Below are 57,671 nucleotides of genomic sequence, written 5' to 3'. Positions count from 1 at the left end.
TCCGTTTTTTTATGAGCTGACGGCTTTCCCGACATTGTTTCCTTTACATAAAAAGACTTTGGAGGCACATCCGGACTGGGCAGCGTCTCCAGACAACTACGTGGGCAACGGCCCATTCAAAATGGAGATGTGGGAGCATAAAAACAAATTGGTTCTTGTGAAAAACGAGAAGTATCATGAGAAAGATGCCGTGAAGCTCGACAAAATCGTTTGGAGCATGATTACCGATACTAACACCGCTCAAGCGTTGTTTGATTCTGGTGATTTGGATTGGGGAGGGCATCCAAGCTACGTGTTGCCAGTCGATGTGATCCCCGCTTTGCAGGAGGAAGGAAAAATCGTGATGGCGCCTTATCCGAACACAGTTGCAGTCACCTTTAATACAACCAAACCCCCTTTTACGAATAAAAAGATTCGTCAAGCCTTCTCGTATTCGATCCAACGGCAGCCTCTCATAGACGGAATTGTGCAAACAGGGGTGCCTGCGGCTCTTGCATGGGTTCCGCCCTCTATGCAACTCAGCGGAAATGACTATTTTCAAGAGGATGTAGACAAAGCCAAACAGTTATTGGCTGAAGGGTTAAAGGAGCTGGGGCTTTCATCGATGCCTGAAGTGACATACACGTATGGCTCAGGTGACGATCGTCAGAAAAAGCTGGCTGAAGCTCTTCAGGATCAATGGAAAAGAAGCCTAGGTGTTGATGTAAAAATCAGTGGCTTGGAAGAAAAAGTATTTTTACAAAACAAGCGCGCCAAAAACTATCAGTTTGCCTACCGAAATTGGGGTGCTGATTTTAACGACCCCATCAATTTCCTGGAAATTTTCAAGGACAAAACAGTGGGGACGAACGACGCTGCTTGGGAAAACGACAGATACCGCGAGCTAATCGTCCAGAGTTACTTGGAAAAAGACCCGACGAAGCGTAATGCGATCATGCGTGAGGCAGAGACCATCTTAATGGAGGAAATGCCGATTGCTCCTGTGTATTATGGCGCAAGACCGTATATAAAAAATGACAAAGTCAAAGGATTTTTGATCAACCCGTTTGGTGGTAGAGATTTTAAATATACAACCATCGAACAATAAATAAAGACGTATAAAAGCCTTGCCGAGCCCGGAAAATTGGAGAGCGGCAAGGCTTTTTTTTGTTCCATTCGGTTGACTCACTTGTGTGTAATTCAGACCTGCCAATGAAATACTATAGCTATCCAACATAGGGGAAAAGAGGGATGGATATGATCTCGGCTAAAGAGCGTGAACGCATTCTCAATCAAATGAAACGGGACGAGAGCAAGATTGTCAACATCGTCCTAAACGACGCCAATCAGGTTGCGGGCGAAATTGAAAAAGCCAACCACCAAGGTATTTTCCTGGTGGATGGCCGGTATTACGGGTACGAGGATATTAAAGAAATCAATGGCTCGTAATGGTTACAGACGTGGAGGTGGGAAGAAGTAGCGCAAGGCGTCAGGCAGCTCTTTTTGCCACAAACCCCAGACGTGATTTCCTGGTTTTTCTCGATAGGACAAGGTTGCTTGCTTGTCCTCAAGAATCTGTTTTGCCTCGCGATTCCATTGCACGAAATCGAAGGTACCCGCACTTGTTTCCACAGCTGTCTCATCAAGGCCGACAACCATCCAGATTCGCAGCCAGGATAGGCTGGACTGGTTCAAAAGCGGGTCGAGTGTCGTTTGAAAAAACGCACCGGACAGCGCGAGTACTTGTGGAAAGAGGTCGGGGTGTTCCAATGCGAGATGCAAAGAAACGGTTCCGCCCAAAGAATCTCCTGCCAGTATACGTGAACCAGGATCACGGCGCACGGGATAACGCTCCTCTATGTAAGGAATCAGCTCTTCGGTGAAAAAACGCTGATAGGCTGCGTTTCTCGACCCCGATGGAGAATACTCGCTCGTGCGCTTGTTGCGATCGACTGAGACACCGACGACGATGTAGGGTTCGATACCTTCTTCCAGAATCAATTGATTGGAGATGGTCGCGATTCGCCCCATCGTAAAAAAGTCGTTCCCATCCTGGCAATACACAACAGGGTAAGAAAGAAGCTCATTGTACCCCGGTGGAAGGTATACTTTGACCGAGCGGGGAGTGTCCACGTGGATGCTGGGCACTTCTTCTTTCATAATGGTTCGCTTTACATAGTCAGACATCGATTCACACTCCCTGTTTGCTCAAATGAAAAACTAAGCCTTGAAAAAAACTGATACAGCTTATATAGTAAATGATAACAGAGAGGAAATAAACCCTGTAATATCAATACTGTAACACATTAAACAGGTATTTCGTCTGCATTATAACAGGGTGTTGCAAACGGCGCTGTAAGCCCTTTCTTGCACCATGCAACTTTCTTCTGGTTTTTAACAGGGCCACTTCCGCCGCGAATTGCATTCGTCACTCTTCGAGCAGATGCTCAGATAGAGGCGACAAAGGGCAACTCGGGAAAAGGAAGTCCCTTATTCTAGTGACGAGGTGAATGTGATGAGCGTATCCACTGCTGTTGAACAAACAGAGAACAACGCCCCGCTGCAAATTCTTGCCCCGGATGGTACGGTTGTTCGTCCTGACTTGATGCCTAAGCTCTCCGATGATGAATTGCGTGAACTGATGCGTAAAATGGTATTTACCCGTGTATGGGACCAACGCGCAATCAGCTTGAATCGCCAAGGTCGTCTTGGTTTCTATGCACCAGTAGCTGGTCAAGAAGCAAGCATGATCGGTTCCGAGGCTGCTCTTTCCAAAGAAGATTTTGTCCTGCCTAGCTACCGTGATATTCCACAAATGGTATGGCATGGTTACCCTATGCATAAAGCGTTCCTGTACTCCCGCGGACACATCGAGGGTGGTAAAATTCCTGAAGGTGTAAACGTATTGATGCCACAAATCATCATCGCGGCTCAATGTACACAAGCAACAGGTGTTGCAATGGGTTACAAGCTGCGCGGTGAAAAGAATGTTGCGATCAACTACTTTGGTGACGGTGCGACCTCCCAAGGTGACTTCTACGAGGGTATGAACTTTGCAGGGGTATACAAGCTGCCTGTTATCTTCTTCTCCCAAAACAACGGTTATGCGATCTCTCTGCCGTTCGAAAAACAAACGGCTTCTGAAAATATCGCAGTCAAAGCAGTTGCGGCTGGTATTGCTAGCGAACGCGTTGACGGTATGGACATTCTCGCAGTTTACTACGCGGTTCAACAAGCAAAAGAGCGCGGCGTGAATGGCGAAGGTGCGACTCTGATCGAAGCAATGACGTACCGTTATGGTCCTCACACCATGGCTGGTGACGACCCAACTCGTTACCGTACAGGTGAAGAGCAAAGCGAGTGGGAACTGCGCGATCCACTGATTCGCTTCCGCAAGTTCCTCGAAGCAAAAGGCCTCTGGAGCGAAAAAGACGAAGAAGCTGTCATCGAAGAAGCGAAAGCAGCTGTTGCGGACGCAATTAAAAAAGCGGACGAAACACCTAAGATGAAAGTTAGCGAACTGATCGATGTAATGTTTGAGACACTGCCGCCTGCACTCGAAGAGCAAAAGGCAGAATTCCTGGCGAAGGAGTCGAAATAAGCCATGGCACAAATGACAATGGTTCAAGCCATTACGGATGCAATGCGCGTAGAGTTGAAGCGCGATGAAACCGTTCTTGTCTTCGGTGAAGACGTAGGTAACAACGGCGGGGTGTTCCGTGCAACAGAAGGTCTGCAAGCTGAGTTCGGTGAGCAGCGCGTATTCGATACGCCACTCGCTGAGTCCGGAATCGGCGGTTTGGCTGTCGGTCTTTCCATCAACGGCTTCCGTCCAGTAGCAGAAATTCAGTTCTTCGGTTTCGTATTTGAAACGTTTGATGCAGTAGCATCCCAATCTTCCCGTATGCGCTACCGTTCTGGTGGTCGCTTCACGAGCCCAATTACATTCCGCTCCCCGTTTGGTGGCGGTGTAAAAACGCCTGAACTGCATGCGGACTCTTTGGAAGGTTTGATGCTGCAAACTCCGGGTCTGAAAGTGGTTATCCCTTCCAACCCATATGATGCAAAAGGACTGTTGATCTCCGCGATTCGCGACAACGATCCAGTTGTATTCCTGGAGCACATGAAGCTGTACCGTTCCTTCCGTCAAGAAGTTCCAGAAGGCGAGTACACGATTCCACTTGGCAAGGCAAACGTAGTAAAAGAAGGTAGCGATGTTACCATCATCACCTATGGTGCGATGGTGCATACCAGCCTGAAAGCAGCAGAAGAAATCGAGAAAGCGCGTGGAGCAAAAGTAGAAGTAATCGACCTGCGCACCATCAGCCCACTCGATATCGATACCATCGTAGCTTCTGTGAAGAAAACAAACCGTGCGATCGTTGTTCAAGAAGCACAAAAAACGTCTGGTGTTGCGGCAGAAATCATCACGCAAATCAACGAGCGTGCGATCCTGCACCTCGAAGCACCAGTACTGCGTATTACAGCACCAGATACGGTTTACCCGTTTGCTCAAGCAGAAGATGTATGGCTGCCTGACGTAAAACGCGTAGTAGATGGTCTGACACAAGTCCTCGATTTTTAATTGAGAAACAGACATAATGGCGGAAAAGTTGAAAGCTTTCCGCCTTCTTTTGGCCGATAATAACTAAAAATAAATGATAAATCTCTATTAAGGAGGAGATACTGTGAGTCGTTTTACATTCAGACTCCCGGAGCTCGGCGAGGGTATCCATGAAGGCGAAATCGTCAAATGGCACGTACAGCCCGGAGATTCCGTTGAAGAAGACCAAGTCATCATGGAAGTACAAAATGACAAGGCGGTTGTAGAAGTACCATCGCCTGTTAAAGGAAAAGTTATCGAACTGAAAGTAACCGAGGGTACGGTTTCCGTAGTCGGCGATCCACTGATCGAGTTTGACGTAGAAGGCGAAATTCCGAACCTGCCAGACCATGGCCATGGCGATTCCCACGCTGCTGAAGCGGCACCAGCGCCTGAAGCTGCAGAAAAAATGGAGCCAGGCTGCGACATCGGTTCCCAAGTGAGCGCAAATGCGAACCAAGCACTGGAAACGCCAATGGCACAAGCAACTGCAACAGCAGTAGCGGCACCAATTGACCGTAAACACGTGTTGGCTACGCCTTCCGTTCGCAAATACGCTCGTGAAAAAGGCGTTCAATTGGCTAATGTACCTGGTACAGGCAAATTGGGTCGCATCACACGCGAAGATGTAGATCGCTTCGTATCTGGTGGAGCAGCAGCACCAACTGCACAAGCAGCGGCAGCTCCAGTAGCACCTGAAGCTCCTGCAGCAGCTACAGGTGTAGCACAAGCAGCAGCGGCTCCAACTGTTCACCACGCACCTACAGCAGGCGAGCTGGAAGAGCGCGTTCCGCTGAAAGGTATGCGTAAAGCAATCGCGAAAGCAATGGTGAAATCTGCTTACACAGCACCACACGTTACCATCTTCGACGAAGTGGATGTTACAGCGCTTGTCGCTATGCGTAAAGATGCGAAGCCACTTGCTGAAGAGCGCGGTGTGAAGCTGACTTACCTACCTATGATCGTGAAAGCAGTAGTAGCTGGTCTGAAGAAATTCCCAGAACTCAACGCTTCTATCGATGATGAAAAACAAGAAATCATCTTCAAAAAGTACTACAACATCGGTATCGCTACCTCGACAGAAGACGGTTTGCTCGTGCCAGTTGTAAAATCTGCTGACAGCAAATCCATTTTCCAAATCGCAGGCGAAATCGGCGAACTGGCGAAGAAAGCACGCGACCGCAAAGCAACTGCAGATGAGTTGAAAGGTTCTACTTTCAGCATCACAAACATCGGTTCTGCTGGTGGTATGTTCTTCACGCCAATCATTAACCATCCAGAAGTAGCAATTTTGGGTGTTGGCCGCATTAGTGAAAAACCAGTTGTGAAAAACGGAGAAATCGTGGTAGGTCAAATGTTGCACCTGTCCTTGAGCTTTGACCACCGCTTGGTTGATGGCGAACCTGCACAGCGTTTCGTCAACTACGTGAAGCAGCTCTTGGAAAACCCAACGCTGCTCGTCATGGAGGGATAAGAGACAATGGTAGTAGGTGAATTTACCACAGAAGTAGACGTGCTCGTAATCGGTGCTGGCCCAGGTGGATATGTTGCAGCGATTCGTGCTGCTCAAATGGGAAAAACAGTAGCTGTCGTGGAAAAAGGTGAACTGGGTGGCGTGTGCCTGAACGTAGGTTGCATTCCTTCCAAAGCGATGATCCACGCTGCACACACATATGAGCACACACAACATACAGAATCCATGGGTATCACGATGGAAAATGTAAAAGTGGATTTTGCCAAAGTACAAGAGTGGAAAAGCGGCATCGTGAAGCAACTGACTGGTGGCGTTGGCTCCCTCTTCAAAGGCAACAAAATCCAGGTAATCCCTGGTGAAGCGCTGTTCGTAAGTGAAAATGAAGTACGTGTATTCCACGGTTATGATGTCAACCGTTATCGCTTCCAGCATTGCATCATTGCAACTGGTTCGCGTCCAATCGAGTTGCCTGCATTCCCGTTTGGCAAACGCGTAATGTCTTCTACTGAAGCGCTGTCCTTGACTGAACTGCCGAAGAGCCTCGTGGTAATCGGTGGCGGATACATTGGGATCGAGCTCGGTACGGTGTTCGCGAAGTTCGGAACAAAAGTTACGATTTTGGAAGGCTCCGATCAAATCTTGCCAGGATTTGAGCCAGACATGCCACGTTTGGTGGAACGTAAGCTGAAAAAGCTCGACGTTACCATCCATACAAAAGCACTGGCACAAGGAATGGAAGAGACAGAAAACGGCGTAATCGTAACTGCAGAAGTAAAAGGCGAGCAACAAAAGATCGAGGCGGAATACGTACTCGTTACTGTTGGACGCCGTCCGAATACAGATGAACTCGGTATTCGCGACATCGGCATGAACGTGACTGACCGTGGGTTGATCGTAGTTGACAAGCAAGGCCGCACGAACATTCCTAACGTGTACGCGATCGGGGATATTGTAGCAGGTCCTGCGTTGGCTCACAAAGCTTCCTACGAAGGTAAGGTTGCTGCTGAGGCAATTGCTGGACATCCGGCAGAAGTGGACTACAAAGCGATTCCAGCGGTTGTATTCTGCGATCCAGAAATCGCAAGCGTAGGAATCAATGAGAAAGAAGCAAAAGAAAAAGGCATCGATTACGTTGTTGGTCGTTTCCCATTCGCAGCAAACGGTCGCGCTCTGTCTGTAAATGCAGGCGAAGGCTACGTGAAGCTGATTGCAGAAAAAGAAACGAATCTCGTATTGGGTGCGCAAATCGTTGGTCCAGAAGCATCCAACATCATCGCAGAGATCGGATTGGCGATCGAAATGGGCGCAACACTTGAAGACATCGAGTTGACCATCCACGCACATCCAACACTGGGTGAAGTAACAATGGAAGCTGCTGAATTGGCTCTGGGTCGTCCGATCCACGTCATGAAATAAAAAGTGGGAAAAGCCTTGTACCGGAAATGGGTGCAAGGCTTTTTCTTCCACATCTTACCCTTTCCACCTGTTCTTATATAATGTAAAATAGTGGGAGACAACGTTAGGTGGGGGTCTGCATCATGGAAACTACGAGTAAGATGATTGATGACTTGCGACTAAAGCTAGAGCGCGCAGCAAAAGATGCAGGTTACAATTTTCTTGACCCTGAGATCGTGAGAATCAGCCAACAATTAGATAAATTGATTGTCGCACATATGCAACATGAAAAACGCCCTTCATGAGGGCGTTTTTGGTTGAGTGGGTACTTCCGAGATGGAGTACAGCAAATGGGCATTATAGCCTTTTTTCGTAAGCGTGGGTTCTTGGGCATAATAATAGCTAGGATAAAGAATGAGATGCTGCGCATCGTTGCTTGGACCACTACTCGGACAGGTAAGCTGATGAGTTTCTGTGTCATAGGTAATTGCGGGAGAAATGGATTGCAGATAGGTAGTAAGGGATTCGATTCCTTGTAAAGAGTAATAAATCCGTTCTGCTTCACGTACGAATTTCGGAGCAATCGCCTCCCAATTCGCCTCAAAAAATAACTGCCAATAAGATGAAACGAACAGGCTGAAACGGCCTTTCACATAATCGGCATCCTCTTCTAAATCGAAGGCAACCAGAGGAGTATCGTGATGCGATAACCACTCTTCTAAGATCGGCTTCATGCTACGCACAAAATGATCAGTGGGAAGTGTGACGAAGTACTCATACTGATCATCGACAGCCATCACACCTTTTGTATGTAGGGGGTCAAATGAGTCTGGGATCCCATATCGAAAGAGGGGGACAAAATAACCCCATTCTTTTAAAAGACGGGCTGACTCAAACTGCTCTAACTTTTCTTCGGTCCAATACGCAAATCGCTCGGGAGGTGTCTCTTGGGCGAGTGTATACAAACTAGCAGCCATCTCATACAGCGGGGAAACACTATAGCTGATCAAATTGGAAAGAGGGCTATGGTTGCCCGGAAGTGGAATGGTGATCATCTTCACTTAACCTCCATCAAGGATACTAAATTTATCATAGTGCATCCTTGTGGGACAATTCAATCTTTTTCGATGTAAAAAAAAGGAAGGGTAGGGGCACCCGACTGCAATGGAGCCGGGTGCCATTCATTATCCTTCGCGTGTTTGAATGGATCGCGAATGATTTTCCTGCTTCACTTTTTTAGAGCCAGTCTGGGGTTCGCCAGTCTGTTCCAGCGGGCGAGCTACGTTATTGTAAGTTTGATGCGGATTTTCATCAAGAATATGGTCCTTTTCCATAAAATCAACTCCTTCTTTACCTAGTTTGGCGTAAACACATGATGACGAATCATAGGAAATGCTGGTATTCTATAATGAGGTTGTCCAAAAGTCGTCTTTTGATCACGATGTTGTTCTGTAAGTTTACTCGACATCGTAATTGGCGTTCACCTTCGAAGTCCGGTGCTCATGTAGGTCCCCTACACTCCGCTCCTCCTTCTTCAAGTTCTCGCCACTTTCTCGGTGCTGAAAAGACAACTTTTGAACTCGTAGGGTGAGGAAGCATGTCCACATTTAGAAGGAATTGATATGTTGTCAAAACTACAGAATGGCACGATACTGTTTATAGAACATAATATTTATTATGTAAACAATAAGCGAGCTCTGCTGGTCTGGAAGGAGCGAGAACTATGCCGGTCTTAATCGCCCCCGTATTCAATTCAACAACGGCACAGCCCGTTCGGATCGATTTGCCTAATTCGTACACGCTCATATCAGGCGCAAAGAGGCCATATGAGATCGCGTCTCGTTTCTTGCGCAATGAGATGGACGAGAACAAGCGAACCTTTGATTTGCGTGTAGATCCCAGCAGTTTATTTTTAGTCGGGGATCACGAAGAGATGAAAGTAACGGATGATCGGGTGTGGATTGAAGAAATCGAAAGTAAGCTGAATCTAGCGTCCACAACGGGGACTTGTTCGATTCCTTACATCATCACCGTCAATGGCAATATGTATGGCATTACGTATTTGAAGCGATCGCTTGATGGTGACAAGTACACATTTGATGACGAAACTGCGGGCATTTTTACTTCATTAGTCGAACAGAAGCTGCCGTCCCTTGCTTTTCGTCGCTATGCGCTTTCGCTGGAGAAGAAAAACTACGAGGATCAGCTGTTGGATCTGTGGATTGCATTGGAATCATTGTTCGTTCCCGATGGCAAAAAAGGCGAGATTACCTATAAATTGCGTGTCCGAATGGCGTACTATTTTGGAGAAACCGCCTTGCAGCGTGAACGGATTGCACAGTTTGTAAAAAAATCGTACAATCATCGCTCAGAGATTGTGCATAGCGGCAAGCTGTTCGGTGACAAGCTGGCTACAGAAGTCAATATTCTGAGGGCGATGACACGAGCCGCGATCTTGAACATCGCTGGGGAAAGTGTCAACCTTCAGGATATGCGTGTTCGGCTGGACGAATTGGTATTTACGGGCGAATCTTATGTGGAACGGTACGCTCCTACTTTTTTTGAAAGAATTTTGTTGTAAGCCTCATAGAGGAAACAGATCAGGAGGAAGAATAGAGCATGAGTGTTTTGATTGTAGAGAATTTGTCCCATGGTTTTGGGGACCGTGTTTTGTTTCGCGATGTGTCTTTCCGTTTGCAACCGAATGACCGGGTAGGACTCGTAGGCGCAAATGGTACCGGAAAATCAACGATGATGGGGATTTTGACAGGCCAAAACTTGCCTGATAACGGTCGTATTGAATGGATGCCCAAAATCGAATACGGATATTTGGATCAGCATACCAAGCTGCAAGCTGGTAAAACGATTCGTGACGTACTCAAGGACGCCTTCCTGCCGCTCTTGGAGCAAGAGGCGGAACTGATCACGATTGGTGAAAAGATGGCCGAGGCAACTCCAGAGGAACTGGAAGAATTGCTGGAGCGCATGGGCGAAATTCAAGACAAGCTGGAAACAAGCGGCTTTTATTTGATCGATGCAAAGGTAGATGAAATCGCCAACGCTTTGGGCTTGAGTGCAATCGGTTTGGAACGTGACGTTGCATCCCTCTCTGGTGGTCAGCGCACCAAGGTTCTTTTGGCAAAATTGTTGCTGGAACAACCAACTGTTCTTTTGCTGGATGAGCCGACGAACTACTTGGATGAAGAGCATATCGTGTGGCTGAAAAACTACTTGAAGGAATACCCTTACGCTTTCATGCTGATTTCCCATGACACGACCTTCATGAACGAAGTCGTGAATGTGATTTATCATTTGGAATTTACCAAGCTGAATCGTTACACAGGGAACTACGAATCCTTCCTGGCACAGTCTGAGACGAAACGCAGTCAGCACTTTGACGCATTTGAAAAGCAGCAGGAAGAAATCGCAAAAATGGAAGATTTTATTGCGCGCAATAAAGCTCGTGCGTCTACTACCGGCCGGGCGAAGAGCCGTCAAAAGCAGCTCGATAAAATGGATCGCATCGACAAGCCGGAAACGGCTGCGAAACCTTCGTTTATCTTTAAGGAATCCCGGGCAAGTAGCCGTTTTGTCATCGAGGCTGAAAACCTGGAGATCGGATATTCTCATGCATTGCTGCCGAAGCTTAGCGTGAAGCTGGAGCGCGGTGAAAAAGTAGCGATTGTCGGCATGAACGGTGTCGGTAAGTCTACCCTGTTGAAAACGTTGCTGGGTGTGATTCCTCCGCTGGATGGAAAGCTGGAAAAAGGCGATTTCCTCCATCCTGCTTACTTCGAGCAAGAAGTAAAGGCGAAGCCAATCACTGCACTCGATGATGTATGGAATGAATTCCCTTCCATGAATAACCATGAGGTTCGCGGAGCGCTGGCACGTTGTGGCTTGAAAAATGAGCATATCAATCGTAACATGAACGCTCTATCCGGGGGCGAGCAAGCAAAAGTTCGTCTCTGTAAATTACTGCAGCGCGAAAGCAACTGGCTGGTATTTGACGAGCCGACGAACCACTTGGATGTCGTCGCCAAGGAAGAGCTCAAACGCTCCTTGAAGGAGTTCAAAGGGACCGTCCTTCTCGTATGCCACGAACCTGAATTTTATGAGGATTGGGTTACACAGACGTGGGATGTTGAGAAATGGAGCTTGGAGCAGGCAAAAACACCGATTAAATTGTAAAAGCAAAAACAGGCAGCCACCATTGGGTGAGACTGCCTGTTTTTTTATGTGAGTGACGCATTTCGCATACGGATCATGGAAAAGTGCAGACTGCTTTGTAGCAATGCATCTCGAAGCGGCAACAGTGACGGAGTGATTCGCAATTCAATATCCGCTTGGCTAAGGCAGTGTACGAGGTCTCCTAATGGCTTTACGTCTAGTGGCGTAACCGTTTCCTTTGACAAATAGTAGCCCGCGCCTTCGTCCCAGCAATAAAAAGATTCTGGCGAGAAGATATATTCATATAGCTTTGTTTGTGTAAGCACGGGATACCATTTGCTTTCGATAGCTATAACCATTTTGGCACTCGTCAAGCCAAGAAAGCGCTCGACGTCTACTGACTCAGAATCTGCTTTTTTGTAAAAGCAAATCCTCGGGCAATCTCGCGGTAAATAATACATCGGCGCTCGTGCTTCATCAATCGCCCAAACAGCCGGAGCAAGTGTGGGGTAGGAGGGATGGGCACGAGGATGAAAAATCGCAATGGACGGGTCTTCACTGTAATGAAACAATTTGTCCAAAATTCATAAACCTCCTCTAAATCATCTCAGCGGTTCTCTAAAAAACAGCCCACGCATTTGGCAGATAGCGGCCTCGATGATAAGGAGAAGACGTTTTCGTGATGGCTTCACCGTTGTGCAGCATCATGGAGCTGGAACCACCGTCCATGGCCATTGCTGTAACCACACCGCGCTCGGCCAATACTTCCGCCATGTCGTTCATGCTTGCGCCGATGGAATGGCCGGGCTGGCGTCCGTCTATGACAGCAAATACGATCGTCCCGTCTTCTTTTTGTCCAATTGCGGTACGCGGTTGAATACCCCAGCTCTTGGCAGGCTTTCCTTCAAACATATTTTTCCCGTTTACAATCAACTGGGGACGGAAGCTCACAGCGTCACGCACGCCCATCTTTACGAGTTGTTCAGCCGAGTAGCTGCCTGTAATCAGTTTACCGTCATAGGTAAGCCCTAACGCGGTTTCTCCGCTTCTCGGATTGTAGCCCTGCAAAATCTTTCCGTCGTGGATGACGACGCCGTAGGCATGCGCTCCCTTGCCGTAGCCGTCTGGGTCAGCGAATCCACTCGCATTGACAATCCCTATGGCTCCTGTTTTCTTCACAAACTCATCAAGCAGATCTCCACGGTCCTTGCGATTCGTGACAACGAGCCGTACTTTGCTCGGGTCGCTAATGTACATGATTTTTCCTTTAAAGTAATAACTGCCTTTCGAGACGTCAATTTCCTCAATCTCGATTAGCTCCTTTGGTTTCTCCGGAAGTGTAACGGTTACCAGATTCGATTTCGGCGGAACAGGAGGTCCTGCCGTGCCTGTGCCTTCGGAATTGATAACGGTCGGATGTGTAATTTGCTGCTTTAGTTCTTTCAATTTTTCATCAGGTAAAAACGTATAGGGGGCCCAGTAATCGTGCTGTGTTGTCAACAAAGTGCCTGCCGCCCACTCACGTAATTCTACTCCGTTTTTCGTTCCAAATAAAAAAATAATTCCCAGCAGCGCTAAGCTTGTACAGGTTAAGGCAGTGCCGAGGATCCATTTCTTAACCCAACGCCCTGGTCTTTTACGCTTGGCTCGCTTGTGTGTGCGAGTTCGCGATAACATCTCCATATCCATATTCACATCCATTTGACAAATTGTACAAGGGTTATCATTCCTATAGGAGAAGACGCATGACCGGGTAAAAGGTTTCAGGAAAATAATATGTGATCACCCTGGTCAAAATAAAGGACAGGAGGTGATAGGTGTGCGTGACTATGATGAGGCGTTTCAAAAGGAAGTAGAGGAGTACATGGAAAGTCCAAAAGGGACACGTAACCAAACCACCAGCCGGGACCGTCAAGACCAGGGTGAGAAGCAGGAAACCCGTATCGATTCCAATAACGGGTAGAAGGAAGGTCAGGCGAAGTCCATTGCGGATTTCGCCTGTTTTTATCTATCTCCAATGGACCATACCTCACGAGGACTGGCTTACCTCTGTTTTCTACCTGCAAAGTGTGGTAAGCTTACCCAATGCACGAATTTATGCCAGGAGGGTTTTTGTGAGCACCACGTTTGCAGATTTACAAATTAGCGCACCGCTGTTGACTATATTGCGAGAGCGAAAGATGGAAACACCGACACCTGTTCAGAGTGAAGCAATCCCGGTGATTCTGGCTGGTCGAGATGCCTTGATTGAATCACCGACTGGGACAGGCAAGACGTTTGCTTATCTATTGCCGATTTTATCGAAAATCAATATGGAGCAAAAAGATGTACAGGCCATTGTACTTGCACCGACGCATGAGCTCGTTGTTCAGATTGCGCGGGAAGCAGAAAGCCTTCTGCCAGGCAAGGACACGGCCGTGATGTCCATTATTGGCGGAGTCGATGTGAAACGCCAAATCGAGAGACTGAAAAAGAAGCCTGTATTGATCGTAGCAACACCAGGAAGACTGCTGGAGCTAATTGATCAGCGCAAGCTGAAGGTCCATGAAGTGAAGACAGTTGTTGTCGACGAAGCAGACCGGATGCTGGATGCGGGCTTTGGCAAGCCAGTTCAAGAGGTCATGAAAAAAACACTGCGTGATACTCAACGCCTGTTATTCTCCGCGACAATCGCAGAGGAAGTCGTACATACGGCTGAAATTTTTACAAAAGATGCTGCTGTTATTCGCGCAGCAGCACCAGAAGGCGCCGCAGGAGTAGCACACATGTATTTGGTCACCGATCCACGCAAAAAGGTGGACACGCTCCGTCGTTTGTTGCGCCTCGTCAATGTTCGCTCCTCGATTGTTTTTGTCAATCAAATCGAAAAAGTGGACGAGATTGTATCGAAGCTCAACTACCATCATTTGCCGTGCAGACTCTTGCACCGTGATGCTACAAAAGAAGATCGTGCCCGCACCCTGCAACAATTCCGGGATGGAGCATTCCCTGTGTTGATTACGACAGATGTATCGGCACGTGGCATTGATATTCCAGGTGTGGAATGTATTGTTCATTACGACCCTGCATCGGATGCTGACACGTACATTCATCGCAGTGGCCGAACTGGGCGTATGGGGCGTGCCGGACTGGTATTTTCGATCATTACAACACAGGAACAGTTCATCGTCCAAAAATTTTCGAAGCAAACAGGCTTGCCTATTGCTGAAAAATTCATGACGCACGGAGCGCTGGAAGATCCGCGTCCTGTACGAAAGCCCGCTCCAGCACAAAAGTCAGGAGCTCCAGCGAAAAATGCGAGCCCTGGAAAACGGAATCAAAATCGTGCACATAAGAAGGGCGGCTTTGGAACAAAGTAGGACAAGAAGTACACAACTTGTCTGCAGGAGGTTTCCATGCGCAAAGATCGGTTATATGAAGAGGATTTGCTGGTAAATGGCACAGTTGGTGGAGAAGTTCTGACGAAACACGAACGACAAGTGCTGCGCCAGGAAGCAGGGGAACTGAAGGAAAAGATGGAACAGGCGAAACAAGAGCCGATTGCAGAATGAATGACGAAGAAGAGCAGGGAGAATCCGTGAAGTCTACGGATGTCCTGCTCTTTTTTCTTGGGAGTGGATCAAATAGCGGTCCAACTCTCTGAGCCAATCATGTACGCTTTCATAAGGGGCGTCCATTTGTAACAAACGCCGAATCATCATTCGAATGGAAGGGGATAACGAGAGCTCCTCTTCCCAGCTTTTTTCAGGTGCGTCATCTTCCGCTTCGTATCCGGAATAGAGCAAGAATAAAAAGAAATGTCCCAATGCGTACAAATCACTGGAAGGTGCAACTTCTCGCTTCAATTGTTTTTCAGACGGGTAGGCGGAAAGAGTATCAGCCGTATAAGTCGGGCGATCACCAACGAACCGAGCGAGGCCAAAATCAATCAGGTACGGCTTGTCCTCTTTCCAGATGACGTTGGGGATACGCACGTCGCGGTGAATCAGATTTTGCTCGTGGAGGTAAGCCACCAGTCCCCCGATTTGGCGGATCCATTCGGCGCATTTTTGCTCATCAGCCACGATGTTTTGATCAAACAACATATCTTCGAGTGTCGGGCCTGCTATATAAGTCATGACCATAAACGAGTCTTGCCGATAAGTGAAGGAATCCAGACAGCGAGGGATTTGCGGATGCGAGAGGGATGTCAGCACCTTTTTTTCATACGCTTGCATGGCTTCTCCTTTTGGCGTGTGCCGCAGGCTTGGTTTCACTTGTTTCAGCACGACCTGATTACCTGTAGGGTTGTGCGTGGCGAGATAGGCGATCCCGTAGCTTCCCATCCCTAATACTTTTGTTATTTCATACTGACCTGCTAGGTGGCTGGGCTGATACGGCTTATCACGTATCGTTTCGTTCCACCATGCCTTCATACGAGTCCACATTGTGTGATTTTCCCCTCCTCCCTTCATCTTATCATGATTTGAAAAAGCTGACCTTTTTTTCAATAGGTTTGCTATAATCAGTTCGTTACATGCAGACAGGAGCGAAGGGTATGAATTTTACAATTGACTGGTTATCCTTTTATCTAATGGAACAGCCTGAAGAAGAGGATGGCATTAAACAAGTGCGGATGACGCGCTATTTGAGCCATGATGAATATCAGAGAAGTGAGCTGAAAGATTTTCTCGATGGGGAATTCGCCCGGATTGCGAAAAGAAAAGTCGAGATGAATCCAAAGACAGAAGGCACGCCGACAAAACTGGGTCAATTTGTGTTGGAGCCCGGACATCCATTGGACTCGAACCCCAACTATGCCCTCTTGAATCGATTGTTGGCAGCGGAAACGTCAGGGGAGAGCAAGGAGCCCTGTCAGGAGCTGATTCAGTCGTATTTGCGAACCTCTCAAGTGAGAGGCGGAGTCATGATTGTGGTACGGACGAGGTTAGAGCTGATTGACGAGCGCTATGTCTTTATTTTAAAATGCGATTTCGAACAAAAAACAGCGGTCATCACAGATGAGAAGAGCCTCATATCGAATGTACGCATGGCGATCAATGCCAAAAACATGAAATCGCTAATGTATCCGTACATGATCGAATCAGGGATGAATGACCCGTATCACGTGAAAATTCATCAGTTCTCCCACGCGCGGTATTTTGAGGAATTTTTGCGCTTTATCGAGTATCCACAGACGATGACACAGATCGTTTCTGAAGAAGTCATTTCATTAGCAAGACAGCACATCGAATATACGTATCCCGAAGAGTCCGAAGAGCGGATACGGGAAGAGGAAGCAATCGAGCTCATTGCGGCAAGTCCTAAGCGGGAGCTCGCAGAAAAATGGGAGCATGAGACCGTGATGGAAGCGATGCAAATCATTACAGATCGCCAACCAGAGGTCGAGCTAAAGTTCAAGCTGGATCATATGCAGATCCGCACGTTATTGGCTGATTACGGCACCAGCCTGCATATCGCCAAAGTGAACGGGCGTTATTTGGTGCTATTAGAGGGCGAGCAGCTACAGTTCGAGCGTGGCATGTCTCCAGTTGAGTTTTTAAAGCCAAAGGCATTGACGGACATCGTGAAAGAAATCGAAGAGAGAAGCCAGAACGTTGCATATACCCCGGTGAACACGCCTACAGAGGACGATGAAAATCCACCTTGGTAATAAACGAAGGGAAGGGAGTGAAGGAGTTGGATCGACAACTACGAGTAAGCGGCCAAGAGCATAACATCTATCCGGTTTTGCGTCATGCCTCTATGATCAACAAGTACCCCGAGCGGTGGGTGGTGAAGGAGCATACAGCTGATACGTACGTACTGTACGCCCTAGATCAAGGCGAAGGTTACGCATTGATTGAGAAGCGGATGCTGCAGGAAGCAGGCTGGACGAGCGAGCAGCTTCATTCATACGCACTAGAAAACTTGCGAAAGCTCCCCTTTTCAGTGAAATCACAAGAGGTAGGAGGTCAGCGCATCCATTTTATTAGTCCGACAGATGGATACGCGGCAAGCCGAATTTTGCTTGATTCATTTCTGGCGGAGATGGATCAGAAGAAGCAAGGGGACTCGCTTGGTGTCGCGATACCGCATCAGGATGTGTTGATCGTGGCGGATATGACAGGAGAAGCCGGGGCTCACCTGTTAGCGCGTCTCACTTATGATTTTGCCTCGAAAGGGCAAGTGCCGATCTCTGTCTTGCCTTTTTACTGGGAGGAAGGGGATTTGATCCCATTTCTCGTGGTGACGCACGACTCGGGTACGAAAATTGAAAGAAAGTAGAGCAAGCGCGGGGACAGGTTTCCCGCGTTTTCTATATCGCCGGAAAATAGGAGGAAGCCCTCGAATGAAAAATTTCATGATTGGTCAATATGGAGGTTTTGATCAGGCAAAATATGCACGGGATTTTAAGGAGGGCTTTTACGGAATAGAGGCATGCTTGTTTGATTCGGAGGAGGATATCCAAATCCTACAACGTGAATCTCTAGCAAAAGGATTTGCGATCGGTGTTCATTTTCCTCTGCGTGCAGGTCAATCCGAACTGCGGGATGCTCTATTCATGAATGCTCATGATCAGACTAGAGACGAGGCATTTGAATGGATAGAGAAGGAATTGGCGTTTATGGCATTCATTCAGCCAAGCTATGTCTTATTCCATTATCCGAAGCCTGTCATTTTGGATGATCGCGTCGACTGGAGTGTATGGCGATTTTATGATTCGCGAGACTATGTATGGGAGCATGTGTACACGGAAGAAGAGTTTCAATATCGTAGTGAGCAGCTGTTTGCATGGTTGGATGAGAAAGGCAAGGAGTTTCGCTTCACACCAGTCCTTGAATTCGATGCACTCAACCGATATGTGTATGAGACAGAATTTTTAGAGTACTTGCTACAGAAATATCCAACGATCAAGCTCTGTCTCGATACCGGTCGTTTATTCCTGCAAGGAAAAATCGACCCGTTTTTCGATGCCCGTCATGTCATCCAAAAGTATGCAAAATATACGTGGAGCATTCATTTGAAGAGTATGAAGGTGAACGCTGGTGGGGTTGAATTCGTTCACTTTCCCGTTCTTCCCGAATGTAAACCGGAAGAAGGATGGGCTCCGATTGAGGACTACCTGACGATCATCCGGAAAGAAAACCCGTATGTAAAGATCATGTTCGAGCATCGTTCTGACCAAGTAACAGACGAGCAACTCGAGCGTTGCTATCGTTGGGTAAAGCAACTCCTATCTGAGCCTCATAATTCCACATCCAGTAATAACTCAATATAGCGCCCGGCATCTTGAATCAGCCAGTACGGGTACCTAGGACCCTGTATGTACAAGTCTGTGGCGGTCACGAGCATCGTCTTCACCCGTGTTTTATCACCCATCAACTGCGCGCATACCCCCATCGTCATCCACGGATACAAATCACCAGTTTGAAACGTATCAAAATGCGGGAACGCTTCCGTGATCCTTTGGTAGAGTATCGAAGCGGTATTGGCATCTGTCAAGCTGTAGACAATGGGAAACGCTTGGGAAGTGACGTCCGGGTACCATTTTCGCCAGCCGGGGTACGTACGATCATACATTGCATACGACATGCGAATCCGACTGTACATTCCACTGATGCCGAGCTCGCAGGCTTTGGCGCGTGCAGCCGCTTCCTCGGCAGCCTCCACATTTCCGATCAACGAAAATAAATACGAAGCATCTGCCAGCCCCTTGGCCACCTCGCAATTGTCCATCAAATATTTAACCCGATACGAATGCTTCGCCCAGGTCAGACCGTCCTTCTGTTGAAGGCGGGCAACTGCTTGCAGAAGGGACAAGAGTTTAACGTGGTTGGCATGCAGCCAGTCCATACGCCCTGTTGCTCGTATCCATTCCGCAAGCAGGCTGAAATAAGTAGTGTGGTAGCTATCTTCGCTATCATTTGTGCCGGTATCGATTTCTCTGCCTTGTTCAAGACGAAAATCATTGATATAGCCGTCTGCATTCAGGTTCTGTAAATACCAATCGAGATGACCACGAACAGCCTCTACTTCCTTCATGCGGATGAGGGAAATAATTCCGAGGTTGGTGAAGTACGGATTGATTTGATCACGTTTGGGGCCAAGGCGAAAGGTACCGCTCGGCAATTGGCAGGATAGCAAAAAACTTGTTTGATTCAATGCCATTTCTTGCATCCATTTTTCCATGAGGCTGACCTCCTCTCCAAGCTACGTGATTGCTGAGACGAGTTTGACTCCGTATTCGATCCATTGCAAGGAACGCACATAAGAATCACTGTCGATGGAAGGCAGTGAAGCGGGTTCTTTCACGACCTTGTGCCATTTTTCATCTCGAAACCAATCTACCCCATCTGCCGGATCGTGTCCATAATCAACCCATGCATCTTGAAGACGTGGGCTGTATATCTTCGGGCTTCCTTCTAGCAACTCAAGTCCATCCAATCGTAGTTGGTACTCATCTTCTGTGGTGGAAGCAGTATGATGAGGTGTGAACAAATGCGGCCAATAATCCGCTCGTGAGCCTGTATGAGGAATACGAGCGCAATAGGAGAGCATTTTTTCGAAGCGAAAAGGATCCCCAAACAATTGCTGATACAACGTCTTTCCAACCTGAATGCGGTTTCTGACGTCGGGAAAATGATGAACATTCAACCCGATCAAGCTAAGCCGGCGATCAGTAGGATGCGCTTTATAAGGAATGAGCACTTGATTCATCGAAAGAGCAGATTGGGCGACGAAAGCAAACGAAGCGAAAATACGATTCAGTGTAAACGGCTTCTGTACGACACGTTGTTCGATATATTGCTGTTCATTAACGATGAGTGCATGTGTAATGGGCGCGCTGTCTTTAGAGGCGAGGAACTCTTGCCAATACGATTGCATAAAGACTGAAACACCAAGTGGCGCCAAGAGCTTTGTTAAATCTGTCCCCGTTCGTTTCATTTCCGCATACAGTAGTAATTGTGGGTAGGCATCGTGAAAAATCAACCAGTTACATCTTTCTAAAAACCAAAAAAAGGGCTCGATTGCTTGTGTATCCATGATAATCGGCAGCCATTCTCCTTTTAAATCGGTCATGTTCCAACCGCCATTTCGTGAGACCAAATGGGCCAATAACGCCCAGTGAACCTCGTGGTGCTCGAGATAAAAGGCGAGGTATGCTTGTGTGCGAGTGACATTGTTGCGATTGGCTTTGGTTGTTGCTTGTCTGATTTGAGCAACCAGGTGCTGCTCGGCAATTTTCGTTGCTGTCGTATCTGTCATGGTTATGGGTAGCTCCTTGTTGTTTTCACATGGAAAAAAGCAGGTCCACTGGGCGACCCGCTTTTTACTCAACCAATCATTTCTAGTACGAGAAGCCGAACGAGTAGTTTTTCCTTGGCTTCCTCCCACGTATTCGCAAAAATGACAACGTGCTCCGATTGGAACTCCGTTTCAGCGACAAAAATCCCATCTTGTTCGTAGATATTCATAGATGATCGTCCTTTCAGCTGCCTTTCAAGCATTGTATGCTATCATGTAAGAGATGATGCATTCAGCATGCTGGAAAATCATGAGAAGGGTGGCACCAAACATGATAGTAAAAGTGACAAAAGAGGCAGTAGAACGCATAGCCAGTACAGACAAACCCATTCGGATCAACGGTGAGCTAGTCGGTGGCTGTGGGATGAATGTAGAGTATGCGTTGTGGTGGGATACCCAAGGTCCAGAAGATGAAGTCTACCAGGTCGATTCTTTGACGTTTCTGATAGATCGCGAAACCATTGCCTATATCGGGTCTGAATTGCTTACGATTGATTATCGTGCGCAGCAAGGCTTTCGGATGGTTACGCCACAGCAAATTTTGGCGTATGGCCTTCAGTTGAAAGAGCGCTGGATCTAATCACTTCGGGAGAAATTGCAAAATAAAGGCGAGAATACCTGCTGCAATTAAAGGGCCGACTGCAACACCGCGGAAAAAAGTGACACCAGCGATTGTACCTAGCAGCAAGCCAGTAACGATTAAGGGATTTTGGGTCATCAAAACCGTTCCTTTTCCCGCCAAGTAAGCCACAAACATACCAACGGCGACGGCCAGTAACGAATGCCAATTCGTGAAAATCTCCAAGATGGAGGAAGGATTGATTTTGCCGCTTGCAAGCGGAGTCATGATGCCAATCGTCAGTATAATGATCCCGAGCTGTAATCCATGCTGCTCGAGCAGTGGGAAATATCGGTCCAACGACAGGAGCCTCATTAAGAGAAGGATCGCAACGGCAATGGAGACGGTTGCGTTGTTGCCAATGACACCGAGCGCCAGTAGTACCAAGAGGATGATAGAAATCCAGTCCATATGCGGGTTGGCTCACTTTCGTTTTTCTTAGTATATCCATGCTGTTGCGGCATGTGCCCGGACAAGAAAAAAGAGATCAGCATGCACAAGAGTGCGAGTGCCGATCTCTTTTTTCTAGTCGAACCACAGTTCCAGCATTCCTACTGGAAAGCCTGTCTGTTCGTCCGAATCAGGGAAACGTCCCCAAGCAAAGACGCCGTTGAAATAATCAATTGTAAACGGCTGATCGTGATCAGGCACGCTGTATTTGCTGCCGATTCGGAACTCATCCGTTCCTAAATAGTACGATTTCGCCATAAAGTACTTTTGTGTAATGATTGCAAGCTGTGAGTGATCACCAAGCTTCTTTTTTTCTTTCGCTTCGACGTGCAGGCGCTCCATTTCCTCCTGCAGCTCAGCGAGTGTCATTTGACTGTACAAACGCAACGGACTGCCTCCTTTCCATACAGGTATATTGTAGCAAAAGACAAGGGAAAAGGCGATGGATGCAGAATCCTCTAAGGAAACGAAAGGGGAGTCGTTTCGAAAATGACACGTTTCGATTTGCATGGAAAGAAAGCAATCATAACAGGTGCTGGAAGAGGGATTGGGAAGGCACTAGCGTTGGGAATCGCAGAAGCGGGTGCGGAGGTTGCGGTAGTCTCGCGAACAGCTTCCGATTTGCAAGAAGTAGTATCGGAGATTGAAGCAAAAGGCGGAGTCGCTTTTCCAGTTGAGGCTGACTTGACTGTATCTGATGCAGTTGACCGTGTTGTGAAGAAAGTAGTCGAAGGGTTAGGGGGTGTGCATATCCTGATCAATAATGCAGGAATGAATATCCGAAAAAAAGCTCATGAGGTAACGGAAGAAGAGTGGGATAGGGTAGTGGATTTGAATTTGAAAGCAGCATTTTTCATGAGTCAAGCTGCTGGCAAAATCATGTGCGAGCAGCGCTATGGTAGAATCGTCAATATCGCTTCGGTCGCAGGTGTAGTAGCACTTCGCACGGGTGTCGCATATGGTGCCAGTAAAGCAGGGCTCATCCAGATGACGAGGGTGCTGGCATTAGAATGGAGCAAGTTTGGTGTCAATGTAAATACGATCGCGCCGTGGTATTTCCGTACGCCATTAACGGAGAGCTTGCTTAGCGACGAAGCGTTCGTCCAAGAGGTGTTGCAGCGAACGCCGAGTGGCCGAATCGGGGATGTCGAGGACTTGGTAGGACCAGCGATTTTCTTGTCCTCTGATGCAGCTTCATACATATCGGGTCAAACGCTTTCGGTTGATGGCGGTATGTCTATATACGGGTTTTAATAAAAAAAGGGGCATTCCCAGTTGGGAATGCCTAATTATTGGGGGCGATTGAGAAAAAGAACGACTGATTGTTCTATGACTGGTTTGCTCTCACCCAAAACAGTCCATCAATCAAAGCTATTAGCGTAGGCATACTCAGATTGAATGATCGATCTAAACATGCTTACGTTAAAAAGTCATCCAAAGAAGATAATCGATCTTTTTCTCAATGCGTTGAAAAAGTGCTTACACCTACAACATAGCAAGCAAAAGTAAAACATCAATTAAATAAAAATAAAGTATTATTAAATCTTGTTCTGTAAGTACTGCGTTAACGAGCAAAACGATGGTTACCGATCTCAACCGTTACAGGACGTGACCAAATCCACTTGGATGTAGCCGTATCGGGATTGAAGAAGTACAGGGAACCATTGCTCGGATCCTTTCCATTCACCGCGTCCTGGACCGCTTTTCTCGTACTTTCATTTGATTTATGTGTCAAATTGCCGTCATGGACAGGCGAAAACGCATTGGGAGCATAAATAACCTCCCGTACCGTATTTGGAAATTCATCTGAAGCAACCCGATTCAATACAACGGCAGCAATCGCTACCTGTCCTTCATACGGTTCTCCCCGGCCTTCCGCATACACTAACCGGGCGAGCAGTTCCATATCCCTCTCCGAAACCTTCACTTTTCCATTGCGAACCACTTTTGGGCGACTATCACGACTAACCTGCACAGACTCGCGTTTTACTGCTGTAGCAGATGTGGTTGATTTCTTTTCCTTCTTCGAAACTTGTTCCGATGGCGCCTGTGCACTACCGAGAACAGGGAGAATTTGTACTGGTTGTGGTGCCATTGCACTTGTCGGTGTGACAAATAAGCATAACAGCATCAAGCCAAAACTGTTCAAAAAGAAGAAAAAGCGCGTTGGCGCTTCTCGTGTCAACATGGTGTGAACCACTCCTTTTCGCTTTTTGCGTTTTGATTGCGGAAGCGAATCAGGTCTTTTGCAAGTCTATCGGTCTTATCGGAATGGTTCAAGAGGGAAATGGTTCCATAGAACTATTTACAATATCTTTCGGTTTGTGAAAGTGTTTTCATGAACGGATGTTTCCTCTATAAAAAAGCCACTTTCCCGTTGAGAAAGTGGCTTTCGTGTGCAGTTTGAGGCTGCTCTTATTTTTCCGTAATCGCGATGGATTTAATGGTAATCGTTTGCTCAGGAATACTTGGTTCACCTGTTTGTGGGTGTTTCTTTACTTTTGTTCCTGCAATTTTTTGAACGACATCCATACCACCCGTAACTTTTCCGAAAATCGTGTAATTCGGAGAGTTGTCCAATCCTGTCACGTCAGGTCCAGAACCAATAAAGAATTGGCTACCATTCGTGTTTTTACCGGAATTCGCCATGGCAACCACGCCTGGTTCATATTTATGACCATTTTTCAATTCGTCTTCAAACGTGTAACCAGGACCTCCCATACCAGTTCCTAATGGATCACCTGTTTGAATCATGAAGTCTTTCATGACGCGGTGGAACTTGATGCCGTCATAGTACTTGTCCTTTGCGAGGAAAACAAAGTTATTGACAGCAATCGGGGCATCTTTTTCAAACAGATCGATCGTAATGTCTCCCATGGAAGTAGAGATTTTCGCTTGATAGTCCTTTGCTTTGTCAATCTGCATAGCCGGAGCCTTCTCGTATTTCTTCTCTCCGGTTGGACCCGGTGGGTTAGCTGGCTCTTTGGATACTGGTTTCTCTGCTGGCGTAGTCGGTTGATTAGGAGCCGCTTCATTGCTTCCTGTGGAACAACCCGTAACCAAGGCGATTGCCGTCAGACATGTGAACAGAGTTGTCATCATCTTTCTCATCTTATGCACCTTCCTTTGTATCGTACTATTGGGTGGTTCGGTTTCGAATTATAACACAAATAGTCGAGCATTTGCCAATCCGCTAGTTTCCTTTCCAATCTCGCATGGTATGATTGGGTTAAAAGGGTGATCAATGTGGCAGAGCGATTTGAGACCAAAACGGTACATATCGGACATGACCCTTTGCGGGGAGTAAAGAGCAAAACGACACCGATTTATCAAACCTCCGTTTTTGCCTTCGAAGGCTTGGAAGAAGTAGAACAGTATTACGTCGGTGAAGGGGAATACTTGTACACCCGAAATGGCAATCCTAACCAAGCGGAGCTGGCTCATGCAATCGCTGTTTTAGAAGGCGCAGAAGCAGGTGTCAGTGCTGCCTCCGGTATGGGAGCGATCATGGCGGGTTTACTTGCCGTTCTTTCCCCTGGCGATCATGTGCTGGCTTCCCATGAAATTTATGGCGGTACCTACGCTCTACTGCACAAGGAGTTGTCGCGGTTTGGGATCGAGCTTGAGTGCATCCAGCTTGGTCAAATGACAAAGCTTGCTGACCATGTTCGTCCAACTACGCGGCTGTTTTTCTTGGAGACCATCACCAATCCGCTATTGACAGTTGTGGATCTGCCTTACTGGATCAAGGAAGCAAAAAGTCTTGGCTTAACCGTCATGGTGGATAATACGTTTGCGACCCCGTATTTGGTACAACCCATTTCATTCGGAGCGGATCTCGTGGTACATAGTGGAACCAAATACATAGGTGGACATAGCGATGTGACGTCAGGTGTTCTGGTTGGATCACAGGCGACAATCAAGCGTGCCACAGAGATCGTAGCCAACTACGGTGCATCGCTCAGTCCTTTTGAGGCCTGGTTGACATCACGTGGCTTGAAAACATTGGCAGTGAGAATGGAACGACAATGCGATAATGCTAGCCAGATCGCTGCGTTTCTTCGTGAGCATCCTGCAGTTGGACAAGTGTATTACCCAAGTCCTACGGATACCTTCTTTTTTTCACGGCAAAAGCAGGGGGCAATGGTATCCTTTGTTCTGGCAGACGAGACGAAGATCTATGATTTTTACCGGGCACTTGACTGGATCAAGTTGGCTCCGTCTCTTGCAGGTGTGGAGACGAGTGTATCTCATCCTGTTACGACGTCCCACCGTGCTTTTTCTGAAGAGCAGCGCAAGGAAACGGGAATCACGATGGGACTGGTACGGTTATCGGTCGGAATCGAGGCTGTTCAAGACATTCAGTTAGCATTAGATGCTGCATTAGGTAAATAATTCAAAAAACTTTGCTACATTATGAAACTTTCTTCCTAAGAAATACGTAATACTTAGTTAGAGTAGTCTCAGAATGCAGTGGGGAAAGCCCATTCTGAGAACATGCTTCAGTCTGGAAGAAACCGAGGAAAACGCAAATGGGAATGGCTATGAAGCAACCGTCGGGGCCATCATCCGGAGATTATTATGAATCTCGTCCATTTACGGAACTGTATGACGAATATTTTGATCGCGTCAACCGGTATTTGCGATGCCGGGTTCAGAGTACGTGGGATGCCGATGATTTGACCACCGTGGTCTTTTTAAAAGCTCTAGAAAAATTCGAGCAATATAGCAGAACAAGTCCTTTCGCATCATGGATTTTTCGTATTGCTCACAATACATATGTAGATTTTATGCGGAAAAACAGGGAGTTACCGGTCGACCAGGAAGATTTTTTAGGAGCAGAACCGGACGACACATGGCAGCCGGAACGGCAGGCGCTGACGAATGAAGAGATTCGTCAGCTTCGTGATCGTCTGGACTTGTTGTCTCAGGATCAACGAGACGTGTTGATGCTCCGCTACTTTGCTGACCTCAAAATCAGCCAGGTAGCTGAGGTGCTCGGCAAAACAGAATCGAGTATCAAAATGATTTCTTATCGCGGATTACAAAAACTTCAGAAGATGTATGAGAGGGGGGACTCCGAATGAGAGAAGAGGAGAAGCACCCCCAGGATCATCAATCGGATGATCAGACTGTAACCCAACTCCTAGCCCATTTGAAGCAGATGCGCGGCACGGTTCCTGTCAATTATCAATTAAAATCAGACCTCAAAAAACAATTGCTCCAGAAAATGAGAGATCTCGAAGCCAAGCAGGCAAAAGTTCCAAGTTCCGCACCAAAAAAATGGGGGAGGTTGGTTTGGAGCGGAATCGCAGCTGCTGCTCTCACCCTTGCTATAGGCGGATTTGTGTGGTGGAACAATACCTCTCTTGCCGTTCGAGAGCATGAAGTACTTAAGCTGCCAGCACAAGCAAGCGTGGAGCTTGTTGATATTGATCAGAAAGCAACTCAGCTAGCTTACATCAATAACAATGCAGAGTTGAAAACCAATCCAATCGATGAGAAATTAAAGCCAGTCACGATCAAGCTGCCGCCAACCGAAGGAAGATACACCGGGGTAGCGTGGTCTAATTCTGGGAAGCAAATCGCAGTGGTCGAGCAGGATAAAAAATTATCGCGGCTATGGATTGTGGAGATGCCAACGACTTACAGCATGGGAAGTAGCCGATTGCTGAAGGAAGAAGAAGGAGTATTGTACTCTTCACCAAGCTGGTCTGAACATGATGATTCGCTTGCCTTTACCCGCTCTAAAAATGGCGTCGAAGAAATTTGGGTGAGCAGCACAGTATCGTTCCAAGAATGGAAGCTAGTAGAAGGCTCTCAGCCTGAATGGTCACCAGATGGAAGCTTGCTTGCCTTCAATAAAGCCGGTGAAGTACAGCTGATGGAAATGCGGACGGGGAAAGTTATCTCGCTTTCAGTGGGGCAGTGGGCATCGTGGAGCTCCGATACGCGATTGACCTATACACACCCAAATGGAACGCTGATGGAAGTAAACGTGAGTGAAGAGCCTTTTGTGACACGCGAGCTACCATTGCGAAACCAGTCCTCTGAAGAGCTGATCAAAGGCAATTGGGCAAACAAAGGTAAGCACTTACTGCTTATCTCACGCCATGATCAGCTGCAACAACTGGTTATCTCTTTGGCGTCACGAAAATGAGCGGAGGAACAAGCATGAGATGGAAATGGGTGTTAATCTTTGTCATCACATGGCTTAGCTTTTCGATACGCCCAGCTATGGCAGAGAGCAACGTAGACATACAATTCGAGATACCTTTAAGTGGTATCGTCAAGTATGAATCATGGATGAGACTGAACGTAAAGGTAACCAGCCAAGAACAGGATTTCACGGGGGCTGTAGAGTTATCGCAGCGACAAGTCAAAAAAAATAATGAATTTAAGCTTCGGCGTCCAATAAAGCTTGAGCAAGGAAAGAGTACAACCGTTTACTTTGATATGCCTTCCCAAATATTGCTCGATGATTGGTACGTCCAGGTGACGCAAAACGGTCAAGTTGTCAAAAGCGAAAAGCTGCGTATCTCTTATCCAACAGACGGGCGCACCATTGGGGTGATCAGCGAGGAGGGCAATGCGTTTCATTTCCTTGCCGTCAATCAATCACAATCCAAAATGAATCGCCCCTTGTCCGTTCAAAATCTCACGGAACAAATGTTGCCTGACCAATCGTGGATTTACGAAAACATAGACATGTTAGCACTTGCAGGCAATAGTGGCTCCACGATTAATGATCAACAGATGGCAGCGATCAAGGAGTGGATCCAGCTAGGGGGGATCGTGGTTGTTTCCGCAGGTCCCAATCAAGATGGGATGATCCAGCGGTTTGCTGATATTCTCCCTGTGGAAGCCGGAAAAGCTGGTAATATAGAGCTACAGCAAGCATTAAGTGAGTATGACATTGCAAAAGTCGCGCCAAATGGCAGTATCGGTGTATACAACCGTGACTTGCCCTTATTTGTGTCAAAATCGTACGGCAGAGGGCTGCTGCTATTTGTCAACTATGATGTGACAGCAGAGCCGTTGGCATCGTGGCAGTTCAATCCACAACTGTGGCAGAATGCAATGATCCAGCATGGTGCCAAGAAGATTTTTGAAGAGAAGCCTTATATGGATCAAATGACACGGCCTTTTCTTGACTTGAGCAAGAAGATTCCTGAAGTACAGACTCCTCCACCCATCTGGATGGTGGCGTTGTGGGGCGGCTATGTAATTGTACTCGCACCATTGACATACTTCGTTCTGAAAAGAATGAGAAAACCTGAATGGGCGTGGGGAGTAATCCCGCTTGGAGGAATTTTCTTGACCGTCGCTATATTCGCGGTTGGAAAGCCTGCTGTTGTGAAAACGAGTACCAGCTACACCGTAACCAAGATCGACATATTAGATGAGTCTCTGGCTCATATTCGCTCAGCCGCAACGTTTTTGGGAGTAGATCAAAACGAATACGATGTTCAGCTTGAACCTTCAATCGTTGCACTGCCCTTGACATTGGGAAGAAGTGATTATCGCCCAGAGGGATTAATGGATGGCGATGAGGTTCTCTCTTTCCGCAATCTCCCCTATTTGACACCGAAACAGGCAATCGGTATCGGGGTAAAGCATGACATGGGTGCTTTTGAAACTTCCTTGCGAATCAATGAAAATCGTCTACAAGGTCACGTGAAAAACAATACGGAGTTTGCCTACGATCAGACTTTTATTCAAATTGGTTTTCAGCGAATTCCGCTTGGGCCATTGAAAAAGGGAGAAGAAAAGCAGATTGACAGTGTGCTTGAGCCCTTGTTTATGCCAAGAAAACCACAAGCAACAAACGAATTGCAAACGATGGAAGAACGAATCAAAGAAATGCAGGAAAGAGTCGTTGAGTATGAAGAGGGGAATCAGATAAGTATCATCGGGACAACGACAGAGCCTCTTCCTCTGATGACAATGCAGGTGCCTCACCAAGCGCAATACTGGAATGTCATTCAGCAACCTATTCAATTCCAGCCGAATGAACAAGGTCTAGTAACTAGTCCTTATGGCCTGCTTGATGCCGATATGTATGAAGTGACAGGAGATTTCGACAGCACCGGGTACATTTGGCAGCTAGGGAAGGGCAGTATTACGTTTGAATTGCGTACAGATAAAGCGGCGATCAATATAAAGCGAATAACAGTACCGCTGAATCACAGCTCGTTCAAGCCTTTCCGGATAGAATACTTCCACCAAAAGAGCGGTAGGTGGATACCTGTTGAGCGCGGGACGAGACTTGTCCTCAATAATGAACTCCAGCAAGTATTGACGCCAAATCAAACATTATTGCTTCGTTTTTCCCACAATGGAACGTCGCGATTAGCTCTACCAGAGCCAATTTTCCAGGTAGAGGGGGTGCGGAAATGGTAATCGAAACCGTTCATTTAGGAAAAAGATACGGCAATTTGCAAGCGTTGACGGATTTGAACCTTTCCATCGAGCCAGGAAAGGTGTTCGGTTTCATTGGTCCAAATGGCGCCGGAAAATCTACTACGATGCTGATCTTGTCTACCCTTCTGGAACAGAGTGAAGGGGAAGCATTTGTCTGCGGCTACAATGTACGAAAAGATCCTGCGAGTGTACGCCAGTCTGTTGGCTACATGCCCGATTTTTTTGGCGTGTACGACAATTTGACAGCGGTGGAGTATTTGGAGTTTTATGCCGGAGCGTACAAAATTCCTGCCTCCAAAAGACGGGCACTCGTCGGTGATCTATTGGAACTGGTAAATTTGTCTCACAAAGCAGACGCTTTCGTCGACTCTTTGTCTCGAGGCATGCAACAGCGCCTGGGGCTAGCACGTTGTCTCGTACATGATCCGGCCGTGCTGATTTTGGATGAACCCGCGTCAGGACTGGACCCGAGAGCTCGTATCGAATTGCGCGAAATTATGAAGCAATTACGTGCAATGGGTAAGACGATTATTATCAGCTCCCATGTTTTGCCGGAGCTAGCCGAGCTGTGTGATGATATTGGTGTCATTGAAAAAGGAAGATTAATTGCGTATGGTTCTGTGCATGAGGTCAGCAATCGGGACACAGGACAAAGCCGGATGCAAGTGAGAGCCCTGCGGAACTTGGACAAAGCGGGACTTCTGCTAGCGAGTTCTCCGTATGTACATCAATTGACAGAATATATGGGAGGTTTTCGCTTCTACTTTCAAGGGACGGAGCAACAAAAAGCTGAATTGCTTCAAGAACTGCTGGATGAGCAGGTCGCAGTCGTCTACTATGGCGATTCCAAGAAAGATTTAGAAGACGTCTTCTTAGCGATTACGGAAGGAGTCGGTATGGAGTGAGCGACTTCTTGTTCAATCCTCTTTTGGTCAAAGAAATGCGGGAAAGATTCCGCTCGAGAAAGACCATGCTCATATTAGCGGTTTACTTGTTTGTCATGGGGGGAATACCGATGGGCTTTTTGCTCATGGACCCCTTAAAGGCCGAATCGTTAGGGGATAACCGGGATTTGTTTCTGATATCCGCGGGGATACACTACGCGATGATTTGCTTTGTAGCGCCAGCTTTGACTGCTGGAGCAATTAGTGGAGAGAGAGAACGCCAGACCTTGCATATTTTGCTGACGACCCAGTTGTCGACACGTACGATAATTTTGAGCAAGCTCATTACGTCTTTGGCGTTCTCCACGCTGCTCTTGGTTGCATCGATGCCTTTGTACAGTATTGTGATGCTCTACGGAAGCGTCTCCCCGGAACAAATGGCCCAGCTCGTCCTATTTCTCGCGGTGAATATGTTTTTTCTCGGGTCGTTGGGGTTGTTCTGCTCCACCTGGATTAAACGAACGTCGATCTCGACGGTCACCACATACGGCATTGCCTTCTTTTTTGTAGTAGGTACTGGCTTGCTGTTCTTTTTCATCGGTGAGTCCTTGCAACAGACGTATCCAGAACGGTACGTCAATTCGGATGTATGGAACATGTATGAGCTGCAGATGCTGGCAGGGACGAACCCTATCATCGTGTTGTTCGATATTTTAGGCGAGTCATTCGATCAATCCGATGACATCACTTTTGCCCCGTGGTTGTTTTTCTCATGTGTGTACGTGGTTCTTTCGTTTGTACTCGTCATCTGGAGCGCTTATTTGTTAAAACCAATCCGCCGAAAATGGTGGAGTTGGAAGAAACGACCTGTTCGTGTACAATGAAAAAGGTGCATGGGAAAAGGGAGGTTTTTTTGTGAGTGATCAAGATGTACAGATCATTGATTTTGAAGAACTGCTTCGTGCGATTGAGAGCCGTCTGGCATCTGCGGGGATGTATGTTAAACGCGAAGCGATCGTGACTATTCTTCAGGCAGAAGAAGCATTTTTGCTTGAAAAAGGTGTTCTTCAAGAGTATAGTGAGTAATCAGCTAACAACCTGCCTCAAGTGGTAGGTTGTTTTTCATGGACAGGGAAGGCATCAAGTCTTTCGCCTGTTTGCTTCTCCCGGAAAAAAACGGTATGATGGAACAGAGTACGAATATCAGCATAAGGACGTGAACACATTGACAGAAGAGAACAAAGACCTCGAATTGGGCGATATCATTACATTGGACGATGAAAATGGTGAACCGTTGGGGGATTTCGAAGTATTGGCTATGTTCGACCTGAACGGTAAAGAATATATTGCCTTGGCTGAAGCTGTGGAAGATGAAGAAAGCGAAGAAGATGAAGAAGTGGATATCTTCGTATTCCAAGTGGACGGCGGCGAAATGGTACCATTGGAAGAGGACGAGGAAAGCACTGTTTACGCGAAGCTGAACGAAGTGCTGGAAGGCATCGAACTCATTAAAGAAGACAAGTAATCCTGGTATAAACGAAACAAGCCACTGCTGGCGTTAGAACCCAAGCAGTGGCTTTTTCTTGCGGTCGATCAGTCATTCAATTTAATAATGTTATCCTTAAGGTCTCGTACAACAAGAAGGCATGTATAATCCGTTTCTTGCAGTTCCCTAAACAATGCCGAGCACTCGTCTTTCGTTAGACCTAGCTTTTCGAGACGGGTACGGAGTTCTTTACCGCCATTGTCAAAGAAATGCGCCATACTGTCAATGTGACCGACTGCACTTTCAAAGTGGGTACTGTATTTATAAAAATTGTTTCGTTGATTGGAGTGATTTTTATCAGGATTCCATTTCAAAACCCAGATGTCATCACTGTTGTATCCGGCAGAATTTAACGCATGAACGTCGGAAGCTAGCTCAGCATCATACTTATGGAATTTGACAAACGGCTTGGTAGCACTGATCAAAAGTATTCCCCCCTTTTTGGCCTCAGGAATCGATGCCTTACTAGGATGCCCAAAGCCAAAGCGCGGATGAATGGAAATACCTGAGGCACAGTTGTGAACGCTACGTAAGAACAATTGACATATTTTCCTTGATAGTAGCAGGATTTACGCTGATGAGGGAAGAAATAGAGAAAGGGAAACAGATGTTTTGGTTTTTCATTTTGACCAATCTTCACCATTAGTGCTACACTAATTAATGGAATATGCAAGTCATGTACAGAACGAAATGAGAAACGAGGAATACTGAGAAGAATCGGCCATCTCGCTAGGGGCGAGGTGGCTTTTTTGCCCCATTTTGCTACTGGCGTTGAATACTATGGGAACCATACGGTACAATAGCGATTAAGTGTTCGCTTTTATTAGGAAAACGTTCCTCTCATGGGGGTTGAATCATCTCGGCGTTTTTCAAAAAAGGTGAATACAACGCTAGCCATCAGTAAAAAAGGCATGATCGTTTTTCTACGTGTCCGAAGAGTAGAGGGGAGAGCGCGATTGAAGGATACAGAAACACAGCAAACACTAACGTATACAGAAGAAGATATTCAGGTCTTAGAAGGCTTGATTGCGGTTCGAAAGCGGCCTGGAATGTACATAGGCTCCACGGGCTCGCGTGGCCTGCATCATCTGCTGTGGGAAATTGTAGATAACGCCAAGGACGAGTCGCTTGCCGGCGTTAACGATAGCATCATCGTCACTTTGTACAAGGATGGCAGTGTCAGTGTGGAAGACCATGGTCGCGGAATTCCAACGGGTATGCACAAGACTGGCCGACCTGTACCAGAAGTTATTTTTACGACGCTCCATGCCGGTGGTAAATTCGGTGGTGGCGGATATAAAAAAAGTGGTGGCTTGCACGGGGTAGGCTCCAGTGTCGTTGTGGCCTTGTCCAAATGGCTTGAGGTCGAAATCCACCGGGAAGGCAAAATTCATAAGCAACGCTTTGAATATGTTGTGGATGCAAATGGAACCGAGCATGTCGGTAAACCGGTTACCGGCCTTGAAATTACAGGGAACACGAAACGCACAGGAACAACGGTACGTTTTCTGCCGGATGACGCGGTGTTTGGCAATGCTCGCTTTGACTATGAGACGATTCGTGATCGTTTTCGTGAGACTGCATTCCTTCTGAAAAAGCTGCGCATGGTTTTGATTGACGAGCGCGGACCTGAAAAGAAACGAGAAGAGTTTTACTTCGAAGATGGCTTGAAATCATACGTTTCTTACTTGAACGAGGGGAAAAATACGCTCCATCCGATCGTTTACTTTGAAGGGGAAAAGGACAATATCTACGTAGAGCTGGCTTTTCAGTACAATGACGGCTATGCAGAGACACTGGTGTCCTATGTCAACTCAATTGTAACAACGGACGGCGGAACTCATGTCACGGGCTTCCGCAACGGTACGACCAGGATCTTTAACGAATTTGCCCGGAAAAAAGGGTACTTGAAAGAAAAGGACCCGAACTTGACTGGAAACGATTTGCGGGAAGGTTTCCTCGGTGTATTGTCATTGCAAATGGCTGACGTCCAGTTTGAGTCCCAAACAAAAGACAAGCTGGGGAACGAAGAAGCACGGGCAATCGTAGAACAGATTGTTTCCGAAAAGCTAGGCTTCTTCCTCGAGGAAAATCCGGAAATAGGCAAGCTGCTGATTGACAAGGCGTTGCGTTCTGCTGAGATTCGCGAAGAGCTGCGCAAACAACGCGAAGCCCTGCGCGGCGACAAGAAAGGCAAAACCGCGAAAAAGCGCAAATCGATTTCGGAAAAGTTTACTCCGCCGCAATACAGAGACTCCAAGCGCAATGAGCTCTTCCTCGTCGAGGGGGATTCTGCGGGTGGCTCTGCAAAACAGGCGCGTAATTCAGAGTTCCAAGCCTTGTTCAGCCTGCGTGGGAAGCCGTTGAACACGGAAAAAGCAAAGCTTTCCGAGGTATTGGCGAATGAAGAGTTCCGCACGATCTTAGAGGTGCTTGAAACCGATATTGGCGAAGAGTTTTCCATCGAAAACTGTGCATTTGACAAAGTGATCATCATGTCTGACGCGGACGTTGACGGCTCGCACATTCAAACGCTGCTGCTGACCTTCTTCTTCCGCTACATGCGCCCGATGATTGCAGCTGGTCACTTGTATATTGCTCAACCGCCTTTGTATCAGGTGAAAAAGCAGAGCAAGGGCAAGCAGACAGAGGGGATTTACTGTTGGAGCGATTACGAGCTGGAACAGGCGTTGAAAAAGGCTGGACGCGGTGCTGAAGTGCAGCGTTACAAAGGTTTGGGTGAGATGAACGCCGATCAGCTCTGGGAAACAACCATGGATCCTGAGACGCGCAAGCTCATTAAGGTTGAACTGGAAGACCTCGCTCTCTGTGAGAAGCTGGTAACCGTTTTGATGGGTGACAAAGTCCCACCTCGGCGTGAGTGGATCGAGAACCACGTCACCTTTGAAGTGGGGGAGGATGAATAAGCATGTTGTCCAATCAAGTTATTAATCAGAGCTTCGCGGAGATTATGGGAAAGCGCTTCGGGGACTATGCCAATCTGGTTATTCTCTCACGCGCGATCCCTGATGCTCGCGATGGACTAAAGCCGGTACAGCGCCGTATTTTGTATGCCATGTACCAAGAAGGCAACACAAACGATAAACCATACCGGAAATCAGCGAAAACGGTCGGGTACGTGATGGGTACCTATCACCCGCACGGTGACTCGGCGATTTACGAAACGATGGTGCGGATGGCGCAATGGTGGAAAATGCGTCAGGTGCTCATTCAAGGCCACGGAAACTTTGGTAGCTTGGACGCAGACCCGCCAGCCGCTATGCGTTATACCGAATCCAGACTGTCGGCATTGGCCAATGAGCTACTGCGCGATATTGAAAAGGATACGGTTACATTTATCCCGAACTACGACAACTCCGCTCAACAACCGGCAGTATTGCCTTCACGGTTTCCCAATCTACTCGTGAATGGTGCTGCCGGAATTGCGGTTGGTTTTGCAACGGACATCCCTACTCACAATTTGGGCGAAGTCATCGATGCGGCTGTTGCACAAATGAAGAACCCGAATATCTCGCTAGATGAGCTGATGCAGCACGTCAAAGGTCCAGATTTTCCGACAGGCGGCATTGTCCAAGGCCTGTCCGGAATTCGCAAGGCGTTTGAGACAGGCCGTGGTCAATTCATCATTCGGGGGAAGACCCATGTAGAGGAGCCAAAAGGCGGCAAGATCAAAAAAATCGTCGTTTCCGAAATCCCTTACGAAGTGGTCAAGTCGAAGCTCGTAGGTCAAATCGATGAGCTCGTAATGGATCGCAAAATCGAGGGAGCACTGGCGGTTCGCGATGAAACCGGTCGCAAAGAGGCCGAGCAGAAAAAAGTTCGTATCGTAGTGGATATTCGCAAGGAAGCGGATGAGCAGGCGATTCTCAACTACCTGTACAAAAATACGGATCTGCAAATCTATTACAATTACAACATGAACGTGATTCATGAGGGGACCATCCGCCAGATGGGACTCAAGGCTTTGTTGGGGGCGTACATCGACCACCAAAAAGAAGTCGTCACGAATCGCTGCCAATTTGATTTGAATCGAAAGCAAAGCCGCGAGCATATCGTGGAAGGCTTGATTCGCGCCAAGTCCATTTTGCGTCAGATCGTCGATACGATTATGGATTCGGAAGACCGTGCAGATGCCAAGAAAAACATCATGGAGAAATACGGCTTCACCGAAAACCAAGCAGATGCGATCTTGAACATTCAGCTCGCTTCCTTGACACGTTTGGATATCGTCAAGCTGGAAAAAGAATTGGCTACGCTGGCAAAAGAAATCGAGGAGCTGAAATCGATTTTGGCGAGCGAGAAAAAGCTGATTCAAGTCATTACAGGCGAACTGAACGAGATCAAGAAAAAATACGCTGAAGAGCGCCTGACAGAAATTCAGGGCGAGATCGAGGAAATTAAAATCGATATTGCCATGCAAATCAATGCAGAGGATTGCATCGTAACCCTCACAAACGAAGGATATATCAAGCGGACGAGCCCGCGCTCCTTCAAATCAGTGGGGGGAACGCTGGAGACATGTGGGGTAAAAGAAGGAGACCGTGTCCGCTATTTCATGGAGACCAATACGTCTCATACTGCTCTCTTCTTTACTCAGGACGGTAAATACTTCGCTACACTGGTTAACGCCTTCCCGGACGATAAGTGGAAGGATATCGGATCCGCCCTCGTCAATATCATCCCGTTGGAGAAGAATCAGCGTATCGTTGGCTTTACGATCGTGGAAACCTTCAAACAACCGTTGTATGTGTACCATGTAAGTAAAAATGGTTTGATGAAAAAGACGGCGTTGTCCGAATACGAAACGAATCGTTCCAGTGCGTTGGTAGCTGCGAAGCTGAAAGCAGACGATGACGAGTTTGTGAATGTATTTGTGGCTGACGAGGCTGGGGCGATACTCGGTGCTACGAAAGATGGCATGGGCATTCGATTCCATCGCAGTGAAGTCAGCGCAACGGGTAGAGCGTCGAGCGGGGTAAAAGCAATCGCACTTGCTCCTGGCGACGATGTCATCACGATGCTACAGATTGAGGAAGTCGATTCTCGTGCCTTTAGCTTATTGACGGCTGAAGGGGTTGTAAAACGCACAGCGATTGCTGCGATCCCACTCCAGGCTCGCGCAGGCAAAGGCGTACAGTTGATTCGTAAACGAAAAAATAATCCGCATGAGCTTGTTGCGATGTTCATCGAGGAAACAGTTTATGCTTGGACGTCGCAGAACGAATGGACCCTTGTCGAGACAGAGCAAGTGATCGTCAACGAGCAAGGTGGCATCGGCCGACAACTGGTGGAGAGTGGGGTAAAAGCAGTTGCTTTTGAAACCGTTTTGCCGACAGATGAACCGAAGGACGAAGCGACTGCAAAAGGTTCAGGAGACGGAGCTGGCACAGCAAGCCAACAGAAAAGGCCTAATGCCCAGGCTAACCTGTTCGATGGAGATCATCGTGAATAAAAGGAATGATGAATAGATGGCATTTGAAGCCTTTGTTTCACCGCTAAGCTGGCAGCAGGTTTCTCTGCTCCTCGATACTGTGCAATATTTCGAAGACGCGCCGAAACTGCTCTCTCTTCCACAAGAGCAAGGAGCAAGTGTGCCTGTGCCGATTACGTCAGACACATTGAAGACGATGCTTGGTTGTCTGGACGAAGAGGAAGCATTTAGCCGCAAAACTTTTTCATTGAGTTGGGAAGTAGCTGAGGACGAAGGGAGTGGCTATCTCGTTGTTGAGCTCCCGAATGGAGACACCGTGAGACAGCCAGCCGTTCTATCCGCTTTTTCTCCGGTTTAATAAATAAACGCTTTGGTGACGCGCTTGCATTCATGACAGGATGTGAGCCGTTTAGCCAAAGCGTTTTTTGCATACAAAAAGATTGCCAGCGAATTGGAGTATGTGATACAGTTTGAACACGACTTGTTGCGTAATAAAGTTAGTAACTTACTGAATTGGCATACTTACCACTGGGGGATAGAATCATGGAAAAAGTCATCGATCAAAAGGCTTTTATGGACATCATTCGGGAGCGTCGTTCCGTACGTCATTACGATCCAACAGCAAAAATCTCGCGGGATGAACTCAAGGAAATGCTAAAAGAAGCGACGTTGGCACCTTCCAGCTCCAATCTCCAGCCATGGCGGTTTTTGATTATCGATGAACAGCCATTGAAAGAGAAGCTGCTCCCCATCGCATTTAACCAAAAGCAGGTGGTAGAGGCTGCGGCGATTATTGCAGTCCTGGCTGATTATGAGGGCTACAAGCAAGCCGGGAACATTTACAAAAAAGCGGTAGAAGCAGGCTACATGACAGAGGAAGTAAAGGCTACACTCATCGACAACATTAACAAGCGTTATGAGAATCGGGATCGAGCAATCATCAAGGAAATTGCTTTGGTAGACGGAGGTCTCGTCTCGATGCAATTGATGCTCGTTGCCAAGGCAAGAGGGTATGACACAGTGCCAATGGGCGGCTATAACAGCGAGAAATTCAAGGAAGCTTTCCAAATCCCTGATCAATATGAAACGGTCATGTTGATTGCAGTCGGCAAGGCTGCAGAGCCTGGTCATCCGACTACTCGCCTGGATGTAGAAGAGATTACGTTCTGGAATGAGATGCCGAGTAAATAAGCATGCAGAAATGGAAGAGCCTTGGCCTGATAGGATTTTGGGCCTGGGCTTTTTTCGTGTTTGCAAGCTTTCGAGGGCCAGACGTGCTGGCAATCAGGTGAAATGGGGCGTACAATAGGGAGACATGACAGCAACGAAAGAGAAGCCGCAGACGAGCGAAAGAAGGGTGTAGGATGAAAAGATTGTTGGCAATCAGCGATATTCATGGGGAATTGGAGAAACTGGAATCGTTGATGGAGCAAGTTCAGTACGATCCACAAAACGATCAATTGATCTTGCTAGGTGATTATGTAGACCGTGGACCAGAGTCGAAAGGAGTCGTCGACAAGGTAAAACAGCTCCATGCAGAAGGGGCAATCGTGTTGATGGGCAACCATGATCATATGATGGTTAAATCATTCGAGCAAGACCCTGTCTTTATCGAACGATGGTTCCGAAACGGTGCACAAAAGACGTTGGCGAGCTATGGTCATGCCGCAGCAGATACGGAGTCTGGCGCACCGGAGGCCTTGGAAATCATCTCTTCAGTCAAAGAGCATCTGGAATTTTTGGCTGGCTTGGACTGCTATTATGAAACCGATGATTATATTTTTGTTCACGGGGGTGTACATCCCGAGACTCCGGTTGCAGAGACTGACCCGTACCTGCTGATGTGGATACGTGATGAGTTCCATAAAGGCTACCAGGGTGAGAAGACCGTTGTTTTTGGTCACACGCCAACTAGTTCTTTGCACGGTAAACATGATGTGTTTTACGGTGAAAATAAAATCATCGGCATTGACGGAGGTGCCGTATACGGCGGCCGTCTGCATTGCTTGGAGCTGCCCAGCCGAAAGGTTTACTCGGTAGAGTAATAGAACAAGAACGAAAGGCTTCCACCTCTCATTACAAAGAGCGGGTGAAAGCCTTTTTGCTGTGGGTCAAGATAAGTTCAGAGTAATATTGTAATGAATTTTATTTAAATAAATTGCAAAAATTAATAATTAAAGGCTTGTCTTCTAATATTTGGGATAGTAAAATATTCCCAACTCACTCATATTCTTATTGTTTACCATCATATTAGCCCACGTGAATATTTGCAAATCAATGACCAATTTCCCCTGCCATACTCGCTGCAATGTGACCGTTACTCTAATTGTCGCCCTTATTCCACTCCTAGAAAAGACAAAAGAACCAGCCATTTTAAAAAAATCATTGATCGATACATTCATCCCTGGAAAAAGGTAAGAATCACCCATCTCATTATGGCGATGGTTTCTTACTGCATGATACTTCAAGAAAAAAACAATAAAAGGGAATAAAAGTAAGTGGCGTATACCTGTTCGTTACATTCCAAAGTGCGGAAAGAAAAAGAATTGACTAAATTTTTTCTTCCAGGTCAGTGGCGACGATAAGGTTTTCGAGTAAAGGTTCCTAATATTCAGAATGAAATTGCTGTTTGCTTATTCCGGGTACGAGTCTATCTGCTACCCGGAAAAGCAAGCGGGAGACAGGCGATTCATACAACGAGTCACGGCTTGGGGAAATTCACTTCTCTTGTATACACGTGGGGAGCAAGAGGGAGCATTTGGAGTGGTTATGCTCACCAGGCAAGTGCTAGAAACTATCAAACACGGGACAAGGGAGGAACAACGCTTTGCATTTTGTTCAGACATTAGTAGAAGCGCTGGAATTGTGGAAGAACGAGGACCATAAAGGCGTTACCTTCATTTTGGGAGACCAGAATGAGGTGTTTGTTTCCTATAAAGAATTGTATGAAGAAGCCCTCGGTTATTTATTTGTCCTCCAAAAACACGGAATCAAGCCTGGTGATGAGGTCGTTTTTCAAATTGAGGATAGTAATCTCCGAACTTTTGTCTGCCTTTTTTGGGGATGCTTACTTGGTGGAATGATTGCTGTTCCTATCTCTGTAGGGGATAACGAAGAGCATCGTCTTAAGCTGTTAAAGGTTTGGCAGACATTAATCAATCCCTATCTGATTACGACGGACAGCGTCTGGAAACGACTGGAGGATTTCTTTAGTAAACACAACTACCTGACGGAATTGGAATCATTGAGGTCGAAGTCCTTCCTGCTTGATGAGACCGGGAAAAAAGAAGAGAAGGGCACAATCTATTATCCTTCTGCTGATCATGTGGCCTTTATTCAATTTTCATCTGGGTCTACAGGAGATCCGAAAGGGGTTACCCTGACGCATGAAAACCTTGTCCATAATGTGCGTGCGATTAATAACAGACTTGGAACGATTGAGTCTGACTCATTCCTAAGCTGGATGCCCTTAACTCATGACATGGGGATGATCGGGTTCCATTTATCCCCGTTGTATGCAGGAGTTCAGCATTATTTTATTCATACCTCACTATTTATCAGGCGGCCTACGCTATGGCTGAAGAAAGTAAGCGAGCACAAGGCGACGATTTCTTCTTCTCCGAACTTTGGATATAAATATGTGTTGTCCAGGTTTAAACCGGAAGTGGCAGAAGAGTGGGATTTGTCTACGCTTCGCACGATTTTAAATGGAGCAGAACCCATTGCTTCAGAATTGATCCATCAGTTTTTAGATCAGATGAGCCCTTATGGATTGAAGAAAACGAGCATGCTCCCGTGCTATGGATTGGCTGAAGCCTCTGTGGGAGTAACGATTCCGGATCAGAACCTGCATTTTACAACGCTTTCTCTGGATCGTAGGTTTATCCAGGTAGGAAAGCCAATCAAGATGACGGATCAAACAAATCCAGAAGCTCTCACACTGGTAGAAGTGGGTTACCCCATTGATTTTTGCGAGGTAAGAATATGTGATGACGAGGATCAAGAGCTACCAACCGATACTGTTGGTCATATCCAGATTAGAGGGAAGAATGTAACTGCTGGATACTACAACAACCCTGTTGCCACCGCAAATGTAATGACGGCCGATGGATGGCTCAGAACAGGGGATCTGGGTTTTATTCGAAAGGAACGCCTTGTCATCACGGGGCGTGCGAAAGACATCATCTTCGTGAATGGTCAAAACGTTTATCCGCATGATATTGAGCGGATTGCTGAAGAAGTCGAAGGAGTCGAGCTTGGGAAGGTCGTTGCCTGCGGGGTATTCAACGAGAAAAGCAAAGAAGAGGATATTCTTGTGTTTGTCCTTCATCGGAAAAGTGTAGACGAGTTCATTGCGTTATCTAAGAAAGTGAAAATGCATTTGAACGAGCGAACCGGATGGAGAATAAGTGAGGTCTTGCCGATTCAGCGTATCCCCAAAACAACGAGTGGAAAAGTCGAACGATATAGAGTAGCTAGGGAGTATCAGTCTGGAGCATTTCACGATGTTTCCGAGGAAATGCAACGACGAATTACCGAACAGGTAGAAGAGGAGAGAACAGATAAATCCCCTCACTTGCGCGAAGAATTAGAAAAACAATTGCTTGCCATTTGCCGCGAAGTGCTTCAGTCAGACAGATTGGGACCGAACGACAGTTATTTTGATGTAGGCGTGTCCTCTATGCAGTTGACCCAGTTAGCAGGGCGGATAGAAGAAGAGATGGGGATTACGTTGGCGGTAACAGATTTGTTTGCCTATCCGACGATTTCCAAGCTTTCTCGCAGTCTCTTCCACGACGATCAAGCGACTGATCGCATAAAAGAGACAGATATGAGCGAACAGAAACAAAAGGATATCGCTATTATCGGGATTTCTTGTAAGTTCCCGCAGGCTCAGGATGTGGATCAATTTTGGCAAAACATCCGGGGAGGAAAGGATTGCATTCATGAGCTTCATGGACAGAGACGAAAGGACACAGAACAATATGTATCGCTGGTAAGAGGTGAACAGGGCAATCCTACCCTTGTGGAGGGTGGTTATTTGGAGGAGATCGATAAGTTTGATTATTCGTTCTTCTCGATCACCCCGAAAGAAGCGAAGCTAATGGACCCCAACCAAAGGCTGTTCCTTGAAAATGCTTGGAATACGCTAGAGGATGCTGGCTATGGCGGGCACAAGCTTTCAGGGGAAAAAGTAGGGGTGTATGTCGGCTTCTCCAAGTTGGGATACGATTACGAACGCCTTTTGTCAGTGGTAAGTCCCAAGGATTTGCCCTCTTATGCAGTAGGCAACCTTCCTTCCATTATTGCAAGCCGCATTTCACACTTGCTTGATTTGCGCGGCCCTGCTGTCACCGTGGATACAGCATGCTCTTCTTCCTTGGTTGCAGTTCATATGGCGTGCAAGGCTATCCAAAACGGTGATTGTGAGATGGCATTGGCAGGTGGAGTCAAAACCATCCTGCTGGCACAAAAGGCTGGAATTGGAATGGAATCCTCTGACAACCGTTCAAGGGCGTTTGACGATCAATCTGATGGAACGGGTTGGGGTGAAGGAGTAGCTACTGTTCTGTTAAAACCTTTGGAAAAAGCCATCGAGGACGGGGATCACATCTATGCCGTGATTAAGGGAAGCGCTGTTAATCAAGACGGCGTTACAGTCGGGATTACCGCACCGAACTCACAGGCCCAGGCAGAATTGATCACAGACGCTTGGGAGGATGCGCAAGTCGACCCTGAAACGATTAGCTATATAGAGGCACATGGAACGGGTACAAAGCTAGGCGACCCCGTTGAGCTGGATGGAATTCAGAGAGCATTCCGACAATATACACAGAAGAAACAGTTTTGTGGAATCGGCACTGTCAAAGCGAATATTGGACATTTATATGAAGCAGCGGGAATTGCTGGCTTGATTAAGGCTGCTTTGCAGTTAAAGCACAAAGAACTGCCGGCCCTCGTCCATTTTCAGAAACCGAATCGGAATTTCGCATTTGAAAAGTCGCCAGTCTATGTGCAAAACAGACTGGAAAAATGGGAAACAGATGGACATCCGAGGAGATGCGGGGTTAGCTCGTTTGGGTTTAGCGGGACCAATAGCCACGTTATCTTGGAAGAGTATGTGCCGGTTAATGAAACGGAGATGACAGTCTCAGATGAGGTGCAAGTGTTTACCTTATCGACTAAATCCGAGTCAGCCCTTCAACGTCTGATTCAAAAATATCGGGAGTTTCTTTCTTCCAGTGGCCCGCTTTCTCTGTCTGATTTGTGCTATACGGCAAATACCGGAAGAGAAACGCTTCCCTATCGGATTGCACTCATTTTGCATAGTCGCAGTGATTTCGAACAAAAGCTCGACCGATTGGCGGTCCGGCTTGAAAATGATCGAGATGTTTTTGTCTACTCACCTGGTAAAAAGCGCGTTCCAGAAGATACCGTTCATCTGTTGAGTCAGTCCGCTCGGGATGTGCAGGAAAAGTACCACACGGCGAGTACTGAGATGAAGTATTCATATGCTACGACATTATGCGATTTGTATGTACAGGGAGCAACGGTTGACTGGGATGTGTTCTACAGAGATGGCAAAAAGAGAAGAAAAATGCCATTGCCGGTTTATCCTTTCGATCAGCATCGCTCTTGGATTACAGATGATGTGATCAGCATCATTCCAGAACAGATGAATACTATTAGCGGAAACAGAGGTGCTACTGTGTCAGAGATAGGAACTGCGCCAATCGCAAAAGTTCTGAAAGAGTTGGTTCATCATGCTTCAGGTTTTGCTGTAGAAGAAATAGATCCATCCCTTCATTTTCTAGAGCTAGGCTTGGATTCTATTATGCTCGTACAAATCAATCGTGAAATTCAGGAAAAGTTTGGAGTGGTCATTCCGGCCCAAGAGTTGTTTGAAACCATTACCAGCGTTGATAAGCTAGCAGCGCACATCGCTCTGGAGCTATCCAGTAGCCCAGCTGTGGCTTCTGCCAAACAAATGGAATGGATGGCAATCGAGCAACCGAAAGCAAACGTAGTTGGGGAACAGAATGACGTTCAGAATATTCAACAGTCAGAGCAGAGAGAACAAAACATGAAAATGGCAGTCTCGAGAAGCACAGGGGCGGTTGAAACTATTATCGAAAAGCAGATTTCGCTCTTGTCTGAACACCAAAACCAAATGGCTACGCTGTTACAAAAACAATTGGAGCTATTGAATCAAGAACAAAGCTTTGTACCAAAGCAACAAGCTGAATCTGCGCCTGTTGCTCCCGAGAGCAAGAAACCCGAAGTAAAATCACCCGTCAAGGGGAATGAAGAGGAACGCCAGAAGCCATTTATACCGTATCAGCCACTGATGATCGGTGAACAAGGTAATTTTACACCGACACAAAGAGAGTATCTAAACGCATTCATTCAAAGCTATACGGAAAAGACAAAGCACTCCAAGAAGTATACGCAAGAGCACCGGTTTGTTCATGCCAACAATCGCAATGTGTCTGGATTCCGTTCGTATTGGAAGGAAATGGTCTATCCGATCATTACACAAGCATCAGCTGGTTCAAAAATGTGGGATCTGGATGGGAATGAATATGTCGATCTGACGATGGGTTTCGGTGTAAACCTGCTCGGTCATAATCCCGCGTTTATCATGAAAAAGCTGGAGGAGCAGATTCAATCTGATCTGCCTCCGCTGGGTCCTATGTCGGATGTAGCTGGAAGGGTAGCAGAATTAATCAGCGAGTTAACCGGAGTAGAGCGTGTCGCCTTTTATAATTCGGGGACAGAGGCAGTAATGGTGGCACTGCGCTTGGCCAGAGCTGTTACAGGCCGTTCGAAAATCGCATTATTCTCCGGCTCCTATCACGGTACATTTGACGGGGTTCTGACTGTTGCTGATCCTGAGTCCCAGGACGGGAAGGCCATACCGATGGCACCAGGTATTACCCAGCATACGGTGGATGACGTCCTGGTCTTAAACTACAACCATCCTAAATCAATCGAGCTGATCAAAAAACATGCCCATGAACTGGCCGCAGTATTAGTTGAGCCTGTTCAAAGCCGACGTCCAGATCTGCAGCCAGTGGAATTCTTGAAGGAAGTCAGAGAGATTACAAGCCAATCAGGCACTGCCCTTATTTTTGACGAGATCATTACGGGATTCCGCATACATCAGGGTGGCGCACAGGCGTGGTATGGAATAGAAGCAGACCTCGTTACGTATGGGAAAGTTCCGGGTGGCGGCATGCCGATCGGTGTTGTAGCCGGGAAAGCTGCGTTCATGGATGCAGTAGACGGGGGAACCTGGAATTTTGGGGATCATTCTTACCCGGTAAATGCCGAGAAAAAGACGTTTGTGGGCGGAACGTTTTGTACGCATCCACTGACGATGCATGCTGCGATCGCTACGCTGGAATATTTGAAGGAACAGGGGCCGAAGCTTCAGGAAGCGTTAACTCAAAAGACCCTCTACTTGGTAGAAACGCTCAACGCGTATTTTAAGAACGAGCAGATTCCAATCCAGATGATCAATTGTGGTTCTTTGTTCCGCTTCGTATCGTTTACCGATATAGAATTGTTCTTTTATCACCTGATCAGCAAGGGCATTTATATATGGGAGGGCAGAAATTGCTTCCTTTCCACTGCCCATTCCGATGAGGATATCGAGAGACTGATCCATGCGGTGAAGGAAAGTATTGATGATCTGAGGCGAGGAGGTTTTTTGCCGGAGCCACCCCCAACTTCTCCGAATGGTGGACGGAAACAAAATCAAGTCGTGAAAATGACAAACTTTACGAGACGGGATGGGCAAAAGCCAGAGGCAACGCTTGTGGAAAGTGTGGGGGAACAACTAAAGCTTCCTCTTAGCCCTGAACAGAAACAAATGTGGTTTGCAGTCAAATATCGCGTGGAAGCATCTGCAGCTTTTAACGAGACTATCTCCCTTCAAGTGGAAGGTGAGCTTGATATTACTGTGTTTGAGCAGGCTGTCCAAGCCATGGTGGATCGCCATGAAGCGTTGCGAACCATCATTGATTCCAACGGAGAGTATCAGGTGGTACTGCCCAAGAGGGACATACGTGTTCGATTCGTGGATTTGAGCCACCTTTCGTCAGAGGAACAGGAAGCAAAAAGGAATCAGCTGTTGGATGAACAAACAGGCACGCCATTTGAACTGTCTTCTGAGGACCCCCTGTATCGGGTTAGTGTCATCAAGCTGGCTACCGCCAAATTCCTGACTTCGTACACCTTCCATCACATGATTGCGGATGGGTGGTCCATGGCTGTTTTTATAAAAGAGCTGGATGATATCTACTCGGCCCTTAGACAGAAACGACCAATATCGCTTGAGCCTTCTACACCGTTTTCTACTTACCGAAACTGGCAAGAAGATCAGAAGCAGAATCCAGCGTTTCAGGACGCGCTCACGTACTGGAACCAAAAATTCGCTGATCCAATCCCCAAGCTCGTTTTTCCTTTAGAGCAACGAGAAACGGGAAAACCATCTTTTACAGGCGAGCGAATTACTTTCAAGATCGACAGTAGCATCACAAGGAAGGCAAGAAAAAGAAGCATTCAAAACAAGAACAGTCTGTTTATTACCTTACTGGCTTCTTTTAACCTGTTCCTTCATCGTATTCTTGGAAATAGAAAAATGGTTGTTGCGATTCCTACTGCGGGTCAATCCCATATCGGCAAAATGTCCTTGATAGGAAACTGCGTCAATCTGTTGCCGGTTTGCACGGAGATTGACGGCAATGATACGGCTGCGGATTATTTGTCCCGAGTGAAACAGGCAGTTGCGGAGATGGAAAAGCATCAAGCCTACTCCTTTGCAGCATTAGCTGAGAATTTGCCGCATCAGAGCTTGCCAGAGCTCTCTGTGTTGTTCAATATGGATCGACCGCTGCACAACCTGACTTTCGCTCAAATGAAGGCTACGCTGTTGCCCAATCGGATCATTTACAGCAAGTACGATCTTTTTGTAAACGTGACAGAAGTGGGCGGAGAGCTTGTGGTTGATGTGGATGCAAGAAGCGGGGTAGTAACCACGGAGATTCTTCGCCAGTGGGGCGTCTACTTTGCGAATCTTTTGCATCGTATTGCAGAAGACGATCAGGAAAAAATTCATGCACTATCGCTTTTACAGCCCAACGAGATGGAAAGAATGATACGCGAATCCAGTGGCAACCTGGGCAAATATGCAACAGAATGGACAGAACTTTTGCAGGATGTGCCAGATGATCGAGTAGGACGAGCTTCCCTCTATGTCCTGGATCAGTATCAGCAATTGGCCCCTGTGGGTGCGGTCGGACAGGTGTATATGGCTGATGGGGAATTCGAGCATGTAGCCCCGTCTCAGTGGCAGCGAACGACGAAAACTGCTGTTTCGCTAGGAAATGGAGAAATCCATATGATCCATTCATCCGATCGACTTGCAGGGCAAAGAAGCACGAGAGTCAGAGAAGTAGAGCCGGCTGGAACGGTGACCGAAGAGACCATCAGGGTCATTTGGCAAGAAATCTTGGGAAGCTCCCCGATGTATCTGGATGATAATTTTTTTGAACAAGGCGGGAACTCCTTACAAGCGACTGTCATGCTCAGCAGAATCTACAAGGAATGCCATGTGCAAATTCCTTTGCATCAAATTTTTCAATCGCAGACGATACGTGAATTAGCCAAATACGTAGACTCTTCAAAGCATCAAGCTTTTACTCCCATTCGCTCATGCGAGTTGCAGCCATACTATAGGTCTTCTTCGGCGCAGAAAAGAATGTACATCCTCCAAGGTCTGGATGGAGGAACCGCCTATAACCTATCTGGCTACTTACAATTGGATGGGGAACTGGAACTTGATCGTTTGATTCACTCTTTGCAACAGGTTGTACAAAGGCACGAGTCTTTCCGAACCAACTTTGTGATCAAAGATAATGAAGTCGTGCAAGTTTTACATGACGATCTGCCATTGGATATTGAGGTCGAACAATTGGCCGAAGAGGATGTAAATGAGGCGATTCGCACCTTTATCCAGCCATTTGATCTCAGCAAAGCACCGCTTATTCGGGCGAAAATCTTCCAAGTGTCAGCCAAACGCTTCATTGTGGCTGTGGACATGCATCACATTATTTCGGACGGCTATTCGGTATCTCTGTTTATCCGTGAGCTGCTCCATACGTATAGAGGAGAATCCCTGCCTGAGCTCGGCGTGACGTATAAAGATTTCGTGGCATGGGAGCAAGAGAGGGAGCAGTCAGAACAGCTCTTGGCTCAAAAGGAGTACTGGCTTGAGCAATTTAGCCAAGGAGAACTTCCGGTATTGAAGCTTCCCATTGATTACCAAAGACCGCCGGTTCAATCCTTTGAAGGTGACCGCTTGACGATGGGGATCGGTGAAGAAGTCAGGAAGCAGTTACTCCAATTGGCCAGGGAAACTGACACGACCTTGTACATGGTATTGCTTGCTGCTTACAATGTACTGCTTTATCGATACACGGGGCAGGAAGAGCTGATTGTCGGTTCTGCTGTGGCGGGAAGACAACACCCTGATTTGGAACGAATGATGGGCATGTTTGTAAATACGTTGGCCATCCGAAACTATCCGACAGGAAGCAAGACCTTTACGGATTTCCTGAAAGAAGTGAAAAATCAAGCCATACGTGCCTTTGAAAATCAGGAGTACCCGTTTGAAAAACTGGTTGATGCTCTTCAATTAAACAAAGATTTGAGCCGCAATCCTTTATTTGATACCATGTTTGATTACCATTATGAATCCTTTGACGACGTGGCCTCAGATGATTTCAACGTCACGACGTATGAATATCCAAAAGGTGTGTCCCTCTTTGATCTCAGTCTTGATGTCCATGACGATGGGACAACGCTCACTTGCCAATTTGATTACAGCACTCATCTGTTTAAACGCGATACGGTTGAGCGAATGGCTAATCACTTTGCCAAGATTCTTCACTCCATTCTGCAGTCTAATGAGAGTTGCCTAGCTGATTTGGAGTCCTTGTCCAGCGAGGACGTCAAGCAGGTTGTTGCCGACTTTAATCAAGCGAGAAAGCAAATACCCGCTCCTCACTATCCAACGTTTTATGAATGGTTTGAGGCAGAAGCAATACGCCATGCAGAGCAAGCCGCTGTTTCTTACGGGGAAGAGCAGGTCAGCTATCAGGATCTTAATGCAAAAGCAAACCGTCTGGCCCGAACGCTGCGTGATCAGGGTGTAAAACCAAACAGCTCCGTTGCGATTTTGGCAGAACGCTCGATTAACATGGTCGTCGCTGTTCTGGCTGTCATGAAGGCGGGTGGAGCCTATGTTCCGATTGATCCCCAGTATCCAAAGGACCGCATTTCGTTCATGCTGGAAGACAGTCAGGCAACGGTCATGCTGGTCAATCAAAATGGACAGAGCGGACTAGGCTTCAGCGGCGCCATTATCGATCTGGACGCAGAGATCAGTTACATGGAGGACTCATCCAATCTCGACGCCATCTCCGGACCGAGTGATCTCGCTTATATCATCTATACATCAGGCACTACTGGCAAACCCAAAGGGGTCATGATCGAGCATCGCAATCTGGTGAGTGTAGCCAATACATGGCGCTATGAGTACGAACTAGAACAGATGAATGTGAATCTCTTGCAGATGGCGAGTTTCTCTTTTGACGTGTTTGCAGGGGATTTGTGCAGAGCCCTGCTGCATGGTGGACATTTGGTGATTTGTCCAAGTGATGTAAGGATTGATCTTCCGGCTCTATATCAGTGGTTGACCAGGTATGAAATTTCCTTGTTTGAATCGACACCTGCTCTTGTTCTTCCTTTTATGGAGTACATTTATCAAAATGGATTGCCGCTCACTCATCTGAAACTGCTGATTCTTGGTTCGGATACATGCCAAAGTGAAGCGTTTGTCCGCTTGGTCGAGCGTTTCGGGCAGATCAAAATCATCAATAGCTATGGTGTTACGGAGGCCGCTATTGATTCCAGCTACTTCGAAATGGCTGGCGATACCGAAATGACAACTGGAAATGTTCCGATCGGAAAGCCGCTGCAAAACACAGAATTTTATGTGTTGGATTCCCAATTGCGGCCACAGCCGGTGGGCGTGTACGGAGAGCTATATATCGGGGGAGCAGGTGTTGCGCGGGGTTATCTGAACCGAGAGGAATTAACCCGTGAGCGCTTCATCCAAAATCCATTCCGTCCTGGCGAGACCATGTATAAGACCGGCGATATTGTGCGCTGGATGGCAGATGGAAATATGGAGTTTGTTGGTCGGTCGGACTACCAATTGAAGATTCGTGGATTCCGTGTGGAGCTGGGCGAAGTCGAAAATCAACTGTTACGGCATGAAAAGGTTCGCAATGCCATTGTGCTCCCGAAGACAAGGGGAGATGAATCCGTTGTATTATGCGCGTATTACACGACGGATGAGGGAGTAAGTACCTCCGAAATCAAGGGGTTTTTAGCGGATTCCCTGCCTGAGTTCATGGTGCCAACCTTTATCATCCAATTGGCAGAGATGCCTGTGACGCCAAACGGCAAAATCGATCGTAATGCTTTGCCTGAACCCGATCTTTCTAAGTTGGTTTCTGAGGAATACGTAGAGCCTGCGACGGAAAATGAAAGAAAACTTGCAGGAATATGGCAAGAGGTCTTGGGGATCGAACGAGTCGGCGCTCTGGATCGATTCTTTGAAATAGGTGGACATTCGCTGCATGCCGCTATTCTTCTTGCCAAAGTGAACAAGGAGTGGCAGGTAGAAATTCCGCTGCGAGCCGTTTTCCAAAATCCTACCGTCAGAAGTTTTGCCCACGTCATTTCTGAATCGACACAGACCGAAAAGCCTTTGATTCAGGCGGTTGGAAGACAAGAGAATTATGAGCTCTCTCCTTCGCAAAAAAGGATTTTTACGGTTCAATCACTCGATGAAGAGAGTGTGGCCTATAACATGGCAGGCGCTCTGGTTCTTTCCGGGCAGTTGGATTCTGCGGTATTGGAAAACGCATTCCAGTCTCTCATCCAAAGGCATGAGGCGTTCCGTACGTCCTTCGACTACGTAAATGGTGAGCCTAAACAATTTGTCCATGACTCTGTCCGTTTTGCCATCGATCAGGCTCGCGCAGAGGACAGTCCTGAGAGTATAGAAAATCTCATACGGACGTTTATTCAACCATTCGAACTGAGCCAGGCACCATTATTGCGAGTCAAGCTGGTCAAACTGGTTGAGGACAAGCATTTGCTTCTGATCGACATGCACCACATCATAGCAGATGGAACATCGGTGAGCATAGTGATTGATGAGTTGAATCAACTGTATAACGGACAAAATCCAGAACCACTTACCGTTCAGTACAAGGATTATTCGGCTTGGTTGAAACAGATCAAGACGACGGGCCAGTCGCATAGGCAGGAGAAGTTCTGGATAGATGAATTCAGCGGGGAACTACCTGTCATGAATCTGCCTACGGACTATCAGCGACCGCAGTTTCAAAGCTTTGAAGGGGGTATGGTCGAAAGCGAGATTGAGGCGGATGTATCCCGCAGATTGCACGACTTGGCGAAGGAAGCAAACGTAACGGTCTTTTCGATTCTATTGGCGGCGTACAACGTTTTGCTGTCCAAATATACCGGGCAAGAGGACATTGTCGTAGGGACTCCAGTGGCAGGACGGAACCACAACGATGTTCAAAATGTAGTGGGGATGTTTGTAAATACGCTTGCACTGCGAAATTATCCAGCAGGCACCAAAACGTTCCGCGAGTTTGTCCAAGAGCTAAGTGAGAAGTCACTACTGGCGTTTGAGCATCAGGATTATCCATTGGAAGACCTGGTAGAAAAGCTTCAAGTTCGACGTGACCCAAGCAGGAATCCGTTGTTTGATACTATGTTCTCTTATGACAATGTGGCAGATACAGCATTTGACTGGAACAGGGTAGAGGTCAGGCTGTATCCATTCCAAACGAAAATATCCAAGTTAGACATTGTCATGAATGTCGAGACGAAAAATGAAAGCTTTTTTGTGGAGTGCGAATATAGCACCAGTCTATTTAAGCCTGAAACGATGGAGCGTTTTATCAACCATTTTACCAACGTACTGCGGCAGGTAGCTGCTAACATGGATATTCTTGTGGGCAAGATTGACCTCATGTCTTCGGAAGAAGTGCAGTTCTTGGAGAAGCTCAGTAATGATACAAAGCGAGAGTATCCTGTGGTACAACCGATCCATGTTTCCATCGAGGAGTCAGCCAGACTTTATCCAAATCGAATTGCCGTTTCCTATCAAGGCTCAACAATCACTTACCAACAATTGAACGAGAAAGCCAATGCAGTCGCTTCTGATCTGCTGAAACGCGGTATAGGAAAAGGCAAGTATGTACCTGTACTTATGGAAAGAAGTCTGGAATTGGTCATATCGTTATTGGGTGTTATGAAGACGGGAGCAGCGTTTTCACCACTGGACATTCAGTGGCCTGTCGATCGGCTCCAGTCTGTTATTGCCGAGCTGGGTAGCGAGTTCGTATTCGTAGAATCTGACCATACCTTTACGGAAACGGATTTGGGAGCGAAATTGGTTGCGATTGATCTGGGGCACCTGACAACGGAAGCCGAAAATCCTAATCTGTCCGTATCGCCGGAAGACCCCATCTATGTCATTTTTACTTCTGGCTCAACAGGCAAACCAAAAGGAGTAGTCGTACCGCATAGAGGGATTGTCAACCGCTTTAACTGGATGGATGATTACTTTGGACAAGACGCAGCGCAATCTGTCCTTCAGACTACCAACCATGTATATGACAGTGCCATTTGGCAATTCTTCTGGCCGCTGACCAATGGCGGAAAAACGGTCTTGCCTACTACAGGGATGACTGTCTCGGCTGATTACATGGCTGGAATTATAGAAGACGAACAAATTACATTAACTGATTTCGTCCCATCTGTCTTTAATGTGATCGTAAATCAGTTAGCAGAAAATCTCGAACTGCAGGGCAAATTACAATCGCTCAAAAAGATCATTATCGGCGGCGAGGAAATCGTTCCGTCCACAGTTTCCAAATTCCTGAAAATATTCCAGTATGTATCACCAACGAATTTGTATGGCCCGACAGAAGCAAGTATCGGATGCATTGCCTATCAAATTACGGGAGAAGAAGATCGCATCCCGATTGGAAAACCGATATTCAACACGAAAATCCTTCTACTCGATGCGTACGGAAAGCGAGTGCCGATAGGTGTCCCTGGAGAAATCTACATCTCAGGCATGCCGCTTGGATTAGGTTATTTGCATAACGAGGAGCTAACGGGACAGAGCTTTGTTGATAATCCATACGCGGAACCCGGCTATGAAAAAATGTATAAGACAGGGGATTTGGCTGTCTATTTACCGGATGGAAACATCCATTTCCTGGGCAGAAGGGATTTCCAGATTAAAATCAGGGGATATCGAATCGAGCCAGGGGAAATTGAAAGCAAGCTGCTTTCGCTGGAACAGGTAAAAGAAGCAATCGTTATCGCTAGAGAAGAAGAAAATGGGAGCAAGTACTTATGCGCGTATATTGTGACAGAGCATGAGCTTGCGGCTGACGAGTGGAGAGACCTGCTCGCTAAAGATTTGCCTGATTACATGATCCCGTCTTTCTTCGTTCGACTAGAGGCTATGCCGATTACCGCTGTTGGAAAAGTGGATCGGAAAAAGCTCCCGCTTCCTGATCGCTCCCTCTTGGTGGAGGAACACATCGTCGAGCCGTCCGATGAACAGGAGCAGATCATGGTCTCCATCTGGAAGGATGTGCTGGGGCTTGCGCAAGTAAGTGTGACCCACAACTTCTTTGAGCTTGGGGGAGACTCTATTAAAGCTCTTCAGATGATAGCGAGATTGAGGAATCATGGGTATGAGCTCCGATTGAAAGACTTGTTCCAAAACCCACGTATTCGCAGTACAGCAAGATATCTCCAGACGCTGACCAGACAAATTGATCAAGGGCCTGTAATGGGAGCAGTAGCATTGACTCCGATCCAGATGAACTTCTTTGAACAAAACCATCAAAACCCGCATCATTACAATCAATCTGTCATGTTGTTCAGTGAAGCTGGCTTTGATCCAGAGCTGGTTCAACAAGCATTTATGAAGCTGATTGAGCATCATGATGCTTTGCGAATGAAATTCCAATTGAACGAGCCAGACATTGTACAGGAACATCGGGAACTAGACCAGTGCCAGGTCCCCATTATGATCAGAGAGTTCCCGGCCCAAAGCGTAGTGGAGATGGAGCAAGCAGCGCAGCTCATACAAGAAGGGATCGATCTGACGGATACTGCGTTGGTAAATCTCGGCCTTTTCCGAACAGATGCAGGAGATCACTTGTTAATCGTGATTCATCATCTCGTTGTCGATGGTGTCTCATGGCGGATTCTTCTAGAAGATTTCCATACGGTGTATGCCTCCTTGCTGCAGAAAGAAGAGCCTGCTTTGCCTATGAAAACCGATTCCTATCAAACATGGTCTGAAGAATTGCAAAAATATTCACGGGGAAGCGAGATTCAACAGGAAATCGGATATTGGAAGCAGGTCGAGGAAATGCCATTCTCTCCTCTGGCAAAGGCAGAAACGATGGAAGCACCGCTTATGCAAGATACAACAGATGTCACCATCGAGCTTGATGAAGCCTACACAGAAAAGCTGCTGAAGCAGAGCCACCAGGCTTATAACACGGAAGTGAATGATTTGTTGCTTACGGCGTTGGGCTTGACGGTAAAAGAGTGGGCGGGGATAGATCGTGTGTTCGTCAATCTGGAGGGACATGGCAGAGAAGAGATCGTGGAGGGTATCGATATTTCGCGCACCGTCGGATGGTTTACTGCCCAGTATCCATTCGTACTGGATATGAGCCGATCGGAATCGCTTGGCTACCAGATCAAAATGGTGAAAGACAACCTGCGACGCGTGCCGAACAAAGGTATTGGATACAGCATTTTACAGTATCTGTCTGCGAGACAAGCCGATGTTCCGTTAACTTTCCAGGTAAAGCCTGAGATCAGTTTTAACTACTTGGGCCAGTTCGATACAGACTTGGAATCAGGGAGCATGACGACTTCCTCCCTTTCAACGGGCCGAGAAATCAGTCCGACCGCCATTCGATCCTTTGCGCTTGATGTGAATGGAATGGTGGTGAATCGCAAGCTGACACTTACTTTTACGTATCATCGCGAAGAGTTTGAAGAAGGAACCATTCAGCGCCTCGTGGATGCCTACCGAGAAAAGATCGTAGAAATCATTACGCACTGCTTATCGAAAGAGTCAGTCGAGCAAAGCCCAACAGATTTCACATACGATGAGCTGTCCATTGAGGAATTGGATCATCTTTCCCAACTGCTGGGTGAAAAAATTCAATGATAGATGGTGATGAGGTTTGAATGGTGTTCAGATAAAAAATATATATCGCTTGACACCTATGCAAGAAGGCATGCTGTATCACTTTATCCTTCATCCTGAATCAGAGGTTCACTTCGAACAAACGGTGATTACGATGGAGGAGTCGTTGCGGCTTGATCTCCTTGATCAGAGCTTTCACGACCTCGTCGAAAGATTCGATATCCTGCGAACAGTCTTTCACTATAAAGAAAGTAAAAAGCCTCTGCAAATCGTGTTAAAGCAAAGAGAAGCAGCTATTCAGATTGAAGACATCTCTGACCTGACTCAGGATGAACAAGAAGCATTTGTAGAGCAATTTCTTGTTAGGGATCGGAGCAAGAGATTTGACCTGGAGAAAGATCTGTTGTTTCGGATTACCGTTATGAAATTGAGTGAATCAAAATTCAAGATGGTGTGGAGCTTCCACCATATTATTATGGATGGCTGGTGCTTGGGGATTGTCGCAAAAGACTTTTTCCATATCTATCGCTCTTATCTTCAAAACAAGAAGGCTGAGCTAGCTCCACCGTATTCATTCAGTAGCTATGTTACTTGGCTTGGCAAGCAAAACAAACAAGAGGGACTCTCGTTCTGGCGAGATAGCTTGGACGGATTTGATCAGCAATCCCCGTTACCGGTTGAATATATTTCAACCGGTAACGGGTACCAACGAGAATCGATCGTGTTTCGCATTGATCAGGAAACGACTGCGCGCTTGGAGCAGATAGCGAGATCAAATGATGTGACACTGAGCATCGTCTTTCATTCCCTCTGGGGATTGTTGCTGCAACGATACAATTATGCCAATGATGTTGTCTTCGGATCAGTCGTTTCGGGACGTCCGTCTGAGCTGGTTGGCGTGGAAGAAATGGTTGGATTGTTTGTCAATACGATCCCAATGCGAATTCGCAGTGAAGGCAAACAGACATTTTCGGGGCTGCTTCGGCAGGTGCAACAGTTCTCCACAGCCACAAGCAGCTA

At 47.0% G+C, this 57,671-nt stretch carries 46 protein-coding genes (1 of these 46 running past the window's edge); 32 read left to right on the top strand and 14 right to left on the bottom strand.

The features are described 5' to 3' along the window. Both PMI05_RS06455 and PMI05_RS06450 read left to right on the top strand, forming a co-directional pair. On the top strand, window positions 1-1,087 hold the 3' portion of the coding sequence (locus tag PMI05_RS06455; protein WP_007718909.1) for a peptide ABC transporter substrate-binding protein. Its footprint begins 557 nt before the window's first position; only the last 1,087 of its 1,644 coding nucleotides appear in the window; its start codon lies off the left edge, out of view; the stop codon is at window positions 1,085-1,087. Between the two features lie 143 nt (window positions 1,088-1,230). Then, complete coding sequence (locus PMI05_RS06450; RefSeq protein WP_015891590.1) at window positions 1,231-1,428, top strand: hypothetical protein; 198 nt, start codon at window positions 1,231-1,233, stop codon at window positions 1,426-1,428. A gap of 3 nt (window positions 1,429-1,431) precedes the next feature. On the opposite strand, the gene PMI05_RS06445 is transcribed toward PMI05_RS06450, so the two are convergent. Beyond that, on the bottom strand, window positions 1,432-2,166 hold the full coding sequence (locus PMI05_RS06445; protein WP_007718904.1) for an esterase family protein: 735 nt from the start codon (window positions 2,164-2,166) through the stop codon (window positions 1,432-1,434). 328 nt (window positions 2,167-2,494) lie between these two features. Between PMI05_RS06445 and pdhA the strand changes: the two genes are divergently transcribed. The 5 genes from pdhA to PMI05_RS06420 all read left to right on the top strand — a co-directional run bounded on the left by pdhA (window position 2,495) and on the right by PMI05_RS06420 (window position 7,756). Further along, entirely contained in the window at window positions 2,495-3,580 is a 1,086-nt protein-coding gene (gene pdhA, locus PMI05_RS06440; RefSeq protein ID WP_007718903.1) for a pyruvate dehydrogenase (acetyl-transferring) E1 component subunit alpha, read from the top strand. A gap of 3 nt (window positions 3,581-3,583) precedes the next feature. Then, entirely contained in the window at window positions 3,584-4,564 is a 981-nt protein-coding gene (locus PMI05_RS06435; protein WP_007718902.1) for an alpha-ketoacid dehydrogenase subunit beta, read from the top strand. Window positions 4,565-4,667: 103 nt separating this feature from the next. Further along, the gene (locus PMI05_RS06430) at window positions 4,668-6,056 is read left to right on the top strand and encodes a dihydrolipoamide acetyltransferase family protein (protein WP_007718892.1); all 1,389 of its coding nucleotides are present in this window, start codon (window positions 4,668-4,670) and stop codon (window positions 6,054-6,056) included. 6 nt (window positions 6,057-6,062) lie between these two features. Then, a complete protein-coding gene (gene lpdA, locus PMI05_RS06425; RefSeq protein ID WP_007718888.1) occupies window positions 6,063-7,472 on the top strand; it encodes a dihydrolipoyl dehydrogenase in 1,410 nt (469 codons plus the stop codon). A 122-nt stretch (window positions 7,473-7,594) separates the two neighbouring features. Then, complete coding sequence (locus tag PMI05_RS06420) at window positions 7,595-7,756, top strand: aspartyl-phosphate phosphatase Spo0E family protein (RefSeq protein WP_007718886.1); 162 nt, start codon at window positions 7,595-7,597, stop codon at window positions 7,754-7,756. On the opposite strand, the gene PMI05_RS06415 is transcribed toward PMI05_RS06420, so the two are convergent. Next, window positions 7,751-8,506: a hypothetical protein gene (locus tag PMI05_RS06415; RefSeq protein WP_007718884.1), complete on the bottom strand. Its 756-nt coding sequence runs from the start codon at window positions 8,504-8,506 to the stop codon at window positions 7,751-7,753. The two genes, PMI05_RS06420 and PMI05_RS06415, sit on opposite strands and share 6 nt — an antisense overlap. 129 nt (window positions 8,507-8,635) lie before the next feature. Continuing rightward, window positions 8,636-8,785 carry a hypothetical protein gene (locus PMI05_RS06410; protein ID WP_007718882.1) on the bottom strand — a complete coding sequence of 50 codons (150 nt, stop codon included), beginning with the start codon at window positions 8,783-8,785 and terminating at the stop codon, window positions 8,636-8,638. Window positions 8,786-9,174: 389 nt separating this feature from the next. On the opposite strand from PMI05_RS06410, the gene PMI05_RS06405 reads away from it, so the two are divergent. Next, a complete protein-coding gene (locus tag PMI05_RS06405; RefSeq protein WP_007718876.1) occupies window positions 9,175-10,032 on the top strand; it encodes a HEPN domain-containing protein in 858 nt (285 codons plus the stop codon). Window positions 10,033-10,070: 38 nt separating this feature from the next. Then, on the top strand, window positions 10,071-11,642 hold the full coding sequence (locus PMI05_RS06400) for an ABC-F family ATP-binding cassette domain-containing protein (RefSeq protein WP_007718874.1): 1,572 nt from the start codon (window positions 10,071-10,073) through the stop codon (window positions 11,640-11,642). A gap of 44 nt (window positions 11,643-11,686) precedes the next feature. Here PMI05_RS06400 and PMI05_RS06395 read toward each other — a convergent pair whose 3' ends face one another. After that, on the bottom strand, window positions 11,687-12,202 hold the full coding sequence (locus PMI05_RS06395) for a DUF6886 family protein (protein WP_007718868.1): 516 nt from the start codon (window positions 12,200-12,202) through the stop codon (window positions 11,687-11,689). A 37-nt stretch (window positions 12,203-12,239) separates the two neighbouring features. After that, window positions 12,240-13,304, bottom strand: a complete 1,065-nt coding sequence (locus PMI05_RS06390) for a phosphodiester glycosidase family protein (RefSeq protein ID WP_039960407.1) — start codon at window positions 13,302-13,304, stop codon at window positions 12,240-12,242. A gap of 136 nt (window positions 13,305-13,440) precedes the next feature. Between PMI05_RS06390 and PMI05_RS30990 the strand changes: the two genes are divergently transcribed. From PMI05_RS30990 to PMI05_RS30985, 3 genes are all read left to right on the top strand, one after another. Further along, window positions 13,441-13,584 carry a hypothetical protein gene (locus PMI05_RS30990; protein WP_007718864.1) on the top strand — a complete coding sequence of 48 codons (144 nt, stop codon included), beginning with the start codon at window positions 13,441-13,443 and terminating at the stop codon, window positions 13,582-13,584. Between the two features lie 151 nt (window positions 13,585-13,735). Further along, window positions 13,736-14,980, top strand: coding sequence for a DEAD/DEAH box helicase (locus PMI05_RS06385; RefSeq protein ID WP_007718861.1), 1,245 nt, complete (start codon window positions 13,736-13,738; stop codon window positions 14,978-14,980). 36 nt (window positions 14,981-15,016) lie between these two features. Continuing rightward, window positions 15,017-15,172: a hypothetical protein gene (locus tag PMI05_RS30985; RefSeq protein WP_007718860.1), complete on the top strand. Its 156-nt coding sequence runs from the start codon at window positions 15,017-15,019 to the stop codon at window positions 15,170-15,172. Between the two features lie 33 nt (window positions 15,173-15,205). On the opposite strand, the gene PMI05_RS06380 is transcribed toward PMI05_RS30985, so the two are convergent. Further along, entirely contained in the window at window positions 15,206-16,048 is an 843-nt protein-coding gene (locus PMI05_RS06380) for a protein kinase family protein (RefSeq protein ID WP_007718857.1), read from the bottom strand. Window positions 16,049-16,158: 110 nt separating this feature from the next. Here PMI05_RS06380 and PMI05_RS06375 point away from each other — a divergent pair, with 110 nt between their 5' ends. The 3 genes from PMI05_RS06375 to PMI05_RS06365 all read left to right on the top strand — a co-directional run bounded on the left by PMI05_RS06375 (window position 16,159) and on the right by PMI05_RS06365 (window position 18,882). After that, window positions 16,159-17,274: a DUF3900 domain-containing protein gene (locus tag PMI05_RS06375; protein ID WP_007718854.1), complete on the top strand. Its 1,116-nt coding sequence runs from the start codon at window positions 16,159-16,161 to the stop codon at window positions 17,272-17,274. A gap of 17 nt (window positions 17,275-17,291) precedes the next feature. Next, window positions 17,292-17,888 carry a DUF1444 family protein gene (locus tag PMI05_RS06370; protein WP_052006412.1) on the top strand — a complete coding sequence of 199 codons (597 nt, stop codon included), beginning with the start codon at window positions 17,292-17,294 and terminating at the stop codon, window positions 17,886-17,888. Window positions 17,889-17,952: 64 nt separating this feature from the next. Then, window positions 17,953-18,882: a hypothetical protein gene (locus PMI05_RS06365; protein WP_007718850.1), complete on the top strand. Its 930-nt coding sequence runs from the start codon at window positions 17,953-17,955 to the stop codon at window positions 18,880-18,882. On the opposite strand, the gene PMI05_RS06360 is transcribed toward PMI05_RS06365, so the two are convergent. The 3 genes from PMI05_RS06360 to PMI05_RS30980 all read right to left on the bottom strand — a co-directional run bounded on the left by PMI05_RS06360 (window position 18,849) and on the right by PMI05_RS30980 (window position 21,079). Then, window positions 18,849-19,793: a hypothetical protein gene (locus PMI05_RS06360; RefSeq protein WP_007718848.1), complete on the bottom strand. Its 945-nt coding sequence runs from the start codon at window positions 19,791-19,793 to the stop codon at window positions 18,849-18,851. The genes PMI05_RS06365 and PMI05_RS06360 overlap by 34 nt on opposite strands. Before the next feature lie 21 nt (window positions 19,794-19,814). Continuing rightward, complete coding sequence (locus PMI05_RS06355; RefSeq protein WP_007718847.1) at window positions 19,815-20,870, bottom strand: DUF2515 family protein; 1,056 nt, start codon at window positions 20,868-20,870, stop codon at window positions 19,815-19,817. 68 nt (window positions 20,871-20,938) lie between these two features. Beyond that, complete coding sequence (locus PMI05_RS30980) at window positions 20,939-21,079, bottom strand: hypothetical protein (RefSeq protein WP_007718846.1); 141 nt, start codon at window positions 21,077-21,079, stop codon at window positions 20,939-20,941. A gap of 101 nt (window positions 21,080-21,180) precedes the next feature. Between PMI05_RS30980 and PMI05_RS06350 the strand changes: the two genes are divergently transcribed. Next, window positions 21,181-21,489 carry an iron-sulfur cluster biosynthesis family protein gene (locus PMI05_RS06350; RefSeq protein WP_007718845.1) on the top strand — a complete coding sequence of 103 codons (309 nt, stop codon included), beginning with the start codon at window positions 21,181-21,183 and terminating at the stop codon, window positions 21,487-21,489. Here the strand turns inward: PMI05_RS06350 and PMI05_RS06345 are convergent, their stop codons facing one another. Next, the gene (locus PMI05_RS06345) at window positions 21,490-21,939 is read right to left on the bottom strand and encodes a DUF441 domain-containing protein (protein WP_007718844.1); all 450 of its coding nucleotides are present in this window, start codon (window positions 21,937-21,939) and stop codon (window positions 21,490-21,492) included. It abuts the gene before it with no gap. A gap of 114 nt (window positions 21,940-22,053) precedes the next feature. Then, window positions 22,054-22,365 (bottom strand): YfhH family protein, encoded by a 312-nt coding sequence (locus PMI05_RS06340; protein WP_007718842.1) that lies wholly within the window; start codon window positions 22,363-22,365, stop codon window positions 22,054-22,056. A gap of 102 nt (window positions 22,366-22,467) precedes the next feature. Between PMI05_RS06340 and PMI05_RS06335 the strand changes: the two genes are divergently transcribed. Beyond that, window positions 22,468-23,232 carry an SDR family NAD(P)-dependent oxidoreductase gene (locus PMI05_RS06335; protein ID WP_007718841.1) on the top strand — a complete coding sequence of 255 codons (765 nt, stop codon included), beginning with the start codon at window positions 22,468-22,470 and terminating at the stop codon, window positions 23,230-23,232. A 310-nt stretch (window positions 23,233-23,542) separates the two neighbouring features. Here PMI05_RS06335 and PMI05_RS06330 read toward each other — a convergent pair whose 3' ends face one another. Next, window positions 23,543-24,166: a cell wall hydrolase gene (locus tag PMI05_RS06330; RefSeq protein WP_007718839.1), complete on the bottom strand. Its 624-nt coding sequence runs from the start codon at window positions 24,164-24,166 to the stop codon at window positions 23,543-23,545. Window positions 24,167-24,393: 227 nt separating this feature from the next. After that, window positions 24,394-25,089, bottom strand: a complete 696-nt coding sequence (locus PMI05_RS06325) for a peptidylprolyl isomerase (protein WP_007718838.1) — start codon at window positions 25,087-25,089, stop codon at window positions 24,394-24,396. Window positions 25,090-25,215: 126 nt separating this feature from the next. Between PMI05_RS06325 and PMI05_RS06320 the strand changes: the two genes are divergently transcribed. From PMI05_RS06320 to PMI05_RS06285, 8 genes are all read left to right on the top strand, one after another. Continuing rightward, window positions 25,216-26,373, top strand: a complete 1,158-nt coding sequence (locus PMI05_RS06320; RefSeq protein ID WP_039960353.1) for a PLP-dependent aspartate aminotransferase family protein — start codon at window positions 25,216-25,218, stop codon at window positions 26,371-26,373. A gap of 137 nt (window positions 26,374-26,510) precedes the next feature. Next, window positions 26,511-27,065: an RNA polymerase sigma factor gene (locus PMI05_RS06315; RefSeq protein WP_007718835.1), complete on the top strand. Its 555-nt coding sequence runs from the start codon at window positions 26,511-26,513 to the stop codon at window positions 27,063-27,065. Beyond that, on the top strand, window positions 27,062-28,138 hold the full coding sequence (locus PMI05_RS06310) for a hypothetical protein (RefSeq protein WP_007718833.1): 1,077 nt from the start codon (window positions 27,062-27,064) through the stop codon (window positions 28,136-28,138). The genes PMI05_RS06315 and PMI05_RS06310 overlap by 4 nt, the downstream gene beginning before the upstream one ends. A gap of 14 nt (window positions 28,139-28,152) precedes the next feature. Then, window positions 28,153-30,381: a hypothetical protein gene (locus PMI05_RS06305; RefSeq protein WP_007718831.1), complete on the top strand. Its 2,229-nt coding sequence runs from the start codon at window positions 28,153-28,155 to the stop codon at window positions 30,379-30,381. Then, window positions 30,375-31,307, top strand: a complete 933-nt coding sequence (locus PMI05_RS06300) for an ABC transporter ATP-binding protein (RefSeq protein ID WP_007718829.1) — start codon at window positions 30,375-30,377, stop codon at window positions 31,305-31,307. The genes PMI05_RS06305 and PMI05_RS06300 overlap by 7 nt, the downstream gene beginning before the upstream one ends. Beyond that, window positions 31,304-32,170 (top strand): ABC transporter permease, encoded by an 867-nt coding sequence (locus PMI05_RS06295; protein ID WP_007718827.1) that lies wholly within the window; start codon window positions 31,304-31,306, stop codon window positions 32,168-32,170. Before PMI05_RS06300 ends, PMI05_RS06295 begins: the two co-directional genes overlap by 4 nt. Next, the gene (locus PMI05_RS06290) at window positions 32,160-32,372 is read left to right on the top strand and encodes a hypothetical protein (RefSeq protein ID WP_017249136.1); all 213 of its coding nucleotides are present in this window, start codon (window positions 32,160-32,162) and stop codon (window positions 32,370-32,372) included. The genes PMI05_RS06295 and PMI05_RS06290 overlap by 11 nt, the downstream gene beginning before the upstream one ends. Window positions 32,373-32,511: 139 nt before the next feature. After that, complete coding sequence (locus PMI05_RS06285; RefSeq protein ID WP_007718819.1) at window positions 32,512-32,811, top strand: DUF1292 domain-containing protein; 300 nt, start codon at window positions 32,512-32,514, stop codon at window positions 32,809-32,811. Between the two features lie 68 nt (window positions 32,812-32,879). Here the strand turns inward: PMI05_RS06285 and PMI05_RS06280 are convergent, their stop codons facing one another. Beyond that, window positions 32,880-33,257: a general stress protein gene (locus PMI05_RS06280; RefSeq protein ID WP_007718817.1), complete on the bottom strand. Its 378-nt coding sequence runs from the start codon at window positions 33,255-33,257 to the stop codon at window positions 32,880-32,882. Window positions 33,258-33,788: 531 nt separating this feature from the next. Between PMI05_RS06280 and PMI05_RS06275 the strand changes: the two genes are divergently transcribed. The 7 genes from PMI05_RS06275 to PMI05_RS06240 all read left to right on the top strand — a co-directional run. Beyond that, complete coding sequence (locus tag PMI05_RS06275) at window positions 33,789-35,759, top strand: type IIA DNA topoisomerase subunit B (protein ID WP_039960406.1); 1,971 nt, start codon at window positions 33,789-33,791, stop codon at window positions 35,757-35,759. Window positions 35,760-35,761: 2 nt separating this feature from the next. Next, complete coding sequence (gene parC / locus PMI05_RS06270) at window positions 35,762-38,305, top strand: DNA topoisomerase IV subunit A (protein ID WP_007718815.1); 2,544 nt, start codon at window positions 35,762-35,764, stop codon at window positions 38,303-38,305. A gap of 16 nt (window positions 38,306-38,321) precedes the next feature. Next, entirely contained in the window at window positions 38,322-38,642 is a 321-nt protein-coding gene (locus PMI05_RS06265; RefSeq protein ID WP_007718813.1) for a hypothetical protein, read from the top strand. A 185-nt stretch (window positions 38,643-38,827) separates the two neighbouring features. Next, on the top strand, window positions 38,828-39,475 hold the full coding sequence (locus PMI05_RS06260; protein WP_007718811.1) for a nitroreductase family protein: 648 nt from the start codon (window positions 38,828-38,830) through the stop codon (window positions 39,473-39,475). Between the two features lie 173 nt (window positions 39,476-39,648). After that, window positions 39,649-40,329 (top strand): metallophosphoesterase family protein, encoded by a 681-nt coding sequence (locus tag PMI05_RS06255; RefSeq protein WP_007718809.1) that lies wholly within the window; start codon window positions 39,649-39,651, stop codon window positions 40,327-40,329. Between the two features lie 782 nt (window positions 40,330-41,111). Continuing rightward, complete coding sequence (locus PMI05_RS06245) at window positions 41,112-56,672, top strand: non-ribosomal peptide synthetase (protein WP_007718792.1); 15,561 nt, start codon at window positions 41,112-41,114, stop codon at window positions 56,670-56,672. Window positions 56,673-56,742: 70 nt separating this feature from the next. Then, a partial coding sequence (locus PMI05_RS06240) for a condensation domain-containing protein (RefSeq protein WP_238543258.1) occupies window positions 56,743-57,671 on the top strand: 929 nt, incomplete at its 3' end.

The sequence above is a fragment of the Brevibacillus sp. BC25 genome (assembly GCF_000282075.1).
Taxonomy (GTDB): Bacteria; Bacillota; Bacilli; order Brevibacillales; family Brevibacillaceae; genus Brevibacillus.
Note: the sequence above shows the minus strand (reverse complement) of the source record. Positions and strands in the feature narration are given on the sequence as shown.

What these genes read in the sequence shown, in the direction of transcription:
- PMI05_RS06450 (WP_015891590.1), top strand. Translation starts at nt 1,231, where the DNA reads ATGGATATGATCTCGGCTAAAGAGCGTGAACGCATTCTCAATCAAATG.
- PMI05_RS06445 (WP_007718904.1), bottom strand. Translation starts at nt 2,166, where the DNA reads ATGTCTGACTATGTAAAGCGAACCATTATGAAAGAAGAAGTGCCCAGC.
- pdhA (WP_007718903.1), top strand. Translation starts at nt 2,495, where the DNA reads ATGAGCGTATCCACTGCTGTTGAACAAACAGAGAACAACGCCCCGCTG.
- PMI05_RS06435 (WP_007718902.1), top strand. Translation starts at nt 3,584, where the DNA reads ATGGCACAAATGACAATGGTTCAAGCCATTACGGATGCAATGCGCGTA.
- lpdA (WP_007718888.1), top strand. Translation starts at nt 6,063, where the DNA reads ATGGTAGTAGGTGAATTTACCACAGAAGTAGACGTGCTCGTAATCGGT.
- PMI05_RS06420 (WP_007718886.1), top strand. Translation starts at nt 7,595, where the DNA reads ATGGAAACTACGAGTAAGATGATTGATGACTTGCGACTAAAGCTAGAG.
- PMI05_RS06415 (WP_007718884.1), bottom strand. Translation starts at nt 8,506, where the DNA reads ATGATCACCATTCCACTTCCGGGCAACCATAGCCCTCTTTCCAATTTG.
- PMI05_RS06410 (WP_007718882.1), bottom strand. Translation starts at nt 8,785, where the DNA reads ATGGAAAAGGACCATATTCTTGATGAAAATCCGCATCAAACTTACAAT.
- PMI05_RS06405 (WP_007718876.1), top strand. Translation starts at nt 9,175, where the DNA reads ATGCCGGTCTTAATCGCCCCCGTATTCAATTCAACAACGGCACAGCCC.
- PMI05_RS06400 (WP_007718874.1), top strand. Translation starts at nt 10,071, where the DNA reads ATGAGTGTTTTGATTGTAGAGAATTTGTCCCATGGTTTTGGGGACCGT.
- PMI05_RS06390 (WP_039960407.1), bottom strand. Translation starts at nt 13,304, where the DNA reads ATGGAGATGTTATCGCGAACTCGCACACACAAGCGAGCCAAGCGTAAA.
- PMI05_RS30985 (WP_007718860.1), top strand. Translation starts at nt 15,017, where the DNA reads ATGCGCAAAGATCGGTTATATGAAGAGGATTTGCTGGTAAATGGCACA.
- PMI05_RS06380 (WP_007718857.1), bottom strand. Translation starts at nt 16,048, where the DNA reads ATGTGGACTCGTATGAAGGCATGGTGGAACGAAACGATACGTGATAAG.
- PMI05_RS06375 (WP_007718854.1), top strand. Translation starts at nt 16,159, where the DNA reads ATGAATTTTACAATTGACTGGTTATCCTTTTATCTAATGGAACAGCCT.
- PMI05_RS06365 (WP_007718850.1), top strand. Translation starts at nt 17,953, where the DNA reads ATGAAAAATTTCATGATTGGTCAATATGGAGGTTTTGATCAGGCAAAA.
- PMI05_RS06360 (WP_007718848.1), bottom strand. Translation starts at nt 19,793, where the DNA reads ATGGAAAAATGGATGCAAGAAATGGCATTGAATCAAACAAGTTTTTTG.
- PMI05_RS06355 (WP_007718847.1), bottom strand. Translation starts at nt 20,870, where the DNA reads ATGACAGATACGACAGCAACGAAAATTGCCGAGCAGCACCTGGTTGCT.
- PMI05_RS30980 (WP_007718846.1), bottom strand. Translation starts at nt 21,079, where the DNA reads ATGAATATCTACGAACAAGATGGGATTTTTGTCGCTGAAACGGAGTTC.
- PMI05_RS06350 (WP_007718845.1), top strand. Translation starts at nt 21,181, where the DNA reads ATGATAGTAAAAGTGACAAAAGAGGCAGTAGAACGCATAGCCAGTACA.
- PMI05_RS06345 (WP_007718844.1), bottom strand. Translation starts at nt 21,939, where the DNA reads ATGGACTGGATTTCTATCATCCTCTTGGTACTACTGGCGCTCGGTGTC.
- PMI05_RS06335 (WP_007718841.1), top strand. Translation starts at nt 22,468, where the DNA reads ATGACACGTTTCGATTTGCATGGAAAGAAAGCAATCATAACAGGTGCT.
- PMI05_RS06330 (WP_007718839.1), bottom strand. Translation starts at nt 24,166, where the DNA reads ATGTTGACACGAGAAGCGCCAACGCGCTTTTTCTTCTTTTTGAACAGT.
- PMI05_RS06325 (WP_007718838.1), bottom strand. Translation starts at nt 25,089, where the DNA reads ATGAGAAAGATGATGACAACTCTGTTCACATGTCTGACGGCAATCGCC.
- PMI05_RS06315 (WP_007718835.1), top strand. Translation starts at nt 26,511, where the DNA reads ATGGGAATGGCTATGAAGCAACCGTCGGGGCCATCATCCGGAGATTAT.
- PMI05_RS06310 (WP_007718833.1), top strand. Translation starts at nt 27,062, where the DNA reads ATGAGAGAAGAGGAGAAGCACCCCCAGGATCATCAATCGGATGATCAG.
- PMI05_RS06305 (WP_007718831.1), top strand. Translation starts at nt 28,153, where the DNA reads ATGAGATGGAAATGGGTGTTAATCTTTGTCATCACATGGCTTAGCTTT.
- PMI05_RS06300 (WP_007718829.1), top strand. Translation starts at nt 30,375, where the DNA reads ATGGTAATCGAAACCGTTCATTTAGGAAAAAGATACGGCAATTTGCAA.
- parC (WP_007718815.1), top strand. Translation starts at nt 35,762, where the DNA reads ATGTTGTCCAATCAAGTTATTAATCAGAGCTTCGCGGAGATTATGGGA.
- PMI05_RS06265 (WP_007718813.1), top strand. Translation starts at nt 38,322, where the DNA reads ATGGCATTTGAAGCCTTTGTTTCACCGCTAAGCTGGCAGCAGGTTTCT.
- PMI05_RS06260 (WP_007718811.1), top strand. Translation starts at nt 38,828, where the DNA reads ATGGAAAAAGTCATCGATCAAAAGGCTTTTATGGACATCATTCGGGAG.
- PMI05_RS06255 (WP_007718809.1), top strand. Translation starts at nt 39,649, where the DNA reads ATGAAAAGATTGTTGGCAATCAGCGATATTCATGGGGAATTGGAGAAA.